Annotated in this window: 52 protein-coding genes and 1 pseudogene; 28 read left to right on the top strand and 25 right to left on the bottom strand. The window is 42.3% G+C overall.

The window, feature by feature from the left end; all coding sequences use genetic code 11:
• Nucleotides 1-44 precede the first annotated feature (44 nt).
• The 5 genes and pseudogenes from PG418_RS15590 to PG418_RS15570 form a co-directional block, all read right to left on the bottom strand.
• Nucleotides 45-335 (bottom strand): annotated as a pseudogene (locus PG418_RS15590) (VirD4-like conjugal transfer protein, CD1115 family); the annotation flags it as partial.
• A complete protein-coding gene (locus PG418_RS15585; protein ID WP_498837670.1) occupies nt 332-823 on the bottom strand; it encodes a PcfB family protein in 492 nt (163 codons plus the stop codon). The gene PG418_RS15585 and the pseudogene PG418_RS15590, both read right to left, overlap by 4 nt.
• Entirely contained in the window at nt 824-1,720 is an 897-nt protein-coding gene (locus PG418_RS15580) for a DUF6017 domain-containing protein (protein ID WP_498837669.1), read from the bottom strand.
• Nucleotides 1,721-1,890: 170 nt separating this feature from the next.
• Nucleotides 1,891-2,412 carry a DUF5720 family protein gene (locus PG418_RS15575; protein WP_498837668.1) on the bottom strand — a complete coding sequence of 174 codons (522 nt, stop codon included), beginning with the start codon at nt 2,410-2,412 and terminating at the stop codon, nt 1,891-1,893.
• 72 nt (nt 2,413-2,484) lie between these two features.
• Entirely contained in the window at nt 2,485-2,682 is a 198-nt protein-coding gene (locus tag PG418_RS15570) for a helix-turn-helix domain-containing protein (RefSeq protein ID WP_114000934.1), read from the bottom strand.
• Between the two features lie 881 nt (nt 2,683-3,563).
• Here PG418_RS15570 and PG418_RS15565 point away from each other — a divergent pair.
• From PG418_RS15565 to PG418_RS15555, 3 genes are all read left to right on the top strand, one after another.
• On the top strand, nt 3,564-5,393 hold the full coding sequence (locus PG418_RS15565) for an ABC transporter substrate-binding protein (RefSeq protein ID WP_498837667.1): 1,830 nt from the start codon (nt 3,564-3,566) through the stop codon (nt 5,391-5,393).
• A gap of 145 nt (nt 5,394-5,538) precedes the next feature.
• The gene (locus PG418_RS15560) at nt 5,539-7,683 is read left to right on the top strand and encodes an ATP-binding protein (RefSeq protein ID WP_498837672.1); all 2,145 of its coding nucleotides are present in this window, start codon (nt 5,539-5,541) and stop codon (nt 7,681-7,683) included.
• Between the two features lie 49 nt (nt 7,684-7,732).
• Nucleotides 7,733-7,861 (top strand): hypothetical protein, encoded by a 129-nt coding sequence (locus tag PG418_RS15555; protein ID WP_498837666.1) that lies wholly within the window; start codon nt 7,733-7,735, stop codon nt 7,859-7,861.
• Nucleotides 7,862-8,104: 243 nt separating this feature from the next.
• Here the strand turns inward: PG418_RS15555 and PG418_RS15550 are convergent, their stop codons facing one another.
• From PG418_RS15550 to PG418_RS15525, 6 genes are all read right to left on the bottom strand, one after another.
• A complete protein-coding gene (locus PG418_RS15550) occupies nt 8,105-8,734 on the bottom strand; it encodes a YczE/YyaS/YitT family protein (RefSeq protein WP_008371268.1) in 630 nt (209 codons plus the stop codon).
• A 3-nt stretch (nt 8,735-8,737) separates the two neighbouring features.
• The gene (locus tag PG418_RS15545) at nt 8,738-10,981 is read right to left on the bottom strand and encodes an alpha-galactosidase (protein WP_498837665.1); all 2,244 of its coding nucleotides are present in this window, start codon (nt 10,979-10,981) and stop codon (nt 8,738-8,740) included.
• 33 nt (nt 10,982-11,014) lie between these two features.
• Entirely contained in the window at nt 11,015-12,433 is a 1,419-nt protein-coding gene (melB, locus tag PG418_RS15540; RefSeq protein WP_498837664.1) for a melibiose:sodium transporter MelB, read from the bottom strand.
• Between the two features lie 176 nt (nt 12,434-12,609).
• Nucleotides 12,610-13,527 carry an AraC family transcriptional regulator gene (locus PG418_RS15535; RefSeq protein ID WP_195255156.1) on the bottom strand — a complete coding sequence of 306 codons (918 nt, stop codon included), beginning with the start codon at nt 13,525-13,527 and terminating at the stop codon, nt 12,610-12,612.
• Nucleotides 13,528-13,723: 196 nt separating this feature from the next.
• Nucleotides 13,724-15,484 (bottom strand): diguanylate cyclase domain-containing protein, encoded by a 1,761-nt coding sequence (locus PG418_RS15530; protein WP_498837663.1) that lies wholly within the window; start codon nt 15,482-15,484, stop codon nt 13,724-13,726.
• 228 nt (nt 15,485-15,712) lie between these two features.
• Entirely contained in the window at nt 15,713-16,471 is a 759-nt protein-coding gene (locus PG418_RS15525) for a GntR family transcriptional regulator (protein WP_498837662.1), read from the bottom strand.
• A gap of 414 nt (nt 16,472-16,885) precedes the next feature.
• Between PG418_RS15525 and PG418_RS15520 the strand changes: the two genes are divergently transcribed.
• A complete protein-coding gene (locus PG418_RS15520; RefSeq protein ID WP_195508738.1) occupies nt 16,886-17,647 on the top strand; it encodes a creatininase family protein in 762 nt (253 codons plus the stop codon).
• A gap of 12 nt (nt 17,648-17,659) precedes the next feature.
• On the top strand, nt 17,660-18,736 hold the full coding sequence (locus PG418_RS15515) for a M42 family metallopeptidase (RefSeq protein ID WP_008371255.1): 1,077 nt from the start codon (nt 17,660-17,662) through the stop codon (nt 18,734-18,736).
• A gap of 221 nt (nt 18,737-18,957) precedes the next feature.
• Here PG418_RS15515 and PG418_RS15510 read toward each other — a convergent pair whose 3' ends face one another.
• Genes PG418_RS15510 through PG418_RS15500 form a run of 3 tightly spaced genes read right to left on the bottom strand, consistent with a single transcriptional unit; the run spans nt 18,958 to nt 20,965 of the window.
• Nucleotides 18,958-19,902 carry a TlpA disulfide reductase family protein gene (locus PG418_RS15510; RefSeq protein WP_173685532.1) on the bottom strand — a complete coding sequence of 315 codons (945 nt, stop codon included), beginning with the start codon at nt 19,900-19,902 and terminating at the stop codon, nt 18,958-18,960.
• Between the two features lie 42 nt (nt 19,903-19,944).
• A complete protein-coding gene (locus PG418_RS15505; RefSeq protein WP_175305744.1) occupies nt 19,945-20,832 on the bottom strand; it encodes a 4Fe-4S binding protein in 888 nt (295 codons plus the stop codon).
• The gene (locus tag PG418_RS15500; RefSeq protein ID WP_173692197.1) at nt 20,825-20,965 is read right to left on the bottom strand and encodes a CD1871A family CXXC motif-containing protein; all 141 of its coding nucleotides are present in this window, start codon (nt 20,963-20,965) and stop codon (nt 20,825-20,827) included. The genes PG418_RS15505 and PG418_RS15500 overlap by 8 nt, the downstream gene beginning before the upstream one ends.
• Before the next feature lie 122 nt (nt 20,966-21,087).
• Between PG418_RS15500 and PG418_RS15495 the strand changes: the two genes are divergently transcribed.
• On the top strand, nt 21,088-21,783 hold the full coding sequence (locus PG418_RS15495; RefSeq protein ID WP_227120502.1) for a response regulator transcription factor: 696 nt from the start codon (nt 21,088-21,090) through the stop codon (nt 21,781-21,783).
• Entirely contained in the window at nt 21,780-22,964 is a 1,185-nt protein-coding gene (locus PG418_RS15490) for a sensor histidine kinase (protein WP_498837661.1), read from the top strand. The genes PG418_RS15495 and PG418_RS15490 overlap by 4 nt, the downstream gene beginning before the upstream one ends.
• Before the next feature lie 133 nt (nt 22,965-23,097).
• Here PG418_RS15490 and PG418_RS15485 read toward each other — a convergent pair whose 3' ends face one another.
• Nucleotides 23,098-23,946, bottom strand: coding sequence for a LysR family transcriptional regulator (locus PG418_RS15485; RefSeq protein ID WP_173685528.1), 849 nt, complete (start codon nt 23,944-23,946; stop codon nt 23,098-23,100).
• A gap of 352 nt (nt 23,947-24,298) precedes the next feature.
• On the opposite strand from PG418_RS15485, the gene PG418_RS15480 reads away from it, so the two are divergent.
• The 7 genes from PG418_RS15480 to PG418_RS15450 all read left to right on the top strand — a co-directional run bounded on the left by PG418_RS15480 (nt 24,299) and on the right by PG418_RS15450 (nt 29,866).
• A complete protein-coding gene (locus PG418_RS15480) occupies nt 24,299-26,047 on the top strand; it encodes an ABC transporter ATP-binding protein (RefSeq protein WP_498837660.1) in 1,749 nt (582 codons plus the stop codon).
• Between the two features lie 2 nt (nt 26,048-26,049).
• Nucleotides 26,050-27,780: an ABC transporter ATP-binding protein gene (locus PG418_RS15475; RefSeq protein ID WP_498837659.1), complete on the top strand. Its 1,731-nt coding sequence runs from the start codon at nt 26,050-26,052 to the stop codon at nt 27,778-27,780.
• A 327-nt stretch (nt 27,781-28,107) separates the two neighbouring features.
• Complete coding sequence (locus tag PG418_RS15470; protein WP_005341250.1) at nt 28,108-28,314, top strand: helix-turn-helix domain-containing protein; 207 nt, start codon at nt 28,108-28,110, stop codon at nt 28,312-28,314.
• A 69-nt stretch (nt 28,315-28,383) separates the two neighbouring features.
• Nucleotides 28,384-28,812: a hypothetical protein gene (locus PG418_RS15465; protein WP_055248699.1), complete on the top strand. Its 429-nt coding sequence runs from the start codon at nt 28,384-28,386 to the stop codon at nt 28,810-28,812.
• Nucleotides 28,813-28,864: 52 nt separating this feature from the next.
• Entirely contained in the window at nt 28,865-29,089 is a 225-nt protein-coding gene (locus PG418_RS15460; RefSeq protein ID WP_195255167.1) for a DUF3791 domain-containing protein, read from the top strand.
• A complete protein-coding gene (locus tag PG418_RS15455) occupies nt 29,082-29,648 on the top strand; it encodes a DUF3990 domain-containing protein (RefSeq protein ID WP_346997130.1) in 567 nt (188 codons plus the stop codon). Before PG418_RS15460 ends, PG418_RS15455 begins: the two co-directional genes overlap by 8 nt.
• Entirely contained in the window at nt 29,636-29,866 is a 231-nt protein-coding gene (locus tag PG418_RS15450) for a hypothetical protein (protein ID WP_055155952.1), read from the top strand. The genes PG418_RS15455 and PG418_RS15450 overlap by 13 nt, the downstream gene beginning before the upstream one ends.
• A gap of 170 nt (nt 29,867-30,036) precedes the next feature.
• Here PG418_RS15450 and dsdA read toward each other — a convergent pair whose 3' ends face one another.
• Nucleotides 30,037-31,380: a D-serine ammonia-lyase gene (gene dsdA, locus PG418_RS15445; RefSeq protein WP_330613917.1), complete on the bottom strand. Its 1,344-nt coding sequence runs from the start codon at nt 31,378-31,380 to the stop codon at nt 30,037-30,039.
• 136 nt (nt 31,381-31,516) lie between these two features.
• On the opposite strand from dsdA, the gene bilS reads away from it, so the two are divergent.
• Nucleotides 31,517-32,020, top strand: a complete 504-nt coding sequence (bilS, locus tag PG418_RS15440; RefSeq protein WP_022220512.1) for a flavodoxin family protein BilS — start codon at nt 31,517-31,519, stop codon at nt 32,018-32,020.
• A gap of 56 nt (nt 32,021-32,076) precedes the next feature.
• Here the strand turns inward: bilS and glsA are convergent, their stop codons facing one another.
• The gene (glsA, locus tag PG418_RS15435) at nt 32,077-33,027 is read right to left on the bottom strand and encodes a glutaminase A (protein ID WP_008371229.1); all 951 of its coding nucleotides are present in this window, start codon (nt 33,025-33,027) and stop codon (nt 32,077-32,079) included.
• A 192-nt stretch (nt 33,028-33,219) separates the two neighbouring features.
• Here glsA and PG418_RS15430 point away from each other — a divergent pair, with 192 nt between their 5' ends.
• The 7 genes from PG418_RS15430 (at nt 33,220) to PG418_RS15400 (ending at nt 40,594) form a co-directional block, all read left to right on the top strand.
• Nucleotides 33,220-34,455, top strand: coding sequence for an MFS transporter (locus PG418_RS15430; protein WP_346997131.1), 1,236 nt, complete (start codon nt 33,220-33,222; stop codon nt 34,453-34,455).
• A gap of 175 nt (nt 34,456-34,630) precedes the next feature.
• Complete coding sequence (locus tag PG418_RS15425; RefSeq protein ID WP_498837658.1) at nt 34,631-35,680, top strand: LacI family DNA-binding transcriptional regulator; 1,050 nt, start codon at nt 34,631-34,633, stop codon at nt 35,678-35,680.
• Nucleotides 35,681-35,855: 175 nt separating this feature from the next.
• On the top strand, nt 35,856-37,808 hold the full coding sequence (locus PG418_RS15420) for a PTS sucrose transporter subunit IIABC (protein ID WP_498837657.1): 1,953 nt from the start codon (nt 35,856-35,858) through the stop codon (nt 37,806-37,808).
• A 104-nt stretch (nt 37,809-37,912) separates the two neighbouring features.
• Entirely contained in the window at nt 37,913-39,337 is a 1,425-nt protein-coding gene (locus tag PG418_RS15415; RefSeq protein WP_498837656.1) for a glycoside hydrolase family 32 protein, read from the top strand.
• A 335-nt stretch (nt 39,338-39,672) separates the two neighbouring features.
• Nucleotides 39,673-40,167 carry a GNAT family N-acetyltransferase gene (locus PG418_RS15410; protein WP_498837655.1) on the top strand — a complete coding sequence of 165 codons (495 nt, stop codon included), beginning with the start codon at nt 39,673-39,675 and terminating at the stop codon, nt 40,165-40,167.
• Nucleotides 40,168-40,179: 12 nt separating this feature from the next.
• Nucleotides 40,180-40,461, top strand: a complete 282-nt coding sequence (locus PG418_RS15405) for a nucleotidyltransferase family protein (RefSeq protein WP_195509272.1) — start codon at nt 40,180-40,182, stop codon at nt 40,459-40,461.
• On the top strand, nt 40,433-40,594 hold the full coding sequence (locus tag PG418_RS15400; protein ID WP_173686818.1) for a hypothetical protein: 162 nt from the start codon (nt 40,433-40,435) through the stop codon (nt 40,592-40,594). The genes PG418_RS15405 and PG418_RS15400 overlap by 29 nt, the downstream gene beginning before the upstream one ends.
• Nucleotides 40,595-40,840: 246 nt before the next feature.
• Here PG418_RS15400 and PG418_RS15395 read toward each other — a convergent pair whose 3' ends face one another.
• Nucleotides 40,841-41,524, bottom strand: a complete 684-nt coding sequence (locus tag PG418_RS15395) for a hypothetical protein (RefSeq protein ID WP_498837654.1) — start codon at nt 41,522-41,524, stop codon at nt 40,841-40,843.
• A 316-nt stretch (nt 41,525-41,840) separates the two neighbouring features.
• On the opposite strand from PG418_RS15395, the gene PG418_RS15390 reads away from it, so the two are divergent.
• The 4 genes from PG418_RS15390 (at nt 41,841) to PG418_RS15375 (ending at nt 45,092) form a co-directional block, all read left to right on the top strand.
• Nucleotides 41,841-42,620, top strand: a complete 780-nt coding sequence (locus tag PG418_RS15390) for an HD domain-containing protein (RefSeq protein WP_498837653.1) — start codon at nt 41,841-41,843, stop codon at nt 42,618-42,620.
• Between the two features lie 178 nt (nt 42,621-42,798).
• Nucleotides 42,799-43,191 carry a GntR family transcriptional regulator gene (locus PG418_RS15385; RefSeq protein ID WP_498837652.1) on the top strand — a complete coding sequence of 131 codons (393 nt, stop codon included), beginning with the start codon at nt 42,799-42,801 and terminating at the stop codon, nt 43,189-43,191.
• Entirely contained in the window at nt 43,188-44,603 is a 1,416-nt protein-coding gene (locus tag PG418_RS15380) for a hypothetical protein (RefSeq protein WP_498837651.1), read from the top strand. The genes PG418_RS15385 and PG418_RS15380 overlap by 4 nt, the downstream gene beginning before the upstream one ends.
• 141 nt (nt 44,604-44,744) lie before the next feature.
• Nucleotides 44,745-45,092, top strand: a complete 348-nt coding sequence (locus PG418_RS15375; RefSeq protein WP_055297464.1) for an Hpt domain-containing protein — start codon at nt 44,745-44,747, stop codon at nt 45,090-45,092.
• Between the two features lie 66 nt (nt 45,093-45,158).
• Here the strand turns inward: PG418_RS15375 and PG418_RS15370 are convergent, their stop codons facing one another.
• Genes PG418_RS15370 through PG418_RS15340 form a run of 7 tightly spaced genes read right to left on the bottom strand, consistent with a single transcriptional unit; the run spans nt 45,159 to nt 50,034 of the window.
• Nucleotides 45,159-46,214: a type IV pilus twitching motility protein PilT gene (locus PG418_RS15370; protein WP_498837650.1), complete on the bottom strand. Its 1,056-nt coding sequence runs from the start codon at nt 46,212-46,214 to the stop codon at nt 45,159-45,161.
• A 19-nt stretch (nt 46,215-46,233) separates the two neighbouring features.
• Nucleotides 46,234-46,686 carry a hypothetical protein gene (locus tag PG418_RS15365; protein WP_008371201.1) on the bottom strand — a complete coding sequence of 151 codons (453 nt, stop codon included), beginning with the start codon at nt 46,684-46,686 and terminating at the stop codon, nt 46,234-46,236.
• Between the two features lie 4 nt (nt 46,687-46,690).
• The gene (locus tag PG418_RS15360; RefSeq protein WP_498837649.1) at nt 46,691-47,089 is read right to left on the bottom strand and encodes a hypothetical protein; all 399 of its coding nucleotides are present in this window, start codon (nt 47,087-47,089) and stop codon (nt 46,691-46,693) included.
• A gap of 10 nt (nt 47,090-47,099) precedes the next feature.
• A complete protein-coding gene (locus tag PG418_RS15355; protein ID WP_117558089.1) occupies nt 47,100-47,588 on the bottom strand; it encodes a DUF4860 domain-containing protein in 489 nt (162 codons plus the stop codon).
• 12 nt (nt 47,589-47,600) lie between these two features.
• Nucleotides 47,601-47,939 (bottom strand): hypothetical protein, encoded by a 339-nt coding sequence (locus PG418_RS15350; protein WP_498837648.1) that lies wholly within the window; start codon nt 47,937-47,939, stop codon nt 47,601-47,603.
• Nucleotides 47,940-47,951: 12 nt separating this feature from the next.
• A complete protein-coding gene (locus PG418_RS15345) occupies nt 47,952-49,004 on the bottom strand; it encodes a type II secretion system F family protein (RefSeq protein ID WP_498837647.1) in 1,053 nt (350 codons plus the stop codon).
• Nucleotides 49,005-49,062: 58 nt separating this feature from the next.
• Entirely contained in the window at nt 49,063-50,034 is a 972-nt protein-coding gene (locus tag PG418_RS15340) for a transglutaminase-like domain-containing protein (RefSeq protein WP_498837646.1), read from the bottom strand.
• Between the two features lie 255 nt (nt 50,035-50,289).
• On the opposite strand from PG418_RS15340, the gene PG418_RS15335 reads away from it, so the two are divergent.
• Nucleotides 50,290-51,468 (top strand): AfsR/SARP family transcriptional regulator, encoded by a 1,179-nt coding sequence (locus PG418_RS15335; RefSeq protein ID WP_498837671.1) that lies wholly within the window; start codon nt 50,290-50,292, stop codon nt 51,466-51,468.
• Between the two features lie 47 nt (nt 51,469-51,515).
• Nucleotides 51,516-51,947 (top strand): hypothetical protein, encoded by a 432-nt coding sequence (locus tag PG418_RS15330; protein WP_498837645.1) that lies wholly within the window; start codon nt 51,516-51,518, stop codon nt 51,945-51,947.
• The last annotated feature ends 473 nt before the right edge of the window (nt 51,948-52,420 follow it).

Raw genomic sequence — 52,420 nt, 5'->3', positions numbered from 1 at the left:
TCCTGCGTCCATAAAGTCGTTGTTTACAGTTAAGATTATGCACTCCAGCGGGCAGAACCATACTCGATCCCGTGACGGTACTTCTTAGCGTTCTTGCCTTTCAGGTAGACCGCCATGCGAAGGACCACCGCACCAGTTATGCCAATCAGAAGGTCCGTGGGATGGAAACTGAGCCACGGGGAGGAAAGTGCTGCCGTAAAGCCGTCCCCGATAGAAAGCAGCTTGTCGGAAAGGTCTGCGCCGGGCGCAAGCCGGAAAGCCTGTGCCAGCTTATCGAAGGGATACACGAACAGAAGATACGGAAGGTTCAGCAAAAACAGTTTTTTCATGTTCATCTCTGCACACTCCGATCTTTGACCTTTACTTTCTCCCGGTCAATGGTGCGGTGTTCCGCTTTCTCCGCCGCCTGTTCCTTCGCCTGGGTCAGCCGTTCCCGGATGGAGGGCTTTTCCTCACGGCTCATTTTGCGGCTGGCAAACTCCTGAAATGCCGCTGTGATGGCGTCTGCGTCCCGGCTTTTGAAAAAGACCAGGTAACGGGGCTGCTCTGCGGCGGTGTCCTTCTTCAAGGCAAAATCTACATGGTATTTCTTCGCTACACGGGAGAAAGCCTTGATATTCTTGTCGCTGATCTCGATATTGGCAAGACCGGCGTTCTGGCTGGCAAGCTGTTTAAGGCTCTGCCTGCCGCGGTAGATTTTTGGCTTCTGGCTTTTCTGAATTTCCTCCAGGAACTTTTTGACGGCCTTTTCAAAGACCTGCTCACTTAGCTTGGCTCCGTCAACAATGAGCGTCACGGTGCCCCGCGTTACTTCCTCCTGCATTTAGCCTCGCCCCCTTTGCCCGTCCCCGTACATATCGTGCTGCACCAGGGAAGAATAGTAGCTGTTGATGGTGGTCGGGGCGTTATACAGCGCCGCCAGAAGGTATTTCTTGATATTGCGGACATAGGTGGTGTTATCCTTCATGCAGTCCATGACATACTGAACATGGGAGCTGTCCAGCTTCATAAACCGGGACTTTACCACCTCCGCCGGATAATCGTCTCCGGCAATGCGGATGACTTTGCGGGCAGAACATACGGTATCCACGATCAGGTCAACAATCTCGTCAAGCTGCTCACGGTCGATATGGCTGTCCTGCACCAGATAGCTGTACTCGATGTTATCCAAAATCACTTCACGATAGCATTCTCTGGCTCCCATCCAATCCGTTCCCATCCTTGCCCCTGCGGGGGTAGGGGGATTTGATTGGATAGGATTTGATATCTCCGTACTTGATAAATCAGTCTTTGTTTGATTAGTATTTAATTGTGCGGGGTTTTCCGTACACGGGTCCGCCGTATCCGGGATACCCATATCCGGGTTTTCCGTATATGGCTTTGCCGTACCCGGTAAAGGCGTACCTGGGCTTGACGACGGTTCGCACTGAGGCATTTCGTAAATGACATACTCGGTATCCGTGATCTTGCCTTTTTCATCCCGAAGCTGGGTGCGCCGGATATACCCGTGGTTTTCCAGCTCCTTCAATGCCGCACCGATGCTGTCCACACCTTCCCGGCAGATCGCCGCAAGACCTCTGGTGGTGTAATTCCACTCGTCAGGGAGCGACAACATCATGGACAGCAGTCCTTTGGATTTCAGGGTCAGCGTTCGATCTTTCAAGTGATGGTTCGACATGACCGTATAATCACGGGTCTTTTCAATACGAAAAACAGCCATCTTCGCACCTCCTTCCTGTGAAAATAAAAAGTGTTGATTTTGAGCGGTTTACCCGTCTGTATGCCTCCGTTTTCTCCCGCATGGGAAAACATCCACGCCCTGTTCAGAACGCAAGCCACAGAGGGAAAAACAGAAGATATCCCACTGATTTTGATACATTTTGGGGGCGGCTACCTCTCACGGTCTTTATGGTCATAGTGGAGGTCGCCGGAAAGCACCTTCGCATGGTTGCGGATTTTGATATGACCCTTTTCCTGATTCTCCAAAGCCTTGCTGTATCCGGCATCCGTCAGGAACAGGCGCATTTTCTCACCCTTCCAGCCAACAGGCGAGTCATGGGTAAGAACATCAAAGACGATCATGTGTCTGGTCGCCGGGTCGAAACGCTCCAAAGCCATAATGTCATGGCCGGATAACTTCTGCGCCCCGGATCGCTGCCTGGTTTCTGCCAGCATTTCTCCGATGGTGCGGGCTTTCTCCGGCAGACGGTATTCGGCCTGCACTTTGCGGATCAAATCCATGCACTCCTGATCCGACAGGGGACGGAGCTTGTCCAGAAGGCTTTCCGCCGTTTCTTTTACTGCCTGGTTCGGCGCATAGCGCCATGTCATGTAAATCTCATTCAGGACAGCGTTCTGATTGGTACTTTCAATCTGAAACACCATCCTCATTTCTGCTTCTGTCAGTTTCATTGCCAGCCTCCTTCAAAATGGGTATAAAAAAACGCCATAGGTTTTTTGAGCCTACGGCGTTTCTTGCAATATTCACAATTCCAAACTTTCCAGCCACTCGTCAAAAGATTTCTTGGAGACGCGGATCGCATTTCCTATGCGGACGATTCTGAACTCCTCCTGCTTGACGAGCTGATATGCGGTTGTGCGACCGATGTTGAGCATGGCCGCAATTTGTTCCACGGTGTATGTGCGCGGTTCCGGCAGTGACTTTTTCTCTTTCTTGTCCATAGTAACCTCCATGTATTTGCCTTGTCATTTTGACTAAGGGAGTGGAGAATGGCAGTAGCAATCAGTTTTGGCTGGGTGTCCTCTTGCTAAGAATTTGCTAATAGGACCACCCAACGGACACATAAAACTGCGTCAGAATAGGTGTTTTGCACCATAAAGTTCGTTTACTACAAGTCATTCTGCGTAAGGGATGATATTGGAAGTTACATCCGAACCGTGTATCACATGGTAAGCCATACTCCTAAGCGAGGGGTCGGAGGTTCAAATCCTCTTGGCGACGGGCTTCAAAGCGTTCGAAAATGTTAGCTGGATTAGCTGACAACGAACGCTTTTGTTATTTTCAAATCACGTTCGTGGCACAAAATTCCATTCAAAATGATCAATTTCCAGCTAACGCAATCCGATTTTTGTTCTCATACTCCTCCTTCCGTTGAGACTATTCCTCCCGCCGGGAGTCCACGTATTTCAATATCGGCTGTCCCTTCCAATATTAGAAATAGTGCTGTGAACACCTTCAGGTGGAACCAACAGACAAGTGAAACATCTGTTATTGAGAGGGTATGGGGAGATCTCCATCAAGATAAATCCCATAGGAGAACAAGATGCCAAATGGCAATACTGTTAAACATGGGTGGATCTTGCTCTTATTTGTACCCCTCTATATAACGAAACGCTCAGAGGCTGTTTTACAGTGGGGGAAAAGAAAAAATAAAAATAAAATTTTTTTACATTAACGTGAAAAATATAGACGTGAAAAAATAAAATGCTATAATTAAAAGAATTGAGACAAAGCAGATGAAAATCTGTGACACAAAGCTAAAGGGCTTGTAAAACGAAAATATTGAAATGTGTTTTAATCGAAAGAATAAGGAATTTGACGTATGCAAAAAACAAAATGTTATCTGGCCGCATTGGTGTCTGGTGTACTTTTAGTAACTGGTATTTTGGCTGGATGTGGACAATCTAAAAAAGACGATCACCTTACCGTGTATCTGTGGGAAAATCGCTTAATGAAAAATATTGCTCCTTATATCCATGAGCAATTTCCAGATCAGGATATTGAATTTATTATTGGAAATAATGACACTGATTTATATAGCTATTTTAAAGAGCATGGTGAGTTGCCGGACATCATGACAGTACGTCGATTCTCTGGAACGGATGCGCAGGATTTACAGCCATATCTTATGGATTTTGCTTCTTATGATGTGGTTTCTAAGTACTATTCCTATGCAGTGGAATATTATAAGGATACAGATAATGAAATTCAGTGGTTGCCAATCTGTGCACTTCCGCAGACGATTATTGCCAACAAGACACTGTTTGATCAGTATGGAATCAAAGTTCCGGAAAATTATGAAGAATACGTACAGGTTTGCCAGCAATTTTATGATAAGGGTATAAAACCTTACTCGATGAACTTTGCAGAAGACTGGGCAAATCAAGAAATAATTCAGGCGGCAGCGATTGGTGAATTTACAAGTTTGGCTGGTATTGACTGGCGAAACGAAGCCGAAACTTCAGCTGGTGAAATAAAATTTGACGACGTACTATGGAAAAGAATTTTTTCGGAAACAAGTCAGTTCCTTAAAGATTCGCATTTTAGTAAAGAGGATATCAATGTTAATGTTAATACAGGAACTCAGATGTTTGTTGAAGGAAAATCAGCAATGTTTCATGGACAGCCTAGAGATATGCAAAAATTCCAAGATCAGATGGATGCGGAACTAATACGTATTCCTTATTTTTCACAGACTTCAGATAGTTCTTTTGTGTATATGTTCCCATCCTTAAATATTGCATTCAATAAAGAATTGGAAAAAAACCAGGAAAAACTGGATACAGCATTAGATGTGCTGGATTGTATGATTTCGGAACAGGGACAAAAACTGATTGCAGATGGAAGTGGTGTGATTTCGTTTAACACAGATGTTCCATCAATGATGCAGAATGTACCAGGCTTGGAAGAAGAAATTAAAGATACTTCTATTTATATCCGATATTCTGCTCAAAAATCATTCGATGCCAGTCTTAAAGCTGTTCACGGATTATTATCAGGAAAAATGGATGAAATGCAGGCTTATAATGCTTTTCGTAGTGCAATGAATAGTAAAGATTCAAAAGAAAAAAGTACGGTGAATTTTGAAAACGAGTATTCCATTTCATTGAATGATAAGAGCGGTCGAGATGCAGCATCATCTATTTTAACTACAATCAGAAAAGAAAATGATGCACAGTTGGCTCTGACACCATATTATTATTATACTTCTTCTATTTACAAAGGAGAATGCACCAGCAGCCGGGTCGGTCTGATGACAGCGAAGAATTCAGATACCCCATTATATCTTGTAAAGCTCAACGGTGAGCAGGTTTATGAACTCGTTAAAAAATATCTTACAGAGGCTGATGAGAATTTTTATGTAACCACAAAATACGAATTGCCGATTGCATCTGGTATGAAAATAATTGTCAAAAACGAAGAAAACGGATTCTCATTAAAGGATATAACAATAAATGATAAAAAAATAGACACAGAAAAAGAATATTCCATTCTTCTTACGGATACGATAAAATCTATTTTGAAAAAAATTAATCCAAAATGTACTATTGAGCAAATAGGGAATACAACATTATCTAGTGCATGGATTGCGGCCATGTCAAATGGGCAGCAACCGTCAGCACCAGAAGACTATATAGAGGTTGAAAAATAAAGTGCAAATAGAACAAGAGATAATTAAGAGAAAAAAAATAATAATGCCATTGTTTGTCATGATTTTCATTCTTTCAAGTTTTGTTTTTGTAAGGTTTCTGTTGAATAGGATGAATACATGTATTGAGGAAAATGGAGAAATCAGTATGGAAGCTGTTGTCGAACAGATTCAACAGACCTATGATATGCAAGTGAGTGGATACTATAGACAGTTACATTTTGTTGAGGACTATCTGTGTAAAGAGAAGAAAATATCCCTTGAACCAGATAATAACCGAAACTTTTTTAAGGCATGGGAAAAAGAATCTGAGAGTACACTTTTATTTCTACAGGAAAATGGAAAAGCTATAACCTCAGATGGAACAAAACTGAAAGTTGATATGCCTAGTAAGCTTTTGCTGAATTTGAGAAACGGATCTAATATTGGAAAATTGGTCGCTCTTGAATTTGAACAAGTGAAAAAAGACGGTTATTTGGTAGCAATTCCATGTCAGGAATATACGATTAATGGAGAAACTTATACAGCGATTGGAACAGTGTATGATCATTCGAAATTAGACTCCATGTTAAATCTTGGAGGATATGATGGAAGTGCATATCTCTTCATGTTGGACAATGATGGAAATATTACTTATACGAACCAGAAGGATGACATTTTTTTTCGAAATTATTCATTACTGAAACATTTGAAAAGTAATCATGCTATAACAGAAAAAGAGTTTGATTCTCTGAATAAAAAGATTGCGGAAGGAAAAAAGGGAGTAGAACTTTTGGGGAAAGATGAGCCTTATTATTTGGGATATTGTCCGATAGAAAGCAACAATACGATGTTGATTTGTATTGTAAAAAAAGCGACAGTAGATAATGTGTTGAAAGAATACCAGAAAACGATTGGGCTTACTACAATGCTCATGACAGGATTTATAATCTTGCTTTTTGCTGGATTATTCTACAGTATTTCCAGATTCAGTATTGCAAATCAAAAAGTTAAATTTGAAAAAAGAAACAATGAGCTTCAGGCAATGGCTATAAGCGAAATGGAAGAAGCTAATAAAAATCTGAAAAAGGCTAAGAACATTGCTATTGAGGCTCTACAGACCGCTGAAAATGCAAATAAGGCAAAAACAGATTTTTTATCCAATATGTCGCATGATATTCGCACACCTATGAACGCAATCATTGGTATTATATCATTAATCAGACATAATGCCGGCGACAAAGAAAAAGTTATAGAGTATGCAGATAAAATAGCTATTTCTTCTCAGCATCTATTAGGAATTATTAATGATGTTTTGGATATGAGCAAGATTGAAGCTGGAAAAACAGTTTTCAAATATTCTGATTTTTCTATTCTGGATTCTATAGAAGAACTCAATACAATATTTCATTCACAGGCAAACGAAAAAAATCAGAGTTTTATAATCACAAAAGAAAACCTTAAACATGAGTGGGTAAATGGCGACAAGGTTCATCTGATGCAGATTTTCAGTAATCTGTTGTCTAATGCAATAAAGTACACACAGGAAGGTGGAATAATCCATTTTATAGCAGAAGAAAGTGAGACAAACTCTTCTACATATGGAAAATATCATTTTATAGTCAGTGACAATGGTATGGGAATGTCTGCTGATTTTAAAGAAACTATCTTTGACGCGTTTACTCGTGCAGAAAGTTCCGTAACAAACAAAATACAGGGAACTGGTCTGGGAATGGCAATCACTAAAAATCTGGTTGAATCGATGGGGGGAACGATTGAGGTTGAAAGCGAACCGAATCACGGAAGTAGTTTTGAAGTAATCTTAAATTTAAAAATTGTGGAGAACAGAGTAGTTTCTTCGACAGAACAGATAGAAATGCATGAGACAGATAGTGATATTCTGGATGGAATGCGCATCCTTTGTGCAGAGGATAATGAGTTGAATGCAGAAATCCTAATGGAATTATTAAAGCTTGAAGGTGCAGAGTGTACTATTTGTGAAAATGGCAAAAGGATTTTGGAAGCATTTGAACAGTCCGTGCCCGGTGAGTATGATATGATCTTGATGGATGTACAAATGCCTGTTATGAATGGTTATGAGGCAACGAAGGCAATCCGTAGAAGTTCACATGAACAGGCAAAGACGATCCCGATTATTGCCATGACTGCCAATGCATTTTCAGAGGATATGCAGCACTCTCTCTCTGCTGGAATGAATGCTCATATTTCAAAACCAGTTGATATGAAGTTGCTGAAGAAAACCATAAGAAATATAAAACTTGGGGGGGACGAAGCCCAATTTATTGATCAATAATCACTAAAGAGAAATAAGAAGGACAAGAAACGAAAAATACTCATTGTAAATGATTCAAAATTTAACACTTTTGGATATCAATATGCCACAACTGATGCTGATCTATGACAGAAGAATGTATATCGATAACATCAAGTTTGTGAGGGTGACAATTTATGATTATATCAAAGTAAGATAATTACAATCAATAAAGCCGGTGCGGGATTTTGATATCCAGTACCGGCGTTATTGATTCCATAGGAACTTGAGAGTGCAGCCTACTTCATATCCGTATTAAGCATCATATGCCAAAGAACTTTTTCTTTTTCTCGCAATGCAGATACCGTCTGATAGATTCTTTACTGCTTGATGGAAAAAGAAAGGCCCGTATCCGTTCTGGATATGAGCCTTGCAAGAGTTGGAGAATTGTAATCCTTAGATTTTACAAGTAAAATCTCTCCAGTTTTGTTTTAAAAAATTGAATTAATGGACCGTTGAAGCAGGCATTTATAATTGTACCAATCCCTACTACCGACCAGATTCCCGCCCCAGATGCAGTGGCAAATATGATTCCGATAATCACGACAACAACATCCGAAAGGATCCTTGCTTTATGGAATGGAATTTTCTGATGTGTAAGTTTCTCGATTATAATAGCGACACTGTCATATGGGGCGATTCCCATATCTGCGACCATATATAATGCCACTCCCATGGATGCCATCAGCTGAGCAAGCAGCAGTGCAAGGATACGCAGTGGCAGATTCATCTGAATCTGCACTACATCATTTGCTACATAACAGATAAAATCTGCAATATATCCGACAAATACCATATTGATAATGGTTCCCGCACCAATGCAGGATCTTGCCTGAAAGAATACAACTACAAGGATGATTGCATTGACAAGCAGCTGCCACGTTCCAAAACTCCATCCGATAAATCCGCTGATTCCAAGATTCATTGCACTGAATGGATCCACGCCAAATTGTGAAAGTCGTAAGAAAGATACACATAATCCAATAAACAATATTCCCAGTACCATTCCGCCAGTTCTTTTTGTCTTCGTCATGCTCTATCTTCCCTCCTGAACTTTTTTGCCTTTCAGCATATATATTCTAGATTCAAAATCGGTACAATGAGTCACATTTCCTGGCACTTCACCAGCTGTCACATCAGATGTGATCAATCCATAATTCATCAATTCGTCTCCGTAATTTTCTGTATGATTCCATACATTTTCATAAACCATATCCGGGTTCAATCCCTGTAATCTAACACGGCTATACGGCTGATTCACTCCATTTAAAACACGATAGTAGCCTACGATTGCAAGCGTGCGGTCTTCATTTGTCACCATCCATACCGTCTCATTTCCTTCAAATGGACTTTTCAGACGATAAAATGTTCCAAACTGTAACACTTCTCTGTATTCTTTCATAAATGCGATTTGTTCTTTTACTTCTTTGATCTCTTCTTCTGTCAATTTGTTGAGATCCAGTTCATATCCAAAAGTTCCAAAGTATGCTACATTCGCTCTGGTATGTAATGGAGTATTGCGAAATACCTGGTGATTCGGAACAACAGACACATGGCTTCCCATACTGCTGAGTGGATAACACATAGAAGTTCCGTACTGAATCTTCAGACGCTCAATTGCATCCGAATCATCGCTTGTCCATCCCTGCGGTGCATAATACAGCATTCCCGGATCAAATCTTCCGCCACCGCTGGCGCAGGATTCAAATAATACTTCTGGAAACTCATTTGTCAACCGCTCGTACAGATCATATACACCCAAAATATAACGATGGAACACTTCTCCCTGTCTGTCTGAAGGAAGTTTGTTACTATAGCATTCCGTAATGCTTCGGTTCATATCCCATTTAATATATGAGATTTTCGACTCCGATAATAACTTTGTCATCATACCATAAATATAATCTACTACTTCTTTTCTTGCGAAATCGAGTACATACTGGTATCTGCCGTGTGATGTATTTCTTCCAGGTGTCTGTAAAATCCAGTCTGGATGTGCTCGATAAAGATCAGAGTCTTTATTTACCATCTCCGGCTCAAACCAAAGGCCGAATTTTAATCCAAGTGCTTCAATTCTTTCTGACAGACCTTTGATGCCATTTGGCAGAAGCTCTTCATTTGCCACCCAGTCGCCAAGACCGGCTCTGTCATTTCTTCTCGCACCAAACCATCCGTCATCTAAGACAAACAGTTCTACTCCACATTCTTTTGCTTTCCCGGCAATCTCTACAAGGCGATCTTCTGTAAAGTCAAAATAAGTTGCTTCCCAGTTGTTATTTAAAATCGGTCTTGCCTTATCGCGCCAATACCCTCTTGCGAGTCTTTTTGCATACAGCTTCTGGAATGTCTGACTCATGCCATTTAATCCATTTTCACTGTAAACCAGAACTGCTTCCGGTGTCTGAAAACTTTCTCCCGGTTCTAATTTCCAATCGAATCCTTCTGGATTGATCCCGGCTGTAATTCGTGTCACATTATATGTATCTACCTCTGCCTGCATACGGAAATTTCCACTATATACAAGGCTTATTCCAATTGCTTCTCCTGCATTTTCATCTGTGTTGTGACGTTTTAAAGCAAGGAACGGATTATGTTCGTGAGAAGAATTTCCGCGCATGCTGTCGATAGCTGTTATGCCTTGCTCCAATGTTCGATTCTTAATATAGCGCTCTCTGGACCACGCACCGGACAACTGCATCCATTCATAATCCTTATCCGGAAGATCCAGGCTTAAGCTCATCATATTTAATACATGCAGATTTTTCTCACCAGCATTTTCAATACAAGCACTTCTTGCAATTACACTATATTCATCAAAAATCGTATATAAAAGCGCCAGTTTTGCACCAGTCAAAGCGTCTTTCAGGAAGATGCGCAATGTCTGCGCTTCCCCTTCGGACTCCGTATATGTTGCCGGCAATCCGGAGAGCTTCGGTTTTCCGTCAATGATCTCATAACTGTCATATTGGAACTCACTGATCCTGCTGCCATTTTCCTGTAACAATTCAATTGCCGGATGTCTGTAATCTGTCGTACCGTAAACCGGATATTCCTGTCGGATATGTTCCAATGAAAAAGTACGATCCCACTCATATATATACGATGTCATTGGGCGTTCACATTTCTCAACCAGATAAGAAAAATCTGCTTTGTCATGAAGTCGTTTTCCAAAATATAATTGTCCCAAATGTCCATTTTCTAATACACATAAGATATAACTGATTTTTTCATTGTATAAATGGAAAGTTTTCGTTTCCTCGTGAAAAATAATCTGTCTCATATACTACCCCTTTTATAATTGAATTGTTGACTCTTAAGCTGTCTGCTTTTTCGCATGCATTTCATTTACTTTTCTTGTGATTTCTTCCATCTTCTCACCTTTTAAAGTGTAGTATTTTTTGTAAATACCAAAGCTAGCAAATGCAAGAATGATTGGAATTACAATCATTAACACGCGAATCCCCATTACTGTTGCTGCGCTCTGCGTTACCGCTTTTGCGTTGTATCCTACAATCTGAAGACCAATTCCTGTTAATCCACCTGCTGCTGCCATAGCTGCCTTCATAAGGAATGTCTGTGCAGAACATGTTACGCTTTCATTTCGTACACCAAACTTCACTTCTCCATAGTCGATAACATCTGCCATACAGCATGTTGTTACTCCAAGTGAAAGACCTGAGCCAAAGAAAAGTAATGCACAACATACAATAACTAACACCTTGCTCTGTGGTGCTACATATCCTGCTGCACCGAGCAGTACAAATCCAACAATCGGAAGTCCGCATGCAAATGCGTATACTTTTTCACGGCTAATTTTTTCTGCAATTTTCGGGAAGCATAAAAGTCCCGCCATCTCAGCAATAATCGCAAGTCCAAAAATAGAATACAGATATTCATCATGGCATACACATTTGAAATAATATACAGCAAAGCTTTTTGCAATCTGTGTACAAAGGTTAAATGTCAAAAGTAATCCGATAAATGCAAGCAGCTGATCATTTTTTACAATTACCTGAAATGCCTGTTTCAGACTTGTCTTTTCTGCTGATATACCTAATGTTGATTCCTCTTTTACATTAAATACAGTAATGCCGATTGTAACGATGAAAATAACTGCGATAATGATTGCGAAAAGTGTATATCCTTTTTCTGCGTAGAGATTGCTCTCGCCTGCAACTTTGTTCAGGTAGTTGATAATATAAAGCCCAAATGTTGCTACTGAAAATCCTGCAAGACTTGCGAAAAATCTTGGAATTACGGATACTTTCTCGCGTTCGTGCGGATCATTTGTCAAGTTCGGAAGCCATGACCAGTAAGGAACATCCATGATCGTATAAGTCATTCCATATAAGATGTACATAACAGATACATATACGTACAATGCTGTTCCTGACAGGTTAAAGCTGTGGAATAACAAAACAAATACAACTGAATTCACCAATGTTCCGATTACAAGCCAGATTCTGAATTTACCAAAACGTGTATGTGTATTGTCAACAATCATTCCCATCATCGGGTCATTGATCGCATCCCATATTCTTGCCACAAAAAACAGTACGCCGACAAATGCCGGTGCCAGATACAATGTATCTGTAAAATAAAGCATTAAAAATGCTCCTACTAAATTGCAAATCGCATCTTTACCGATTGCCCCAATTCCAAAACATAATTTTTCTCTTGTAGACGCATATTTATATTGCGGATTTTTCTGAGTTTCTTTTTGATTTCCCATGATTCTCCTCCTCTAATACTCCTTTGTTTATTTGTTATTTGAGTGAAGAAACCTGTGCACGTGTTCCTTATGTTTGTTGATACAAGTATAGCGTACAAAAAAAACATCCGTTATACCTTTTTGTTAAGGATTGTATCCCAAATGTTAGGTATTGGATGTTTTTTTAAACATTTTATCTATTCTTTTTCGATGTTTCCTACATAAATTGTTTTATGCTTCTTATATTCTTTCAGTTCATTTTGTGCACGGATCAATCGTTCTCGGGCATCCTTTCTGTTGTCATTACGATATTGGGTCGGCGTTATTCCCACTTTCTGCTTAAATACTTTACCGAAAGCAAGGGAATTACGATAGCCACAGGAAACTGCAATCTCCTCCACAGACAGATCTGTAAGTGCGAGCTGCTCCTTTCCTCTGGAAATTCGAAATTCCGTCAAAAATTCTTTCGGAGAGATTCCAAGACTGTTCATAAATATTGTATATAAATAGCTTCGATTTAGTGCCAAATAATTTGCTATATCTTCCACTGTGATTTTCTGTGAATAGTAATTCTTTATATAGGCAATTGCTTCCTGCACATGTATGCTTTCTTTTGTATCATTCGAATATTGCTGAATTTCAATCCCACGAGCCAGTACTGAGAAAAACTGATAGAGCTTTCCCTGGAGATAATAAAGATTTTCTGCAGTTGAACACGTATGATGAAGCATTTCAAATACAATTTCTTTCAGTTCTTCTCCATATTCACACTCGCATGTAAGCTGACGACTGTTCAGTCCGAGATCTCTGACAAATCTCTGTGCCTCCGTACCACCAAATCCTACCCAAAGGTAAGACCATGGGTCCGTTTTATCTGCCTGATAAAAGGTAAGGCTTTCTGGTTCAATCAGAAAGGCCTGTCCTTCTTTCAGCGGATACTTCGTTTCACCTACCTGATAGATACCTTTGCCCTTCATTACATAATGCAAAATATAATTGGGTCTTGCGGCTGGCCCGTAGCTATGTAATGGCTTGCATTCTGCAAATCCGCAGAAACACAAATGAAAATCTTTAAACTTTGGTTTCAACAGTTGTAATACGTAAGAATCTTCCATAATCTGTATCCTCTCTTAATCCCTAAGATCACAAGCACTTTCCAGTCATGCTTACTTTTGCTGTTGCTCACTCAGCAATAGTTAGTTTAACCGTTTTCCTTATTCTATCGCAGTATCGTGTTATTCTTCCATCAGTTTTCAAACCAAGTATTAATATGAAAATAGATCATACGCTCTGTTTTTTTGCAATATTTTATTATCTTGCGAATTTATCATTGTAACGAATATGCATATCTTTCCAATCCATGAACAATACGTAAAATACCTTTCCGTATTGCGGGTTCTCTACAATTCTTCCATGATCAAGCACAGAAAAATAAGTTCCGTCAGCTTTTCGAAGATGGAAGTGAATATAGTCATTTTCATTACCACTGTCAATCTGTTCCCAGATACTTGATTCTATCTGTTGCTGTTCATCTTCCCGGATCAAGTTGCGAAAACTTTTCTTAGTAAGTCTGAACAGTTCATCTATATCTTTATATCCTGACATATGAAGAAATTCATCATTTGCAAAAAATAGTTCATCATCTTCTTTGTCAGCTCTGTATATGATGAATGCACCTGGAAGATGTTCCGCGATATCCTTGAATGCGAATCCAAGCTGTTTGCGGGCACCTGACCGAAATCCTTCTCTGTAGACCATACATCCATTTTTTCCATGAAGCTTTATTTCATAAAGAGCGGCATCTGCGCAGCGCATGAGTTGTGAACGATTGGATGCAAATGTTGGATATTCTGCATATCCTAGAGAAATATAAAATGCATGTTCCTTACCATGGTATGAGAATGATTTAGGAAGTTTGGTGAATTTCTGCAGCTGTATATCTGCTTCTGCAAAGGTACAATTTGGTAAAAGAATGCAGAATTCGTCACCACCATTTCTTCCAAGTAATGCATCGGATGGGAAAAAAGTCTTCATGCTGTCTGCAAGATTCTTTAGTGCCCTGTCTCCGTAATTATGTCCATAGATATCATTAATAAACTTGAAATCATCGATATCAAGGAGCGCAGCCACAAAATGTGCTTTTGGATTTTTTTGAATCATTTTTTCTGCAAATTCATCAAATCCATAGCGGTTATAAATATTTGTAAGAGAATCTGTGCGCGCCAGTATCTGAAACTTTTTCTTATGTTCTTTTGCTACTAACCATACTCTGGTAAGAACTGACAGGAGAAGGCTTATTGTAAGAAATATTCCGATGATGATTATCAGTAATGCGGCATTTCTCCATCCACTTTTAGGAGTTACTTCAAATTTCCAGTTTTCATCTCCTATTGTAAATGTATAAGAAACAGGACGATTTATTTGCCCATCTGATTGATAAACCACTTTATAAGTATCACTCCATGGAGCGTCTGTTTTTGAAATTTTGTATTCGTATCCAAAATTTGAAAGTGCACTGATTGAATCTGAAAAAATATCCGGAACACGCAGGATAACAATAGTAAATCCCCAGAAATACTCATGTCCGTTTTTATCTTTCAGATATACGGGATTGCGGACTGCAATTCCATATCCTTCCTGTTTTAATTTGAAGGGGCCCTGCGTAATGATTGTATGGTTGTCTCTTGCGTAACAGGAAATTTTTCCGCGGTCTTTATCGTGGATCAAATCAATCTTACCTGCCTCCTTTTCATTAGCCGGATAAATATCTGTAACAACACCATTAGGAGCGAGCTGTACACTTTCAATAGAATCAGACATAAGATTTCCTGCAATTGTTTCAAACTGATGGATTTCGCCATCTTCACTTATTAAGATTTGCTTCAAGGTATCTGTGATCTCAATTCCATTTGTAATTTCATTCTTTATTCGTTCGCCATAGGTGGCTACGTTTAATTGTGCTGTTATGTGTCTCTGCTCTTTTTCGTGGGTATCTGTTTTGTATACAATCAAACTAACAAGGCATATGCCCAGTAAAAAAATGATAAGAGGCACAAGTGTTTTCTTTTTCACTCGGTTCACCTCATTTTGTCCATGGGAATTATTATAATAAAGCATTATATCACAGAAGTTGAAAAACAGAATAAGTTTTATGAAAAAACGGACTGTGCATAATCCTTATACATGAAATGAAAGAAATCCTTGCTGATGAAGTCGATCCAAAAGACAAAAGAAACATATTATGAACCCCTCAAACCAAACCCTCAAGTTTGCCCCTCAAACCATTATCAATGAAACGGATCAAAAGCTCTGTTCTTTCATGAGTGAAAGTCTGTATACACGTCTGCCGGTTTCTTCATAATGCTGATCCAGAAGATCACAGGTTGTCTGGAGATCGTTAATCCGGATGGCCTCCAACAGACATTGGTGTGTCCATACTGCAGCGCTTCCGTTATGAGAGGTATTTTGATCCGGTGTGTTTGGTTCTAAGCATTTGGCATTCTGAAGCGTTTCAGCATCTCCGCTTAACTGTCCAAAGCGATTAGCATTTTGAACTGAGAGGAACATGGCACCATTCAGTGGACTCAGCAGCTCCCACATTTTGGTCAGTCGGTTAAGCTGGGCAGAACGAATGATCTGCAGGTGGAATGTCTCATCTGCACGAACAGCCTTCATAGTATTGCCTTCGAGAATAGCCTTTCGAAATTCTTCAATACTGGCTTCCATTATCATGAGACTATAGTCACTAAGGAGGCAGTTACTTTTTTGGATTGCCAGTTTTTCAAGGCTGCCTCGCAGAAAAAATACTTCATAAGCGTCTTGTGGAGAAAGCAGTGCGACTGTACATCCTTTGTTAGGACAGTAATCGACTAAACCTTCGACGGCGAGCTGTCGGAGTGCTTCGCGCACAGGACCTCGGCTGAGTCCGAATTTCCGGGCAATTTCAGCCTCTACCAGTTTTTCTTGAGGCTGAAGGATTCCATTGATGATCTGCTCCCGCAGAGATTCAAGAACAATTTCTGATGTAGTAGTATTTGATGTTTTTCGTTGTTTCTGCATATTTACCTCATAAAATTTTCAGAATAAGTATCCGTTTTCGATAGGTACGCTTGGTTCATAGTAGAACATACCGCCAATTTCTCGCATGTTTCATTTTCTTACTAATTAATAGAAAAAATTATACGGATGTCTTTTGTCCGTTAGCAAAAAACTTATTATAATTATAGTGGATTGTTAGCAAAAACGAAAGCACTATTTTCCCGCTGTTAACATTAAGTTGAAATTGTTGACAATCATATTTGCATGGACTATACTTGGGTTATCAAGAGTAGCTCAAAAATTCTGCATTGTCATAAAAAAATCCTAAAGGGGAATAGGAAGCAACGCAGTAATTGATGGATGTCGGACTGTCTGGTTTCCGAATAGTCCGATTTTCAGTTGAGAAGAATAATTATAGTAGGAAGGAGAGAACTTATGAGACTTACAAATTTGACCTGGCCGAAAGCTCAAGAATATTTTAAAAAAAACGATATGGTACTTATTTCTATCGGCAGTATTGAGTGTCACGGCCGTCATATGCCGCTTGGAACCGACACACTGATTCCGGAGCATTTGTTGGAAAAAATCGAGAAGAAGAGTGATGTTTTGATTGCTCCGACCATTCCATATGGTTCCTGCCAGTATTTAGCTCCGTATCCGGGTACAATTGATATTGACAATGAGGTACTCTATCAATTTTGCCGTCAGATTTTTCTGAGTCTGTATCGTCACGGCGCAAGAAAATTCGTTTTCCTGAACGGACATGGCGGAAACATCAAGATGATTGAACGCCTTGGCATGGAATTCGAAGATAAGGGCTGTCTGGTGGCTATGCTTAACTGGTGGCTGATGGCATGGGATATGAACCCGGCGTGGAAAGGCGGTCACGGCGGTGGTGAGGAAACAGCTGCGATTCTTGGAATTGATCCGTCTTTAGTTGATAAGAGTGAGATAGGTGGTGAACTTCAGTTTAAGCACCTGTCTGATAATCTGAAGACAACCGGTTTCCATTCTGTTGAGTTCAAGGGAGTTAACGTTGATATTATTCGCAATACTCCGCATGTAACAGACAACGGCTGGATCGGACCGGATCATCCGAGTACCGCTACAGAAGAGTGGGGCAAGGAAATGCTTGAGACTACAGCAAACTATATTGTTGATTTCATGGAAGAATTCAAGAAAATAAAACTTTCATAAAGAGGTGTCATAATGGATAAAAAAACAACGCTGGAAATGATTGCAGCAATTTCAAATGCAAACGGTACATCCGGTTTCGAAGATGAAGTGGTTGCAGCGATTCGTCCTTACGCAGAAGGACTCGGAGAAATTACAGAAGATCGCATGCGCAACCTGTATATCCGCCGTAAAGAAAATAACGGCAAACGTCCGGTTGTTCAGCTTGACGCACATAGTGATGAGGTTGGTTTTATGGTGCAGGCTATCTGCCCGAACGGAACTCTCCGCATCATTCAGATCGGAGGTTGGGTTAACCACAATATTCCGGCTCATAAAGTCTTGGTTCGCAACCGGTTCGGAGAATATATTCCGGGGCTTACTGCCAGCAAGCCTCCGCATTTCATGACAGAGCAGGAGCGTAAAGCACCTCTGGATATGAAAGATATCACGGTAGATGTTGGCGCTGTTTCTAAAGAAGAGGCGGTTGAAAAGTTCGGCATTCGTATCGGTGAACCCGTAGTGCCGGATGTAACATTTACATATTCAGAAACCACAGATCTGATGGTTGGCAAGAGCTTTGACTGCCGTCTGGGATGTGCGGCAATTCTTAAGACTATGCATACCCTGGCTGGTCAGGAGCTGAATGTGGATATTGTTGGCGCTTGTGCAGCACAGGAAGAAGTTGGTGTACGCGGTGCCACTGTAACAGCACAGGTAATTAAACCGGATATCGCAATTGTTTTTGAGGGATGCCCGGCAGATGATACCTGCGTTGAGTCGTATATGGTTCAGACAGCTATCAAGCGAGGACCGATGCTGCGTCACATTGATGCCCGTATGATCACCAATCCACATTATCAAAGATATGCACTGGATCTGGCAGAAAAGCTTGGTATTCCGGTTCAGGATGCAGTTCGCAGTGCCGGTTCAACCAACGGTGCAGCTATACATCTGACTGAAAAAGCGGTTCCGGTTATCGTTATCGGAGTTCCGGTTCGCTATGCACATACACATTACGGAATTTCAGCTTATAGCGACTTTGATAACGCTGTTAAGCTGGCATGCGAAATTCTTAAAAGACTTGACGAAGAGCAGGTTATGAGTTTTTAAATACAATACATAAAAGAAACAAAGCATTTTCGAGACATACTAACAGAGAATTGTATTGCTACGCTTGAATGTTACCTAAATCATAAACAAAGCATTCGGAAAACCTCAGAGCTAGCAGAAGGTTAAACATGGAATCCTGATAAATAGGAATACACCAAAAAAAATAGGGGCTGCCGCACTAATGCGACAGCCTCATTTAGCATACATCTTCAGTAAATGAATTATTCCTGATCAAGTATGGACTGAATTTGTTTCATTAATTGCTCGTAGTTTGATTGATCATCGATTCCGCCCATGAAAGGTTCGCCAACGATATTTCCGTCTTTATCTACGAGAACTGTTGTCGGGAATGCCATAATGTTTCCTGCATATTTTCCAACTGTTGAATCGGAGTCGAAAGTCAGGTTTTTGTAGGAAGCTCCCTTGGCCTTCAAGATTTCTTTCGCTTCTTTGATACCATCCTGATTATCATCTAATGTATCTGTATTGATACCAACAACTTCACCGCCCATTTTCTTAATTGTATCATTTAATTCATTCAGTTTAGAAAGTTCTTCAACGCAAGGCTTGCATCCACTGAACCAGAAGTTTACAACCGTAACTTTATTTTTGGCGAAAAGGCTTTCATCTACATCGTTACCATCCAGGTCTTTCCCTTTGAAACCGTGAAACACACCTGTAGAGTCATCTGTGCCGGAGGAACTACTGCCGGAAGGATCAGCTGCGGCAATTTCTTTTTCAAGTTTTGCAATTTCTTCTTCAATACCGCGGATCGTTTCAATGTCTTTACTCAGAGTAGCATATTCTTCTTCGGAGAAAGAATCTTTGTTTGATTCTATTATATTTGCAAGAAAGTCCGCATAGTTTTCATTCTTGGTATCATCGTCAATGTTCTTGCTCATAAAGCCAAATGCTTTGTCCCACACATCTTTGTGATCTGCAAAGATCTGGTTTTCCTGTTGGTAAAGGTCATTCAGCTTTTCATTCAGATCACCCGAACTGCTTGAATCTGTTGTGGAAGTATCTTCCTGCTTTGAGCTTTCAGTTGTTGCGGAACCGGATGAAGTTTTGCAACCTGTGAATGCAAAAAGAATGAAAACGGCAAGAGATGCCGCAATTACTTTTTTTAATTTCATTGAGTTTGTTCTACTTGTTTTGTTTTTCATGATTTTTAATCTCCTTTTGAATATCATTTGATTCATTTTTGCTTATTTATTGTCAGCCTGTTTCTTGCCTGAAAATCCGTAATGATAGCAGATCGCATTTGTCGGACAGGCTTTCATACATGCTCCACATCGGATACATTCCGGGTGATCCGGTGTGTCTACTACATTTACATCCATTTTACAGGCATGGCTGCATTTTTGACAGTTAACACATTTTTCAGGATCCACCTTAATCTTAAGTAATGATATTTTGTTAAACAGCGAGTAGATGGCACCAAGCGGGCAGATCCACTTACAGAATGGGCGGTAAAACAAAATACTTAAGATGATTACAAGTACAAGGATTGTAAACTTAAACGTAAATAAATTCCCGAGTGCCGCGCGGATTCCCGAATTAACAAGTGCCAGTGGAATTGCACCTTCAAGTACGCCTTGTGGACATATGTATTTGCAGAAGAATGGATCGCCCATCCCCAACGAATTAGTCACAAATGCCGGAAGCAGTATAACAAAAACGGCCAGAACCGCGTATTTCAGATACCGCAGGGGTTTTAGTTTTGCAGTAGACAGTTTCTTACCCGGAATTTTATGCAACAAATCCTGAAACCATCCAAACGGACAGAGAAAACCGCAGATAAATCGTCCTAACAGAACTCCCAGCAAGATAAAGAATCCGGTGATGTAGTAGGTGAACTTGAATTTTGATGAACCGACTACAGCCTGGAAAGCTCCAATCGGACAGGCACCTGTGGCAGCCGGGCAAGAGTAGCAGTTCAGTCCGGGTACACATATTGTTTTTACCTTTCCCTGATAAATTTTCCCTTTAAACAGATTCGGAATATGAAGATTGGTCAGCAGTGTTGCAGCTGCCTGAAACCATCCGCGGAAACGAACCAGGAAGTTCTTGTTTGATTTTAATTTCTTATCCAATTCCGACACACTCCATACATAATTTTATTGCCTTACTGAGTACAGTTGCAGCTTCTCCACGGTAAATCCCGGCAAGGAAAAATACAAGACCGGCTGCAAGTAAAAAAATTTGTGTTGCTTTTTCTGATTTCATTAAGATACCACTTGTTACTGTAAATAGTAACTGCTCCTTTCAATGTTATTGCTCAAAGTCGGCTTATTGACCGTTCAGTGACTACATTATATAATATGGGATGTAAATTTCCTGTTAAGAAAATGGAGAAAAGTAAATTGAGATTATTAGTTGTTGAAGATGAAAAGAAATTATGTGATATGATCACGAAAAGTCTGCATCTGGCAGGTTATGAGGTGGACATGTGTAATGACGGAGAGCAGGCACTGGAGATGATCTATGCGGAACTGTATGACCTGATCGTGCTTGATCTTAACCTGCCCGGGGTGGATGGGATGGAGATCCTTCGGGAACTTCGCAAAGAAAATGAAGAGACAAAAGTATTGATCCTGTCTGCGAGAAGTCAGATCGCAGATAAAGTTGAAGGATTGGATTCCGGTGCAAATGATTATATGGAAAAACCATTTCACCTGCAGGAGCTGGAAGCGCGCGTGAGAAGCCTGACAAGAAGAAAATTTATACAAAAAAATATCTGTCTGGAATGCGGAAAACTGCGATTTGATACGAGAGAAAGGGTTGCATATGCAGACGATAACCCGGTTGCGTTGACGAGAAAAGAAAATGGAATTTTAGAATATCTCCTTTTAAATCAGGGAAGACCGGTCAGTCAGGAAGAACTGATCGAGCATGTCTGGGATTCTTCTGTGGATAGTTTTAGCGGTTCCATCCGAGTACATATGTCTTCTTTGAGAAAAAAACTGAAAGCAGGACTCGGATATGATCCAATCGTGAACAAAATCGGTGAGGGCTATAAGATAGGGGGAAATAGTAAAGCATGAAGAAAATATCACTCCAGTGGAAATTAACACTTCTTACAACCGTGTTGATCACCATATTATGCGGATGTCTTACCTTTTTCTTATATAAAAACGGAGTCTATTATTTCGATACGCTTCAGGAGTCTATCACGGATCAGGGCACAGAGCCGGAATCGGTGTACATTGATATTCCGGATAATGAGTGGGATGACTTTGTGGCACAGTTTTCCATGAAGGTTTATAACTCCAAATCAGATTATAGAAGCAGAAGCCTTCTGATTACTGCTATTGTAGCGCTGTTTGGCGGCGCAGCGACTTATTTTATCAGTGGACGGGCATTGAAACCACTCAGGAAATTTTCAGAGACAGTGGAAAAAGTTCAGGCACAGAATCTGAAAGATTATACGATCGAAGAGAATAAGATTGCAGAGCTGGACAGACTTCGCATATCTTACAATAAGATGCTTATACGGCTTTCAGAATCATTCGAGACGCAGCGCCGGTTTACGGGAAATGCAGCACATGAGTTACGTACTCCACTGGCTTTAATCCAGGCACAACTGGATCTATACCATACAACAGAACATCCGGAGAGTACCGCAGTGGCAGAAGAGACAATTCAGATGGTAACGGAGCAGAATGAACGTCTTAGCAAGTTGGTCCGAACGCTTTTGGATATGAGCGAATTACAGACCGTATCGCGAAATGACAGAATTGAGCTCCATAGTCTGATCGAGGAAGTACTGACAGATCTGGAACCGCTGGCACAGGAAAAAAAGGTTGAACTGATACAGAAGTCACAGGGAGCAGGAGCAAAGGCTGATGAAGAATTGTTTTTGACAGGGAGTGATATTCTGATTTACAGAATGCTATATAATCTTGTGGAAAATGCGATTAAATATAATCGGGAAAATGGATCCGTTACGGTATCGGCAATAAGGGAGAAGAACGAAGTTGTTCTGAAGGTTTCGGATACAGGAAATGGAATTGATGAAGCATTCAGGGAGCATATCTTCGAACCGTTCTTCCGGGTAGATAAGTCAAGAAGCCGGGAACTCGGAGGTGTGGGGCTTGGCCTTGCGATGGTGCGAGAAGTTGTGCGGGTTCATGACGGAACGATTGAAGTTTATACAAATAAGCATAGCGGAACGACATTTGAAGTGAAAATGGGTATAGGGGCAAACTTTGAAAAAGCAGTATAATCGAAAAACAATTCGTAAATCGATCATACTGATGTTTATCGCTTCCACCTGCCAGAACATGGAGAATCCGTCTTACAATTCACTTACCGTATCAAAAATAAACTAAGGATTATTATTTTTGATACGGTTTAAATTATTTCAGACAGACATCCATAAAATCCTGCACTACCGCCGTCGGCTTCCGCCCCTTCTGCCAGATCAGAAGGATCTTCGTCACCAAATCCGGTTCATCAAGCACCTGACAAGTCAGCCCTTCGCAAAGCGGCTCCATGGACTGCGGGAAGATCGCCGTGGCAAGCCCTTCCTTCACCCAGAGGGTAGCGCCCCTGGCATCATCACACAGGCAGAACACCTCCGGAACCAGATTCTGCGCGTGAAATGCATCCATAATCAGCTTTTCATAGCGCCGGTAGAGAATTAACGGTTTGTGGACTAACTCTTCAAGAATGAGCGATTTTCGCCTTTCTGAAGGCATCTCCGGATTGGAGACAGCGATCATCGGCTCCGAATGCAGGACTGCGGACTCCACATCATCCAGCCGGAGCGGCGTGCGGACAACCGAAATATCGATGATCCCTTCCTGAAGATAATCATATAACGTATACGTGATCCCGTCGTGAACCTCAAAATTCACGTCGGGATTTTTCTTTGAAAATTCTGCGATAAACGGCATGACTGTGCCGACCGTCGTCGGCGTGATCCCGATTCTCAGAACCCTTTTTTTACCCGTTTGGGACACCTCAAGCTCTGTCGATCTGGCATAATCCAGAAGGCTCGCCGCACGGTCATACAAAAGCTTACCTGCCGCCGTCAGGATCACCCCTTTATGGGTACGCTCAAACAGCTGCACGTTCAGTTCATTTTCCAACTGCCTGATCTGATAGCTGAGGGGCGGCTGTGACATATTGAGCTTTCTCGCCGCTTCATTGATGCTTCCCGTATTCGCGATTTCCCGGAAATATTCCAGCTGTCTGAGTTCCATTTTCTTTTTTCCCTCCGTTTAGTTATATGATGATACCAGGGTCAAAAGGTCAGAAAGCCGATGCAAGCTTGCTTGCAAGAGGATTTTTGACCTCTTGACCCGCCAAAAACATGAGTAAGTAGCCATTTTTCAAAGAAAAATGAGCGGATTACGAATGTTTTTGAGGATTGCGAGAGTGCAAAGCATGTAGCAATCTGGTATCAAATAGGTCAAAATACCTTTTGCCACTCACATTGTTATACTTTTTTTATATTAAGCTGTCATAAAAACAATATTATTCATATTGATGGTAGCGCATTATAATGAGTAGGTCAAGAAAAAACTAAGAAGTAAAGAACAGGAGTGAGTGTGTTTGAAGAAACTTTGGGTTTATCTGAAAGAATACAAGATGGAAAGTATTCTTGCACCATTATTCAAACTGCTGGAAGTCGTATTTGACCTTTTGGTTCCGGTGGTTGTCGCCAAGATCATTGATATTGGTATTGCAAACAATGACCACGGCTACATCGTAAAGATGTTCCTGGTGCTGATCCTCATGGCTGCAGTCGGTCTTAGCTGCAGTTTTACCGCACAGTATTTTGCTGCAAGAGCGAGTGTCGGCTGTGCAACCAATTTAAGACAGGCCGTATTTGACCACATTCAGGGCTTTTCATTTACCGAACTTGATACGATCGGTACGGACACCCTGATCACACGGATGACCGATGATATCAACCAGATCCAGAACGGCATCAACATGGGACTTCGTCTTCTTCTGAGAAGTCCGTTTATCGTAATCGGTTCGATGATCATGGCATTTACGATCAACTTTAAATGTGCGTTGGTATTCGTTGTGGCGATCCCTCTTTTATTTGTCGGCGTCATTTTCATTATGCTGGTCAGCATCCCGCTTTTTAAAAAAGTGCAGGCTGCCCTGGACCGCGTCACAGGACTTACCCGTGAGAATCTGACAGGTGTCCGCGTGATCCGCGCATTTTGCCGCGAAGAAGAGTCGGTAAATGAATTTGAAAAGAGCAACACCGAACTGACCAGGTTAAATGAATTTGTCGGAAGAATTTCCGCCCTGTTAAATCCATTTACCTACGTGTTGATCAACATTGCAACTGTCATCCTGATCGCAAGAGCAGGACTCCAGGTCAATCTCGGAACCATGCATCAGGGACAGGTTGTCGCGCTTTACAACTACATGGCACAGATGATCGTCGAGCTGATCAAGCTGGCTTCCCTGATCATTACACTGAACAAGGCGATGGCATGTGCAGACCGTGTAGCCGGTGTCCTGGATATCAGGACTACCATGCATTATCCGGAAACCCCTTCTGCAAAGGCAGATCCTTCTGCAAATGAAGTCGAATTCGACAAGGTGTCCTTCACCTATGCAGGTGCCGGTGCATCAAGCCTTTCTGATATCAGTTTCTCTGTAAAAAAAGGGCAGACAGTCGGTATCATCGGTGGTACCGGATGCGGAAAATCCACTCTGGTCAGCCTGATCTCCCGTTTCTATGATGTAACCTGCGGAACCGTTAAACTGAATGGACGCAATGTAAAAGAGCTTACCAATCAGGAAATCCACGACAAGGTCGGAATCGTACAGCAGCGCTCCGTCCTTTTCAAAGGCAGCATCCGCGATAACATGAAATGGGGCAATGAAAATGCATCTGACTCCGAGATCTGGGATGCACTGAAAGTTGCACAGGCAAAAGAAGTCGTAGAAGGAAAAGACGGACAGCTTGATTTCATGCTCGAGCAGAACGGAAAGAACCTTTCCGGTGGACAGCGTCAACGTCTTACCATTGCCCGCGCTCTTGTGAAAAAGCCGGAAATCCTGATCCTCGACGACAGCTTAAGCGCACTTGATTTTGCAACTGACGCAGCACTTCGGAAAGCCCTCGCAGGACTGGAAGGAGAGACAACAACCTTCCTGGTATCCCAGAGGGTTGCAGGCATCCGCCAGGCAGACAAGATTTTAGTATTAGATAATGGAGAACTCGCCGGATCCGGTACACATGATGAACTTATGAAATCCTGCGAAGTTTATCGTGAGATCTATTTCTCACAGTTCCCGGAAGACCGTGCAAAATATGAAAGAGGGGAGATGTAGGTATGAAAAAAGACAGTGTAATGAAAAAGCTTTTTAAATATATCGGAAAATACTGGATCCTCCTGATCCTCAGCATCATCCTTGCCGGAATATCAGTGGTTCTTCAGCTTTATGTGCCGGTTCTCTTCGGTAATGCGATCGATGAGATCGTAGCAGCGCACAATGTAGACTTTACCCAGATGTGGATCTATCTGAAGCAGATTCTTCTGTTCGTAGTGATCGCTGCAGCCGCAATCTGGATCATGAACCTTGTCAATAACCGCATGACCTATCATATTGTACAGGATATCCGATCCCAGGCAATCCGCCACATCCAGAAGCTTCCGCTTTCTTATCTGGACCAGCACAGCACCGGCGATATTGTGAGCCGTATCATTGCCGATACCGATATCCTTTCTGACGGATTACTGCTCGGATTTACCCAGTTATTTTCCGGCGTTGTGACCGTTGTTGTAACCTTGATCTTCATGTTTTCCAAGAACGTGTGGATCACTTTGATGGTCATCCTTCTGACACCACTCAGCTTCCTGGTGGCAAAATTTATTTCCTCACGCTCTTTTACCATGTTTAAAAAGCAGAGTGAAACTCGTGGAAAACAGACTGCTCTGATCGAGGAAATGATCGGAAATCAGAAGGTTGTCAAGGCATTCGGATATGAGGACAAGGCTTCAAAGCGTTTTGATGAGATCAATAAAGAACTCAAAGAATATAGCCAGAAAGCCGTATTTTACAGCAGCCTTACCAATCCGTCCACCCGTTTCGTAAACAACATTATTTACGCTGCCGTAGCGCTTGCAGGTGCATTCCTGATCCCGCTTGGAGCCCTGACTGTCGGCGGTCTTTCCGTACTGCTTTCTTACGCAAACCAGTACATGAAGCCATTCAACGACATTACATCCGTAATCACGGAAATGCAGAACGCCCTTGCATGTGCGACACGTATCTTTGACCTCTTAGAAGAACCGGAAGAAGTAAACGATTCTTCTGAAGTACTTGAGAAGGTGGATGGAAATGTGGATATCGACCACGTAGATTTCAGCTATGACAAGAGTAAATCTCTGATTGAAGACTTTAACCTTCAGGTTGAACCTGGTATGCGTATTGCGATCGTAGGTCCTACCGGATGCGGAAAAACAACATTTATCAACCTCCTGATGCGCTTCTATGACGTGGATTCCGGAAAAATCTGTATCGACGGTAAACCGATCGATGAGCTTTCCCGACATTCGCTCAGAAAGAGCTTCGGTATGGTGCTTCAGGATACCTGGATCAAATCCGGTACTGTCCGTGAAAATATCAGCTTCGGAAAACCGGATGCCACGGATGAAGAAATCATCTGGGCAGCAAAAGAGGCAAAAAGCTGGGATTTCATCCGCAGACTTCCGCAGGGACTTGATACCGTCCTGCATGAGGACAGCATCAGCCAGGGACAGAAACAGCTCCTGTGTATCACAAGAGTTATGCTCTGTCTGCCGCCAATGCTGATCCTGGACGAAGCGACTTCAAGTATCGATACCCGTACCGAACTGCAGGTACAGGAAGCATTTGATAACCTGATGAAAGGTCGTACAAGCTTTGTCGTTGCACACCGCCTGTCTACGATCCGCAACGCTTCCCTGATCCTCGTCATGAAAGACGGTAAGATCATTGAGCAGGGAACTCATGAAGAACTGCTGAAAGAAGGCGGCTTCTACAGTCATCTGTATAACAGCCAGTTCCAGGCAGTGTCATAAAAGGATAACGGTGCTTGAGCGGATTCGTCGGAAACATCCAAAACAGTTAAGGATGGATTCATGGAAGCACCAGATGGTGAGATTCCTTTTGATTAATTCAGAATAAATGGTTGGAGAGGCTGCCCTTTGCCGGGGCATCCTCTTTTCCATTTTACAGAAGAAATCAAAAATTACAGGTATTCGACCTAACGAAATCGTGATATAATGAGCGCAAGAGAGCCAACATGCTTGCATGATTGGCGAACGGCGAATTGGATCATGATAGTTGCGAAGCAACGGTCATGATATAATCAAAATATATTTGAATGAGAAATATGGAGATAGCTTATGGGCGTAAGTTATAACAGATTGTGGAAAATGCTCATAGATAAAAATATGAAGCGAATAGAGATGCAGTACCTCACTGGAATCAGTGGAAATATTCTTGCCCGGATGGGGAAAAATCAGTATGTATCAATGGAGACGATTGAGAAGATCTGCAAGAAGCTAGACTGCACTGTTGATGAGATGATGGAATTTACAGATGATGAGTAACAGGAGGTTAACTTCCCGTTTATCGGGAAGTCGCAGAGAACGAAAAAACGGTATTTGGAGGTATTCACTATGAAAAAGATTATAACCGTAATGCTTTGCATTGTGCTGGTTCTTCTCTTTGCCGGATGCGGAAAAGACGGCGATACATCAAAAGTGGAAATTGATTATGGAACATCTTCCGTTTATTCAAAAGAAGAAATAGACTCTGCCATTGAGATTATAAAAAAGCAGTTCACTTCGTTTGAGGGCTGTGAATTGCATAGTCTTTCTTATATGCCTGATGAAGAATGCAACAATGCAGATAACATTGAATGGATGAACAATTTAAGAACGGATGATAATAAAGAAGCCTTTACGCAATGTATTGCATTTGAAAGCAGTTTCCGTTCGCCGAAAAAAGGTGGCGGTGCATGGGAAGCTAACGAAGAATACACTTGGTCATGGTGGCTTGCACGGAGTGAAGGCGGAGAATGGAATCTGATGACTTGGGGTTATTGATAAGAGTAGAAAATTCCAGTATTATTGACCAAGAAATTAAGGAGGATTCATTATGAGTGAGAAAACAGAGATTACTTTCATGCAAACAAGATTAATCCGGCTTGCTTCAGAAGAGTGGCATTTACCTGTTGAACAGATTATCCTCTTGTTTAAAGAAGCCGATGTTCTTGGATATATAGAAAAATGCTATGGGATTTTTCATTGTGAAGGTGATGAAGCTGTGCTTGAAGATATTACTGAATTTTTGCAAAGAAAGGGGATAGAGATTAGTGCTTGATTTAAAAGATGGATTTGTTCTCTATCATGGAAGTTATTGTGAAGTAAAAGAGCCAGATCTTGCCAAATGTGCAAAGAGAAAAGATTTTGGGCAGGGATTTTATTTAACCACATCAAAGGAGCAGGCAGAAAGTTTTCTGAGAACCTCAATAGCCAAAGCAATCGCAACCGGAACAATTGAAGAGGGGCAGAAGTTTGGATATATTTCAACTTTTGAATTCAAACTTTCAAAAAATCTTGAAACGCATATTTTTGAAAATGCAGATGTAGACTGGTTACATTGCATTGCCGCTCATCGAAAGAAAAAAATGTTCATCGAAGTTGAACGTGAAATGGCAAGGTATGATATCATTGCAGGAAAGATTGCGGATGATGCAACAAACGCTACCCTTACTGCTTATCTTGCCGGGGCGTTTGGAACAGCAGGTGATCAGGAAGCAGATGATTTTTGTATTAAACAGTTGCTGCCAAATAAATTAAAAGATCAATATTGCTTTAAAACGGAAGCAGCTATTGAGTGTCTAAAATTTGTGAAAGGTGAGAAGATATGGCTGAAGTAACAATTCCAAAAGAAAAACTGGATTATACAATCGACCTTCTTATCGCTATGGTGACAGAAGAAATTGCAGAAGAGACGGGCAAGGACAGAAAAGAGGTATTGACAGATTTTCTATGTTCAAAGACAGGAAAAGCACTGTATGATGAGAAAACAAAACTGTGGTGCAATGGTCCGGCATATATAACCGAATTGTATAGGGAAGAATTAAAGAAATCCTGATATGGAATGTGAGTTTAAATTTATACAACAATGGCGATCAAAACTTTTATTCCATATAGAGCAACAATTAAACATTTCAAAAACGCTGAGGTCAGCATTTCCTAATCATGGAACAATGACCTCAGTTTTTTTATACCAGAAATCGGCATTCATGAATCAGCCGGTTCTTTTTATTTCTCCAGATACGTGTTTTTGTATTCTTCACGAATTGCTTCCGGCACAAGACTTCCGCCTGTTGCCCATGCAATGTGTGTCGCATTTTTCATTTTCTCTTCAAGATGATTCTCCTGTAAATATTTGCGTGCAGATTCATTCCTTTCAATCTGTATTGGTCCTTCAAAAGAAGCACAAGCACTTGGCTCAAGAAAAATGTTCTCTGTTCCGAGAAGGTCTCTCATGTAATCATATAATTTTCCATCGCGGATAGTAAATTCGCCGCCAAGCAGATTCTTCATTACTCTGCCTACAAATCCAGAAGGACGTCCCACGGCAAGCCCATCTGCATGGGTAAGTCCGGTAAGCCCAATATCCTGTACGGAAATTTCCTGGTTCAGTCCGGTTGCCATTCCGACTAGCATACACGGTGCCTGTGTCGGTTCTATGAAAAAGCAGTGTACATAATCTCCGAACAGCAGCTTAAGTCCAAAGCATACACCACCCGGTGCTCCGCCTACTCCGCAGGGAATATATACAAAGAGCGGATGTTCCTCGTCTACTGCAACATTCTTTTCTTCCAACTGCTTTTGCAGACGTTTTGCCGCTACTGCATAACCAAGAAAGAGTGTTTTTGAATTTTCATCATCCACAAAGTAGCTGTTCGGATCTGCATCAGATAAAGCACGTCCGTTTTTCACCGCTTCACTGTAATCTGACTCATATTCCTTTACTGTTACCCCGTGGCTTCTGAGCAAGTCTTTTTTCCACTGTTTCGCATCTGCTGACATGTGTACGATCACCTGATAGCCAACTGCTGCACTCATGATTCCGATACTCAGTCCAAGATTTCCGGTGGAACCCACCTGAATGGTATACTTTTTGAAAAACTCTCTGCATTCTTCACTCGCCAGTTTCTCATAATTGTCTTCCAGACTCAAAATCCCATGCTCCAATGCAAGTTCTTCTGTGTGCTTCAAAATCTCATAAATACCGCCGCGTGCCTTGATCGAACCGGCGATTGCCAGATGGCTGTCCTGCTTTAATAATAAGTTTCCTTCCAGATTGCTGTCGTATTTCTCATTCAGCAAATCCTTCATCTTTGGAACCGGTGTCAGAACAGATTCAATGATTCCGTTTTTCTCCTTTGTTTCCGGGAAACATTTCATAATGAACGGTGCAAAACGCTCCAGTCTGCGCTCGGCATCTTCTACATCTTCCATACCAAGTTCGATCTGTTCCATTGCTTCCCCACAAGCTGATTTGTCCGGATTTTGCCAAAACACTTCTTTTTCACTGCGGATTTCCTTCAGAATCGGTGTTTTTTCTTCCAGCACTTTCAAATCAACCATTGCTTTCATACCTCTCTTTCCAAATGACTTTATTCATACCTATATATTACCTTATTTCTTGTATTATGCCTACCACAAAAAAACTGTCAATCCTAAAAAATAGTGTTATAATTAAAATATGTTTAAAAGAAACGGGGTAATAAACATGGGAAAAGAAAGATATTCTATTTTATTCAGCAGCATGACAGGCAATACAAAGGAACTTGCCGACGCGATCCGCGAAATACTTCCGGAAGAAACTCTCGATTATTTTGGCCTATGTAAAGATGCAGATCCGCAGTCAGAAATACTCTATATCGGCTTCTGGACAGACAAAGGAACTGCTGACGAAGCGACAACCACACTGTTAAAATCACTTAGAAATAAAAAAATCTTCTTATTCGGAACAGCCGGCTTTGGTGGAAGCGAAGAGTATTATCAGAAAGTACTTCACAACGTACGTGAAAATATTGATCCGAGCAATCAGATAGTAGGAGAGTATATGTGCCAGGGCAAGATGCCGATGGCTATGAGAGAACGGTATGTGAAAATGAAAGAAGATCCAAACCACAAACCAAATCTTGATATGTTGATTGAAAACTTTGACAGAGCTTTATCTCATCCGGATAAAGCTGATTTAGAGAAACTTCAAAAATCTGTTTTAAGATAAAAGAAAAACGATACCGCAGAAACTCTTATGAAAGAATTTCTGTAGTATCGTCTTTTTTATTCTTCTACCTTCCACTCTCTGGTATCAAAGATGTGAAGATGCAGTGCTTCTGAAATATATCCCAGCAATTCGCAGCCTGCGATACAGTTTCCTTTTTTGTCAAGAGACGGTCCGTAGATCCCGATTCCCATTTTCTTTTTCGACACGCTGAGGAGACCTCCGCCGACTCCACTCTTAGTCGGAATTCCTGTTCTTAATGCAAATTCCCCCGATCCGTCATACATTCCGCAAGTAAGCATAATGGTCTGCACCATCCGCACAGTTTGAGATGAGATCAGACGTTTTCCGGTGGAAAGCTGCACTCCGTCATTTGCAAGCAGAAGACCGAACCTTGCCAGATCTCTTGCATTTACCGACATGGAACACATCTTTGTATAAAAGGTAACACTTTCTTCTACATCGGTATCAATGATGTCCTTACTTTTTAAAAGATAGGCAATCGCCTTATTTCTTGCGCAGGTCGCCATCTCAGACTGAAATACGGCTTCGTCTATCGCGATCTCCGGATCTTCGCATACTTCCTGCATATACTTCTGCATATCTTCGATGGAATAATGGTTCACTAGCAGACTTGCAACCGTAATTGCTCCGGAATTGATCATCGGATTAAAGGGCCGGTTGCTCCGGTTATCCAGTTCTACCAGTGAATTAAAAGCCTCTCCCGACGGCTCCACGCCCACATGATCAAACACAAACTCTGCTCCAAACGTTTCCAGCGCCAAACACAGTGCCATTACTTTGGAAATGGACTGTATCGTAAATCTGTCCTCTGTATTTCCGGTCTCAAATTGATTGCCGTCTATTGTGTAAAGGCAGATCCCCAGTTTATTCTTATCTGCCTTGGCAAGCTCCGGAATATACGATGCGACACTTCCATACCGGATCACACCTTTTCCTATACGGATGGCATTTTCCAGTATTCTCGTAACTTCTTCTGATTTCATCATATTCTCCTTTTTCGCTCAGTCGTAATCCCCCTACAACTGCTATTTCCTAAGTATTAACATACATCATTTTCCGGCTTCAATCAACCACCATTTTTTGCTGAAACCCGGCGGAATAAGATAGACAAAAAAGTGCCCGCATTGTATATTATTAGTAGTTTGAAACTGGGGAATATGCAAAGGGGAAAACGTATCATGAATCTAATTTCACAATACAAAGGTCTTAGAAAAGAAAACTATGTCTTATGCTTCGGACGCTTTGTGACGGCCATGGGGGCAATGGTCCGTCCGATGCTGACGATGATCTTAAGCCAGAAGCTTGGGATGAATGCCGTGCAGGTTGCCTGGATCACGGCACTGATGGGGATCCTGACGATCCCGGCAAATCTGATCGGTGGAAAGATGGCCGATCGTTTTAATAAGAAAATGAATATCGTTTACCTGGATATGATTTCCGTCATTTCTTATATCATCTGCGGACTGATCCCGCTGACGACAAAATCCATTGTGCTGATGTTTATCGCATCGACCTGCCAGAACATGGAAAATCCGTCCTACAATTCGCTTACTGCGGACATCACCCTCAGCAAGGACAGGGAGAGAGGGTATTCCCTCCAGTATCTGACAGCAAATCTCGGCGGCGTGATGGCTTCTGCTGTAGCCGGATTTATGTTTCGCAATTACTTATGGCTTGCATTTTTGCTCAGTGGAATTTCCATCGGCACTTCTTCTGTGATGATCTATTTCTTTGTACAGAATATCACACCGGAAAAAGAAGAAAGTGATGGTAACGCCATTTATCAGGCCGAACGCCACGGGGAAAGCCTGCTGACGATTCTTAAAGAAAACCGGCTTGTTCTGCTGTTCATTCTGATCACCAGCGGGTACACAGCACTTTACCAGATGTATAATTATCTCTTTCCTATGGATCTGATCCGTCTACACGGAGATACCGGTGCGGTGATATTCGGAACAGTTACCAGCATCAACTGCTTTATCGTTGTTCTCTTCACACCACTTATCACCCAGATCCTGAAGCGATCCTCCGAACCAAAAAAGACAATCTACGGACTTTTACTGACACTGGTCGGCTACGTGATGTTCATCCTCTTTTCCGGACACATCCCGTTCTATTATGCGGCAATGGTCGTACTGACATGGGGTGAGATTTCTTACATGCTGGCGGAAAGCCCGTACATGACCAGGCGTATCCCATCCAGCCACCGCGGAAGAATCCACGGGCTGATGGAGATCATCCGTATCGGATTTATGAGTCTGTACCAACTTTTGATCGGATTTATTTACAAAAATCATACGCCGACCTTTACCTGGATCATCGTTCTTCTGACAGGAGTCGCATTCATGCTTCTGGCTGTTATCTTAACGAAAGAGGACAAAAAACGCTATAAAAATCTGTATCGCAGATTATAATAATGATGTGAACGGCAAAATTTACTTTTGACACTTACATCATTTTAAAAAGTTATAACCAAAATAATACAGGCAAGACCAAGATTGGATTTTCTCCTTTCTCCGGTCTTGTCTGTTATTTTGCTTTCCACTATAATAAGAATATCAAATACAAAGGAGTTTCATTTACCAGATTATGACCATCAAAGAAATCGCACAGCTCGCCGGTGTCTCCAGCGCAGCTGTATCCAGATATCTGAACGGCGGCTACGTCAGTGAAGAGAAAAAAGAACAGATCCGTAAAGTCATCGAAGAAACCGGATACCAGCCATCCGCACAGGCGCGCATGCTTCGTACCAAAAAGGCAAGCCTGGTGGGCGTGGTCGTCCCGAAGATCAATTCCGAATCCATCAGCCGGATCACTGCCGGAATTGAAAGTGTTCTCGCCGAAAGAGGCTATCAGATGCTTCTTGCCGGAACCGACAACACCCCTGCAAAGGAAGTAGAATACCTCCGGTTATTTGAAAATTATCCGGTGGACGGAATTATTCTTGTCGGTACGATGTTCACCGCCGGTCACCGGAAATTTTTAAAAGAGACAAAGGTTCCTGTTGTCGTGATCGGGCAGCGCACCCCACACGCAAACTGCATTTACCACGACGATTACGGTGCAGGAAAGGCAATGGGACAGGCCGTTGCCGGATTCAGTAAAAAAGGAGTTGCTTACATCGGCGTTACCCGCGATGACAAGGCGGCAGGTGCCGCAAGAGAGGACGGATTTATCGCAGGACTCAAAAATGCAGGTGTCACGCTTTTCGAGGAAAATAAGCGAACCTCAGCCTTCACGCTGGAATCTGGATATGAGTCTGCTCTGGATCTTTTGGAAAGCAAATGTGATATCGATGTCATATCATGTGCAACCGATACCATAGCAGCGGGAGCAATCGAAGCCATTCAGACCTACTTAAAAAAGCAGATTCCGACAAATGCAGCCGATGCAGGTGCAAGAATGCGCTATATCCTTGAAAATACGTCCATCCGAGTAACCGGATTCGGAGATAACCAGATGTTAAAAGCCGTCACCGGAGGAATCCCAACCATCCATTTCGGCTACAAAACCAGTGGAATCCGCGGCGCAGAGCTACTTCTTGACAGTATTGAAAGAGGAGAACAGATCCCGATCGAGATGAAGCTCGGCTTCCGTCTTGTTGGAGCAGACCCTTCAGACTCCGAAAATCTTACCTGATTTTCCTGATTTCCCGGAGTTTCTTAAGGAAACGAAAGTTCCTTTCAACACTTTTCACAAAAAACAATATGAATTATCAGTAAAAATGCCATCTTTACAAATGGCATTTTTTTTCATATTATTTAAGCATAAGATATGAAATCGATTACACATTGTATCTAAAGGAGGAGAGAATATGGATTACAGAAAAACCGCAAAGGAAATTCTGAATCATGTGGGTGGAAGTAAGAACATCGTATCTGCTGCCCATTGTGCTACCAGACTTCGCCTTGTCATTGCAGACAACTCGAAAGCGGATAAGCCAGCACTTGAGAATGTAGACGGAGTAAAGGGTGTATTTGAAGCATCCGGACAGCTCCAGATCATTCTCGGAACAGGAACCGTCAACAAAGTATTTGATGAATTTATTGCAATCGCAGGCATCACAGCCAGCACGAAAGCAGAAGCGAAAGAAGCTGCTGCCGAAAAGCAGAACTGGTTTATGAAAGCCATCAAGCTTCTGGGAGACATTTTCGTACCGATCATCCCGGCGATCGTAGCCAGCGGTTTCCTTATGGGAATCATGAACGCACTGGATTTCATGAACAGTAACGGGTTCTTACACATCAGCACAACCAGCTCGATTTATGTATTTGCAACCCTTTTCAGTAACATTGCTTACACATTCCTGCAGATCCTGATTGCATTCTCCGCTGCAAAAGCATTTGGCGCAAATCCTTACCTTGGCGCAGTTATCGGTATGATCATGATCCATCCGTCCCTGCAGAACGCCTACACAGTTGCAACAGAAGGTGTTCAGCAGACACAGAGCGTGTTCTTCGGACTGTATCACATTGACATGGTCGGCTATCAGGGACACGTTATTCCGGTTGTCATCGCTGTATGGATCTTATCCGTACTTGAAAAAAAGCTTCACAAGATCGTACCGGAAGTTTTAGACCTTTTTGTCACACCGCTTGTCAGCGTATTCGTAACCGGATACCTTACACTTTCCATCGTCGGACCAATCTTCGTATGGGCTGAAAATGCAATCCTCGGAGCAATCCAGTGGATGCTGACACTTCCACTCGGACTTGGAAGTCTGATCATGGGTAGTTTATATGCACCGACCGTTGTTACCGGTATCCATCAGATGTACACAGCCATCGATATCGGACAGCTTGCAAAATACAGTGTAACCTACTGGCTGCCACTCGCAAGTGCAGCAAACGTGGCACAGGGTGCAGCAGCACTTGCCGTTGCTGTAAAATCAAAAGACCAAAAGATCAAATCCCTTGCACTTCCATCATCACTCAGTGCATTTATGGGAATTACAGAACCTGCAATCTTTGGTGTAAACTTAAGATTCTTTAAACCATTTATCGCCGGATGCATCGGTGGAGGATGCGGAGCCCTTTATGCTTCCCTTGTTCACCTCGGTGCAAAAGGAACAGGTGTAACCGGTATCTTCGGAATCCTGCTCTGCCTGAACCAGCCACTTCAGTACGTCATTGAGATGACAATCGCAGTCGGTGTTGCATTTGCAGTATCCTTCGCACTTTACAAAGACAAAAAGAAAGAACCAGTCGTAGAAGCTCCTGTTACTGTTGCAGCTTCTGTTGAGGAAACAGACAGCGAAGAATCTGCTGCTTCCGAAACTAAAACAGCTTCAGGCAATACAAAAACCACTTCTTCCGAAGAAGTGTTAAATGCTCCGATAAATGGAAAGATCATTCCAAATGATCAGATCGCAGACGATACATTTGCAGCAGAAGTCCTTGGAAAAACTGTAGCGATCGAACCTGCTGACGGCATCATCACCGCACCTTGTGATGGCGAAATCGTAAGCATTTTTGATACCGGTCACGCAGTATGCATCCTGACTGACGGCGGCGCAGAGCTTCTGATCCATGTCGGAATCGACACTGTAAAAATGGATGGAAATGGATTTACAAAGAAAGTATCTGACGGTGCAAAAGTACACGCCGGAGACGTGCTGATCGAAGCAGATTTAAATGCAATAAAAGAAGCCGGACATCCGGCAACAACCATGATGATCCTTACCAATACAGATCTGTATGATTCTGTAGAATGTGCCGCACCCGGCACTGTAACCGGTAAATCATCTGTTATGAAACTTACAAAATAAAATAACTCATGACAAATAATCAGATTTGTCTCCCGCAGCGGGTGTCGGAATCAATACGTTTTCCGGACCGTTGCCTGCGGAACTATTTCCAGGAGTGAATCAATATGAACGCATTAACCAGAGATCTTGTAAACTTAGTAAATACAGCAGAAGAGAACCAGACAGCAAAAGAACAGACATCCGGCACACAGTTCCGCGAGAAGCTGCACCTGATGCCTCCGGTTGGCTGGCTCAACGATCCGAACGGACTTTGTCAGATGGATGGTGTGTTCCACGCATTTTTCCAGTACTCCCCATTTAACGCCGAAGGCGGTGTGAAAATGTGGGGTCATTACACCAGCACCAATCTGATCGACTGGGAATACAAAGGTGTATCCCTCTACCCGGATCAGCCATTTGACTGCCACGGTGTATATTCCGGATCTGCCTTCCTCGAAGACGGTACAATGTATCTTTACTACACCGGAAATGTCAAGCTGGAAGATGGAGATTTTGATTATATCAACACCGGCCGTGAGTCAAATACCGTACTCGTCACAACCAAAGACGGAATCCATTTTGGCAGCAAAAAAGAACTGCTCCGCAACAGCGATTATCCTTCTGACCTGACCTGCCATGTGCGCGATCCGAAGGTCTGGAAAAAGGACGATACCTACTACATGATCCAGGGCGCACGTACTAAAAATGATGTCGGTCAGGCACTGATTTTTGAATCCTCCGATAAAATAAACTGGCACTTCCGCAGCCGTGTAGAATCCGAAAAACCTTTCGGTTATATGTGGGAATGCCCGGATTATTTTGAAACGGACGGCATCAAAATCCTTTCCTCCTCTGTCCAGGGCCTGGAAGGCAAAGAGTGGGCTGACCGAAATGTATACCAGTCCGGTTACTTCCTTGTAGACGGCGACATTTTAGATTCCTACAAATTATCCCCATATCATCTGTGGGATTATGGTTTTGACTATTACGCTCCGCAGAGCTTCGAAGCAGAAGATGGAAGACGCATCCATATCAGCTGGATGGGAATGCCGGATTGCGAAGAATATACCAATCCGACCATCAAAGACGGATGGCAGCACTGCTTTACATTTCCAAGAGAAGTCTTCATAAAAGATGGCAAAGTCTGCCAGAAACCGGTTCGCGAGCTGGATGCAAAAAAACAACAGCTTCAGGATGTTCAGAATGAACTTACCCAGAGCGGCTGCCCGGTATATGAAGTAAATGTAGATGGAATTAAGGAGAATCATTTCCAGGCTGTCCTTTCAGATAAACTGATCCTTGACTATGAGAATGGACGGTTCCAGATGCATTTCACAACCAAAAGTAAAACTTCCGTATCCGCAGGCAGAAGCCTTCGCTACGCCGAAGTCGGCACTCTGGAAAATGTAAAAATCCTTGCAGATACTTCTTCCGTTGAAGTATTTGTAAATGACGGAGAATTCGTATTCTCTACAAGATATTATCCAAATGATTATAAGATTGTGGTGCATTCCCCAAGTGCCCACATTACATTCGATAAAATTCAGTAAATCGTATATGGGCAATTCCCCAAAGCTTCCCGTATACGAAAACGCCAGACGGGGTACAGCAATCCCTTTTCCTCCTTTGCATGCTGTATCCTGCCTGGCATTTTTTAATTCTGATTGTTACACAATTGCTTTTCCCGTAAATAAAAGCGAATAGAGCATACTGTTCAATTCCTGATAGCTTTCCAGCTTCTCACGCAAAGACTCAAACAGCATATTTTTTCTGAAAGCAAAATCCTTACCGCTTCCAGAAATCCCTTCTTCTCCACCTTTTCTTTTTTTATTTCAAATGTTATACTTCATATACAGCAAAAAACAGATAAAGGTAACGAAACACTATGTTAATCAGAAAAACACTTCCAGAAGATGTAGACACGATTTTAAATATTTTTGACACCGCACGCCAGTTCATGCACACAACCGGAAACCCGACACAATGGAATGCAAATTATCCGGCTCTCGAAGATCTCGAACCGGATATCCAAAATGGTAACAGTTATGTCTGCGTAGAAAATGATAAGGTCGTTGCCACTTTTACACTTATCATCGGAGACGAGCCGAACTATCAACTCATTGAAAATGGAAGCTGGCGTTCCGAGGCTCCATACGGAACCGTTCACCGCCTTGCATCTGACGGAACAACCAAAGGGATTGCACGGGCTTGCTTTGATTTTTGCAAGACACAAATCTCACATCTGCGTGTAGATACCCACAAGGATAATCAACCAATGCAGGCTTGCTTTAAGCAGAATGGATTTGAAGAATGTGGGATTATTTACGTCAATGACGGGACTCCGCGGATCGCTTATGAATTTATTAGGATATCTGAATAGAGAGGCATTTTTATGACAATCAATAGTATTTTAGAAGAAATTATAAATCTGGCAAAAAAATATTCTGCTTCTACCGTCATTCTTTTTGGTTCCCGTGCCAAAGGGACTGTGACAGAACGAAGTGATATTGACATCGCCGTATCCGGTATTCCAGATACAGAAAATCTACGGGAAGAGCTTGATAATTTACCCACTTTATACACAATAGACCTTGTCAATCTTGATGAATGTGGAAATCAGTTATTATTGGAGGATATAAGAAAATATGGACGAGAAATTTACAAAAAGATTTGAATCCTTTAAAAATTCACTGGCACATGATTACGATGGTACGATCGTTACAAATTACTGTCAGACAATCATTCATGTCTACATTGACAAATTATACGACTACCAGAAAAAAGTAGAATCTATTTTTCATTCATAAATAAAAAAGGATGACACACAAATGATACGCAAAGCAACTTCAAATGATATCAACATAATTGAAAAATGTTGTCCGGGAAATGCAGGCGAATCCTCACGTTGACCTCACCAGAAAAATCCGAATCCTCTGGCGACCAGAATTGTATTCAATCCAACAAAAATATCATCTGCCAGAATATAAACAGGTGTCCGGCGCAGGAGAAAGTAACTTGCACTTTATCCTGCAATCAGACACGGGATTCTTATCTTACTCTATTCCATATTCTTTCAGAAGCTTTTCTTGATATTCGGGATCTTTCGTTGAGCGCTCCAACTCCTCATAACGTTGCTCTTTCAACAACAAAGCATTCAATTGATTAATCGCATCACGCCCTTCTCTTCTCAACGTCTTCTCATGCAATTTTTTATTATATGTTGTCAAAATCATTTCCAACACCTCCGCTCGATGTTTCTTCAAAAAATCCGTCAACACATTCTGCCTGATACAGGCATCCATTGCTTTAGAAACCGCATCTTCCATTGTATCTTCCAACTGCATATATTTCCTGACACATCGCACAAATATTGCATACTCCTCCAGCCGTCTGCACTGATGCATCAGCTCCTGATTATGACCATAATTGATATTCAGCATAATCGCTGTACATTCCAGACACGATTTTTCATCATCTGTCGCTTCAAAACAATCAGACAGCTTTAATTCCATTGAATCTGGTTCATCCTTTGTTCCATTATAAAAAACAATGTACTTCGGTATCGGGAGCCGTAGCCTTTTTTCTCCGTATATATCCAGATCATTCTTTGCTACATATCCCTGATATAGCCTTCCGAAATAGAACACGCCACGTAGTGGCATATTGGGATTAAAGGTACTTTGATGTTCATACAGATTCATTGTACCACCAACCAGAAAGGATACATCATTTTTCATAATCGGTCTTTATATTGCCGGTTATGAGTTTGTTTGTTATGACGAATCTTTTTCTTTTGTTTTCTCATTTCTGTCTCCATTATAATCGAAAAAGGTTAATAAGTAAATTCGTCATAACTCATGTTTCGTGTAGATATAAAATTTTATCTACAATAAATACACTCATATCTATATATGATTTGATTTTCTACATTCGCCTTATTTTAAATAATACTGGTTTCTCTTGGCAGAAACAATTAAAAAATAATAAAATTTGTGTTATCATATTCATAAAGCTTTTAATCACTAACCATATATTTCCAGGAGGTTTAACTTCATGTACTACCAACTCGCACAACAAGAATTTGAATCTTACCTTAACGGATACGACCGCGAAAATGACCGCATAAAATTAAAAATCATCCACACCTACGGCGTTGTAAAACAGGCAGAAGAGCTTGCCAGAAGGATGCATCTTTCCCCCGAAGACACCGATCTTGCAAGGCTGATTGCACTCCTTCACGACATCGGACGTTTTGAACAGTTAAAGCGCTATGACAGCTTTGAGCCGGGCACAATGGATCACGCTGCTTACGGTGTAAAGGTGCTTTTTGATGAAGGCATGATCCGCCGCTTTCTTCCGGATGATAAATGGGACTCCATCATTTACACTGCAATCGCCCATCACAGCGATTATGAACTCCCTGAGATTTCAGATCCGCAGACACTTTTACACGCAAAGCTGATCCGTGATGAGGACAAGCTGGACAACTGCCGGGTAAAGCTCGTAGACTCCACAAGTACCTTTATTAACGTTTCTGAAGAAGAACTCGGTACGCAGGATATAACCCAAAAGGTATACGAAACAGTTTTTAAAAACAAATGTATCCTTTCCGCAGACCGCGTCACACAGATGGATTACTGGGTATCTTATATCGTCTATTTCTTTGACATTAACTTCAAAGAAAGCTTTGATATTATAGCGGAAAATAACTACTTAAACCGCATTATTGACAGGATTCCGTATAGCAATCCTTCTACAAAAAAACAAATGGAAAAAATTCGGACTTATATGCAGAAGTTTATTAACTCATATACAGGCAATCGGTTATCTTAACCTTCTTAGTTCACGAAATCAAGGAACTGACATACGCGCTTTTATAGGAGGAAATTCTAAGATTTATTTGCACCTTGAAAGCGTGTACATCATTTTCCTGTTTTTTTATCCTCCTATTGTATTATTTGTATTACGTGGTATAATACAATCAAATCTCACAGAAAGGAGATGCCGATATATGATCATCAAGATCAACATGCAGTCCGAAGTCCCGATCTACCTTCAGCTGCGCAACGAGATTATCAAAGGAATCGGGCGAGGGGAATTTGAGCCGGGGGAATCGCTTCCGACCGTCCGCCAGATGGCAACCGATCTCGGTATCAACACCATGACCGTCAGCAAAGCTTACCAGCTTTTGAAAACAGAAGGCTTCCTCGAGACAGACCGCCGTAAGGGAACAACCATCTGTTATCCCACTTCCTCTGCTCCACAAGATAACCGCTTTGACGAAAAGCTGGCAGATGAACTGGAACTTTTAAGCGCAGAAGCAAAGTTCCACGGCATGACTTTGACCGACTTCCTGAAACTCTGCCAAAGAGCATTTAACGAAATGGAGGTAACAGCGAAATGATGATGCTGATTATATTTTTAATTACAGACATTTCCATGGTCGGCATCTTTGCCGGAGTCTATGGAAATATTGCAAAATACCGGGAAGGAATGCTGATGGGAGTCCATATTCCTAAATCTGAGCTTGAACATCCCGACGTAAAAGAGCTTCTCCAGCTTTATAAAAAGCACAACCGCCAGTTTTATTTGTGGAACATGCTTGCAGGAATTGCGGTATGCCTGCTTTGCTTTACTTACTTTTCTATTTTTATTACCGTATGGACACTGTGGTTCGTAGAATTCTGCCTTCTTACCATCCTCCGTGTCTATCATTATCACCAGAAAGTATACGACATTAAGCAGAAAAATGGATGGATCAGCTCAGCAAATGCAGATGTGTCCGCTGCAGTGGATACCCGCACTTCCTCACAAATTGCGAAAAAGATACTGCCGGCAAAGCTTCATCTGATCCCGGCTGCAGTGATTCTGATCCCTCTGTTTTTCCCACAGGTCCGTACTTATCTGCTGACCGAAAGTGATGGAAGAGTCATGCTTCTCTGCACAATTCTTGTCGCGGCAGCTTACATGGGTACCGGCTATTTATTCGCCCATATGCCAAACAAAATTTACAGTGAAAATTCACAGATCAACCTGCAGATCAATGCACTGGAAAAGCGTTTATACACCATATTCCTTTTTGTCTCCAACATTTGCAATACCGGCGCCTATCTCGGGATCATCCGGGATATTGCATCCAGCAACTGGATTGGCGGAGTTGGAATGGGCATCTACATTTTCCTCGAACTGATACCGGCTGCCATCATATTGATCATGTTTTTCTGGCTGCGTAAGGAAAAAGAGCGGATTCTCTCCCAGGACAGCACACCATTTTATATTGATGATGACTATTACTGGCGGAAAGGCTGGTACAACAATCCAAATGACAAACGGTATTTTGTACAGGACCGTGTGAACAGCATGAATTATTCTCTAAACTACGGACACCCTTCTGCGAAATATGTCACCGGAGGAATGCTCGTCGGCACCGGGCTTCTTCTCCTCTGGATGTGTATCCTCTGTATCCGGATCGATTTTACACCGATCCGCCTGACGGAAAATGCTGCCCAGTATTCTATTACATCCGGCTACAAAACAGCAACCTTTGCTCTTGCCGATGTGGAATCAGTAACTCTTCTGGACAATCTGCCGGATGAAAAATTCTACCGGTCTGATGGCTCCGAAGATAACAGCAAACTTCTCGGTAATTTCCGTGGCAGCAAAACCGGACATTGCCAGATGTATATCTGGATTGAACATCCTCCGATTCTTCAGATAAAGACAACAGATACCACCATTTTTCTGAACAGCAGCAACGAAGCACAGACTAAAGAATGGTACGATCAGTTAAATGATGCAATTTCTTCGAATAAATAAGCCTTTTTCATTACCATGACAATGCATAATACGAAATATCTTGTAAAGCGTAACATGTCATGCTACAATCATGTTAAAATGTTGGGGGCAAAAATATACGGATTTCACAAAGATAAAAAAGTTCAGAAAGGACTGTCGACAATGACACTTCAAGAATGTTATGTAAAAATTGGTGGCGACTATAATGATATTCTTCACCGGTTTATGAATGAAAATATGGTACGCAAATTTGTCCTCAAATTTCCGCAGGACAACAATATGGCTTTATTTGAAGAATCCTGGGCTAAAAAGGACTACGAAACCGCATTTCGTGCAATGCATACCTTAAAAGGTGTTGCCGTAAACCTTGGATTTACTGCACTTTACAATGTCAGCAGTGCTCTGACTGAAAAGCTCCGCAGCCAGGAATACGACAACCTTGACGGTTTGATTGCCGATGTCAAAAAACAGTATGATATCGTGATCGAAGCAATTGCAGCCCTTGGCTAAATCTTAAAACACTGACGATAAACAGGAAGAGACTGCTTCACCGCAGCCCCTTCCTGTTATGTTTTTCTATAGCTTTTTCTTCAGCATTTCCGGATTTGATGCATAGGAGAGAGCCGTCTCCGCCGTGATCCTCCCATCTTTATACAGATTCAGAAGACCAAAATCCATCGAATGCATTTCTTCTTTATTAGACGAATACACGACTCCATCAATCTGCGGAACCTTATTGTCGCGGATCATATTGCGGATCGCCGGAGTGATCGTCATGATCTCAAATACCGGGACCTGTTTTCCATCCACTGTCGGCACAAGCTGCTGTGAAATTACAGCCTGCAATACCATGGACAACTGAACTGCAATCTGCCTCTGCTGGTTTGCCGGAAATACATCAATGATACGGTCAACCGTATTTGCTGCTCCGATCGTATGCAGGGTAGAAAATACCAGATGCCCGGTTTCCGCTGCTGTCATTGCCACATCGATCGTCTCATAATCACGCATTTCACCAAGCAGGATCACATCCGGGCTCTGCCGGAGCGAAGCACGTAGCGCATTGACGTAGCTTTCCGTAGCCACGTTGATCTCCCTCTGGCTTACAATACTTTTATCATGCCGGTGCAGATACTCAATCGGATCTTCCAGCGTAATGATATGCTTTTCCATTGAATGATTGATCTTATCCACCAGACAGGCAAGCGTAGTAGATTTTCCACTTCCCGCCGGACCCGTCACAAGCACCAGACCTTTTGACAGGTTATAAAAGCTCATCACCGGGTCCGGAATCCCGATCTCATTCGGCTCCGGCAGTTCAAATGTGATCACACGGATAACGGCTGAGAGCGCCCCCCTCTGTTTGTACGCACTGACACGGAATCTCGAAAGTCCCGGAACAGCAAAAGAAAAATCATCATCTCCTTTTTCTTCAAGAACCCGGATGTCCCGTCCTCCTGCCAGCTTATATAATTCCTCAACGCATTCTTTCGTCTGCGGCGGCATCAGCTTTTCTTCCTTCTCCCTGCAGATTCTTCCATTTGCCCGATAAGAAACCGGAAGACCTGCTACAACAAATATATCCGATGCATGATTTAAAACTGCCTGCTGAAGCAGTACAATGATATCCATAGCTCAAACTCCTTTCGCATCAGTCACTTCCAAGGACCGGAAGTGTTGACTTTTCTTCCCATTTCTCAGATGCTGACTCTTTCCATTTTACAACCTTCTGCGTTCCCTTTACCGGATCTGCCAGGATCTCGACTTCCAGATTCTGACTGTCCGTGACCGGAACCACATAGGAAATATCCAGATTCGCTCCGTCTTCTTCAGCTGTCACGCCCTCAATCTGCCGAATTGCAAATACAGGATCCTCTTTTGCAAATGCATCATCGATCTGCGCCATGATCTGCGCCGCTTTTGCATTTGCCTCACAATACGCCGTTTCCCGGCCGGCAAGTTGCTGACTATAACTCTGATCCCTTTTTGCACTTGACAGTGAGAGTGTGGCAAATGTCACCAGACACAGGATTACAAAGATCACAAGCAGGTACGACGTTCCGATCTGAATCCCCGGGTATGATCCCCTTTTCTTTCTCTTCATCCTGTCACTCCCTTTCCGTGCCTGTCATCCGGTCTGTTTCCACCGAATAGATTTCTTCCGGCTGTTCTCCGGACAGGCGCTGCACCGTAAATGTTCCATGCAAAAGCTTTCCATCCGGCTCCACCTGGATCACGATCTCATACGAAGCCTCATCCTTACTGCATTCCTGCCAGTCTGCGTCATAGAAGACCTCCGTGTCCTCCGTCAGCGCATCCGCAAGAAAAAGCTCTGTATACCCGGAAACCTTCTCAAGCGCCGTATTCAGTTCCTGTGTCTCGCGGCTGATCGTGTGCGCCTTCACAAAAATCTGCACACACACCGCAGAAGCAAGGCAGAAAAATAAAATTGCAATCATCAGTTCCAGCAAAAACAGGCTGGAACGCTTTGCCGGTGTCCGTTCCATAAATCTTCTCCTATCTTGCAGCGCTCTTCACACTGACAAATGTATCTGTCTTTTTCCCGTCTTCATTTTCACAATACAGATGAAAAATCCCATCTGAAGTTTCCTTAGCCTCGAAGTCCTTTGTTTCCAGGATCTTCCGTCCATCGGATGCTTTTGCTTCCGTTCCATCCCGGATAAAAAGCTCTCTTAAGTATCCATCATACGCATACAGATATGTCACATAATCCTTCTCATCATAACGCTGCCGAATCACGAGAGCATTTTCCCCATCGAAAGTTCCATCTGCTATCGCACCATTTTCATCATTCTGGTGCATTTTCTCCGTCACATAGGCAAGTGCCGTCCGTCCCGAATAGGAATCCGACGAGGCCTTCACCTGCCGGCTGTAAAATCCCGATGCAAGAACCACAATGGCGACCGATGATGCCGCCAGCACGAAAAAGACTGCAAGAGGAAAAAGAAAATCAATCACATGCTTTTTTTCATTTCTACGCTTCATGTCCATTTCCTCCTATCGTTCGATCACCGTAATGTCCGGAAGAATATTGGCACCGGCAATCTGATAATCAATAAAAAACTGCTTCTTGTCATACTGGATCCCACAGTTTTCCGTCAGATCATCAAGCGTCTCCGGATAGCGTCCTTCCAGCGCATAGTACTGCGTCACACCACGCCAGAGTGCATTTTCCAGACTTTCCTTCTGCCTGCGTCTTGTCGTGTCCGAAAGCCTTTCAAATCCACTGAAAAAAGCACTGCAGATACATACAAACAGCAGAAGGGACAGACAGAAATTCCGAAGTGGGCGCTGCCGTTTTCCGTGATAAAACCGTTCCCGTTCTTTTCTCCACATAGCATACGCCTCCTAAAGTCCTGACATAATTCCAAGAAGCGGAAGCATAACCGACAGAAGGATCGTTCCGACGATCACCGACAGGATGATCACCAGCGTCGGTTCCAGAACTGCGATCATAGAAGAAAGCTTTTCATCCACTCCCTCCTCACACTCATCGGCAATCCTTCCCATCATCTCATCCATCATTCCGGCTTTCCCGGCAATGGATGTCATCCGCGCATAAACACCTGTGAAGATTCCGGCTTTCACCAGTGCCTCTGCGATATCCGTTCCATTTTCCATATCCGCTTTGCATTCTGCTACTTTCTTCCGGAAATCATCATCCTCGATCAGGTTCTCTGAAAATTCCATTCCCTGTTCCGGCGTCAGTCCGCTTTTCAGTGCCAGTGACATTCCTCCGGCAAACCGGCATGCCGACAGCTTATCCTTCAGCTCCCTTGAAAATGCAAACCCGGATCCGATGTGATACAGTTTCTTTCTGCCGCTCTCTGTCTTTGTAAAATAAATACCCGCACAGACGATCACCGCCAAAAGTACCGCAAACACCGCCGAATATCTGGAAAGAGCATTGCCTGCAAGCAGGATCCCTCTTGAAAATCCGGTCATTTCCTGACCAAACTGGCGGAACACCTGATCAAATACCGGCATAACCTTTGTCATCAAAATGATAATGATCACCAGCATCATCCCGATCATCAGAAGAGGGTAGGAGATGGCACTCCGGACACTTCTCCTGATCGCTTCCTCTCGGTCATAATGCTCCGCCAGAGATTCCATTACTTCATCTAAAGTTCCTGTCTCTTCTCCGATCTGCGTCATACGGATCAGATACTCCGGAAATACTTTCGTCTCTTCCAGCGCCTGATCCAGCCTGCCCGTATCCATCACTGACTGATAAATCTCATCCAGCAGCTCTTTTTCTGCCTTCGTCTGCGCATCCTCCCGGAGAAGATCAACTCCCTCCAGGGAAGAAATCCCAGACTTCAGGATCATTGCCATTTCACTGCAGAACGAAGCAATTTCCAGATTCGTAAGCTTTCCCTGCTGTGTCCGCTTTTCCATATATGCCATCCTCCTTTTCACATTCCTGCCACATTCTTCTTATCCGGCTTCCTTTTATCTAATAGGTATACTTTGTGACATAATTCTTTCCATTTCCCACATACTTCTTCACATCCGAAGCACTGTTGTTTGCAGCAAGTGTCGGATCCATGATCGACCAGTTCTTTCCGTCAAATTCAATGATGTTATCCACCCAGCCGATCTCATCAACATAACAGCTGATCCATGCATGATACACATCACCGGAATAGCCAACCTCCAGCTTCGTCGGAATCCGCTGCGACCGGAGCATTGCCGACATCAACGCCGCATAATCAAAACAGATTCCTTTCCCTGTATCCAGTGTCTCATCCGGATCCGGTGTGTACCCATACGGAACATTCTCCGCTTTCTTTTTATCATAGGAAATATTTTTAATTACAAAATTATAAATCCGCGTTATCACATCCAGATCAGAATAGCAGTCCTTTCCTGCAAGACTCTCACCCTTTTTTACACACTTAGAATCTGCCGTGAAATTTACATAATAATTCGGATGCAGAAACGGGGCAAATTCATCTGTGATCTGTACGTCCAGATCCTGGGTAAAGCTTACCGCATACAGATTGTCCTCTACAGACACACTCTCCAGAAGTGTTACCTTATAAGAACCATTCCCGCCCGGAAGCGGATAAACCGCATAATCACCAACAACCGTAACCGGATAGGTATACTCTGTGCCATCCGGGGATGTCACCTGGAGCTTGACTTTTTCATTACTTCCATTATAACAGATCATCACATAGCCATCTGCCGTATGGGATGCATCCAGTACAACCAGGTCATTTCCATATGTCACTTCACCGGAAGCCTCCGTCTGAAGCACCTGCGCCGATGGATCTCTCGGATCCCCCTTTTCCCCGGACTGGCTTTTTTTCCCCCCCGATGCACATCCACCAGGTATCAGTACACCTGTCAGAAATAGCAGAAAAAAGAAAAGAAAAATCCTCTGCCAGCGTCTTTTTTGTTCATATAAATCGTTCTGCCGCACAGAATTCCTCCTTTCTTTTCCACAGTGAAACAGTCCCAAAAACTCAACTAGAAAAATTATAGCATAATCAAAACATTAAAAGAAGTTATTTGGTCTAAACTGCTTTAATTTATTTGACAAAGAAATCAAAGACCATTACAATAGAAATCAGTTATAAACCATCACAATAGTAAAATTGGGGGTTAATTTATGAGTGATCATTTACCTGTCTTAAAGGTTCGTTTATTCGGAGGATTCTCAGCAAGCTAGGGAGAGATTCCCGTATCATTCGGACGCAACACAACGACAAAAGCAATGAAATTGTTGCAGATATTACTCTACCATGGCGATAACGGTATCTCCAGAGATAAGCTTCTTGATGAATTATACGGAAGAGAAGAACTTGCCGATGCTGCCAACAACCTTCGGGTAACCGCACACCGTCTTAAAAAGATCATCGTAGATGCCGGACTTCCGAGCCATGATTATATCAACATCAAAAAAGGTATTTACCGATGGGATGCTCCGATGCCGACCGAAGTTGATGCACATCAGTTTAAGGTTCTGTCAAAAGACGTGCATGCGTGTACCGATAAGGTAAAAAAGCTGGAACTTCTTAAGAAGATCTGTCTGATGTACCGTGGGGAATTTCTTCCAGAACTTTCAGGAGATGAATGGGTTCTTGTTGAAAGCGTACAATATAAGAATATTTATTCCGAATCCCTTCAGGAACTCTGTAAGCTTCTGATCGAACGCGGAGATTATGAAGAGACACTTCGTTTCTGTGAGCCGGCATGCCAGTTATATCCGTTCGATGAATGGCAATCCGTCCGCATCGACTGCTATATGGCATTGAACCGCTATAAGGATGCTGTGCAGGAATATGAGAACACTGCCAAATTATTTTTCGAAGAGCTTGGAATCCGCCCTTCTGAACATATGATGCAGCAGTTCGAGCAGATGAGCAGCCGCCTTAACTACAAACCACAGGAACTCGGCGACATCAAGGAACGTCTGAAAGAGGGCGATATACGCGGCGGTGCTTTTTACTGCAGCCTGCCAAGTTTCCGTGACAGTTACCGTCTCGTTTCCCGAATCATTGAGAGGAACGGACAGTCCGTATACTTAATGTTATGTAGCATCACCAACGGAAAAGGAATGCCGATGGACAAGCCGGAGAAGCTTGAAGTTCTTTCAGGTGAGCTTCAGAATACGATCCAGCAGTGTCTGCGTAAAGGAGACTCCTTTACCAAATACAGCCCATCACAGTTTCTGATACTTCTCGTTGGTACGAACAAAGAGAACTGCAGCATGATTTTCGACAGAATCCAGAGATACTTCTCCAGAGAGCATAAAAGCTGGAAGCAGTACCTGGACTACTTCGTGTCCTCTGTAGCCGAAGTAGACCGGCAAGATTCACCGATTCAGTTCAATACTGAGAATAAAACCTGGTAAGCTGCAATCATGTTATCTTCGCAGCAGGGCAGAAATGGAGATAATTTATGGAACAAAGCTATCAAATCAGTTGGTATGCACCAAACTTTATTAACATGTGTATTGATAATATTAATGATGGAGAGCTGTCCGGTCGGATTTATCACTGCTACAGCAAAGAACCCTGGAAATTCACCAATATCCTTCAGCTGATCGAATTAGCTGATGATTTCTTCGACAGACTCGAATTTCCACAGGCATCCACCAGCGCACGTTCTTTCACTTCAACCCAGTTTTCAGGTGTTGACCGGCTTGATAAAGTACAGTCACCGGAAGATTTCATCGAGAATCGTGGACAAAAAGGGACTTTCTTTCTCAATGTCAGATACCGCCAGAATTCATCCTGGCAGGGCATCGTCCGCTGGGTCGAAGGTAACTCTACGCAACAGTTTGTAAGCGTACTTGAACTGCTTAAAATTCTCAGCAATGCATTAGTTTAAAGGAATGGCATTGTGAGAGATATCATTACATGAATGAATAAGAATTATACAGGCATTGTCTGATCACGGAATGTGATCGGACGGTGCCTTTTAATTATCTTATAATTTTATTCTTTCTTAATTGCTTTTCACAAAAAACTCCAGTACCATTTGAATAGGCGTATGTAGAAAATCGAATCATATATGATATATGAATTCTTTGATTGTAGAAAAAATTATATATCTACATGAAACATGAGATATGGCGAATTTACTTATGAACTGCTTTCTATTATAATGGAGGTAAGCAATGAGAAAACAAAAGAAGAAATCTCGCCATAGCAAACAAACCCACAACCGGCAGTATAAGGACCGGTTATGGAGAATTGTAGAGCAACTTTTTATAAGTGATTGAGATAGCAGAAAAGTAACAGATAATAAGAAAAGAAATATCCTTGTTTTGAATTACAATAATTATTGTGTAAAGTTTTCAT

It is taken from the genome of Bariatricus sp. TF06-38A (genome assembly GCF_027690675.1).
GTDB classification, from domain to species: Bacteria; Bacillota; Clostridia; order Lachnospirales; family Lachnospiraceae; genus Allocoprococcus; species Allocoprococcus comes.
Note: the sequence above shows the minus strand (reverse complement) of the source record. Positions and strands in the feature narration are given on the sequence as shown.

Excerpts from the sequence above, each read along its gene's own strand:
- melB (WP_498837664.1), bottom strand. The coding sequence starts at position 12,433 with ATGGGAAATCAAAAAGAAACTCAGAAAAATCCGCAATATAAATATGCG.
- PG418_RS15385 (WP_498837652.1), top strand. The coding sequence starts at position 42,799 with ATGATCATCAAGATCAACATGCAGTCCGAAGTCCCGATCTACCTTCAG.
- PG418_RS15565 (WP_498837667.1), top strand. The coding sequence starts at position 3,564 with ATGCAAAAAACAAAATGTTATCTGGCCGCATTGGTGTCTGGTGTACTT.
- PG418_RS15395 (WP_498837654.1), bottom strand. The coding sequence starts at position 41,524 with ATGAAAAATGATGTATCCTTTCTGGTTGGTGGTACAATGAATCTGTAT.
- PG418_RS15375 (WP_055297464.1), top strand. The coding sequence starts at position 44,745 with ATGACACTTCAAGAATGTTATGTAAAAATTGGTGGCGACTATAATGAT.
- PG418_RS15450 (WP_055155952.1), top strand. The coding sequence starts at position 29,636 with ATGGCTGAAGTAACAATTCCAAAAGAAAAACTGGATTATACAATCGAC.
- PG418_RS15330 (WP_498837645.1), top strand. The coding sequence starts at position 51,516 with ATGGAACAAAGCTATCAAATCAGTTGGTATGCACCAAACTTTATTAAC.
- PG418_RS15500 (WP_173692197.1), bottom strand. The coding sequence starts at position 20,965 with ATGAAATCAGAAAAAGCAACACAAATTTTTTTACTTGCAGCCGGTCTT.
- PG418_RS15370 (WP_498837650.1), bottom strand. The coding sequence starts at position 46,214 with ATGGATATCATTGTACTGCTTCAGCAGGCAGTTTTAAATCATGCATCG.
- PG418_RS15350 (WP_498837648.1), bottom strand. The coding sequence starts at position 47,939 with ATGTGGAGAAAAGAACGGGAACGGTTTTATCACGGAAAACGGCAGCGC.
- PG418_RS15525 (WP_498837662.1), bottom strand. The coding sequence starts at position 16,471 with ATGCAGAAACAACGAAAAACATCAAATACTACTACATCAGAAATTGTT.
- PG418_RS15490 (WP_498837661.1), top strand. The coding sequence starts at position 21,780 with ATGAAGAAAATATCACTCCAGTGGAAATTAACACTTCTTACAACCGTG.
- PG418_RS15380 (WP_498837651.1), top strand. The coding sequence starts at position 43,188 with ATGATGATGCTGATTATATTTTTAATTACAGACATTTCCATGGTCGGC.
- PG418_RS15570 (WP_114000934.1), bottom strand. The coding sequence starts at position 2,682 with ATGGACAAGAAAGAGAAAAAGTCACTGCCGGAACCGCGCACATACACC.
- PG418_RS15575 (WP_498837668.1), bottom strand. The coding sequence starts at position 2,412 with ATGAAACTGACAGAAGCAGAAATGAGGATGGTGTTTCAGATTGAAAGT.
- PG418_RS15390 (WP_498837653.1), top strand. The coding sequence starts at position 41,841 with ATGTACTACCAACTCGCACAACAAGAATTTGAATCTTACCTTAACGGA.
- PG418_RS15420 (WP_498837657.1), top strand. The coding sequence starts at position 35,856 with ATGGATTACAGAAAAACCGCAAAGGAAATTCTGAATCATGTGGGTGGA.
- PG418_RS15535 (WP_195255156.1), bottom strand. The coding sequence starts at position 13,527 with ATGGAAGATTCTTACGTATTACAACTGTTGAAACCAAAGTTTAAAGAT.
- PG418_RS15585 (WP_498837670.1), bottom strand. The coding sequence starts at position 823 with ATGCAGGAGGAAGTAACGCGGGGCACCGTGACGCTCATTGTTGACGGA.
- PG418_RS15520 (WP_195508738.1), top strand. The coding sequence starts at position 16,886 with ATGAGACTTACAAATTTGACCTGGCCGAAAGCTCAAGAATATTTTAAA.
- PG418_RS15430 (WP_346997131.1), top strand. The coding sequence starts at position 33,220 with ATGAATCTAATTTCACAATACAAAGGTCTTAGAAAAGAAAACTATGTC.
- PG418_RS15550 (WP_008371268.1), bottom strand. The coding sequence starts at position 8,734 with ATGACGAAGACAAAAAGAACTGGCGGAATGGTACTGGGAATATTGTTT.
- PG418_RS15555 (WP_498837666.1), top strand. The coding sequence starts at position 7,733 with ATGATTCAAAATTTAACACTTTTGGATATCAATATGCCACAACTGATG.
- PG418_RS15345 (WP_498837647.1), bottom strand. The coding sequence starts at position 49,004 with ATGGAAAAGCGGACACAGCAGGGAAAGCTTACGAATCTGGAAATTGCT.
- bilS (WP_022220512.1), top strand. The coding sequence starts at position 31,517 with ATGGGAAAAGAAAGATATTCTATTTTATTCAGCAGCATGACAGGCAAT.
- PG418_RS15405 (WP_195509272.1), top strand. The coding sequence starts at position 40,180 with ATGACAATCAATAGTATTTTAGAAGAAATTATAAATCTGGCAAAAAAA.
- dsdA (WP_330613917.1), bottom strand. The coding sequence starts at position 31,380 with ATGAAAGCAATGGTTGATTTGAAAGTGCTGGAAGAAAAAACACCGATT.
- PG418_RS15360 (WP_498837649.1), bottom strand. The coding sequence starts at position 47,089 with ATGGAACGGACACCGGCAAAGCGTTCCAGCCTGTTTTTGCTGGAACTG.
- glsA (WP_008371229.1), bottom strand. The coding sequence starts at position 33,027 with ATGATGAAATCAGAAGAAGTTACGAGAATACTGGAAAATGCCATCCGT.
- PG418_RS15475 (WP_498837659.1), top strand. The coding sequence starts at position 26,050 with ATGAAAAAAGACAGTGTAATGAAAAAGCTTTTTAAATATATCGGAAAA.
- PG418_RS15515 (WP_008371255.1), top strand. The coding sequence starts at position 17,660 with ATGGATAAAAAAACAACGCTGGAAATGATTGCAGCAATTTCAAATGCA.
- PG418_RS15365 (WP_008371201.1), bottom strand. The coding sequence starts at position 46,686 with ATGAAGAGAAAGAAAAGGGGATCATACCCGGGGATTCAGATCGGAACG.
- PG418_RS15410 (WP_498837655.1), top strand. The coding sequence starts at position 39,673 with ATGTTAATCAGAAAAACACTTCCAGAAGATGTAGACACGATTTTAAAT.
- PG418_RS15465 (WP_055248699.1), top strand. The coding sequence starts at position 28,384 with ATGAAAAAGATTATAACCGTAATGCTTTGCATTGTGCTGGTTCTTCTC.
- PG418_RS15545 (WP_498837665.1), bottom strand. The coding sequence starts at position 10,981 with ATGAGACAGATTATTTTTCACGAGGAAACGAAAACTTTCCATTTATAC.
- PG418_RS15560 (WP_498837672.1), top strand. The coding sequence starts at position 5,539 with ATGGAAGCTGTTGTCGAACAGATTCAACAGACCTATGATATGCAAGTG.
- PG418_RS15460 (WP_195255167.1), top strand. The coding sequence starts at position 28,865 with ATGAGTGAGAAAACAGAGATTACTTTCATGCAAACAAGATTAATCCGG.
- PG418_RS15510 (WP_173685532.1), bottom strand. The coding sequence starts at position 19,902 with ATGAAAAACAAAACAAGTAGAACAAACTCAATGAAATTAAAAAAAGTA.
- PG418_RS15495 (WP_227120502.1), top strand. The coding sequence starts at position 21,088 with ATGGAGAAAAGTAAATTGAGATTATTAGTTGTTGAAGATGAAAAGAAA.
- PG418_RS15400 (WP_173686818.1), top strand. The coding sequence starts at position 40,433 with ATGGACGAGAAATTTACAAAAAGATTTGAATCCTTTAAAAATTCACTG.
- PG418_RS15355 (WP_117558089.1), bottom strand. The coding sequence starts at position 47,588 with ATGAAGCGTAGAAATGAAAAAAAGCATGTGATTGATTTTCTTTTTCCT.
- PG418_RS15425 (WP_498837658.1), top strand. The coding sequence starts at position 34,631 with ATGACCATCAAAGAAATCGCACAGCTCGCCGGTGTCTCCAGCGCAGCT.
- PG418_RS15470 (WP_005341250.1), top strand. The coding sequence starts at position 28,108 with ATGGGCGTAAGTTATAACAGATTGTGGAAAATGCTCATAGATAAAAAT.
- PG418_RS15485 (WP_173685528.1), bottom strand. The coding sequence starts at position 23,946 with ATGGAACTCAGACAGCTGGAATATTTCCGGGAAATCGCGAATACGGGA.
- PG418_RS15580 (WP_498837669.1), bottom strand. The coding sequence starts at position 1,720 with ATGGCTGTTTTTCGTATTGAAAAGACCCGTGATTATACGGTCATGTCG.
- PG418_RS15415 (WP_498837656.1), top strand. The coding sequence starts at position 37,913 with ATGAACGCATTAACCAGAGATCTTGTAAACTTAGTAAATACAGCAGAA.